The organism is Bradyrhizobium sp. 172, assembly GCF_023101065.1.
In the GTDB taxonomy this organism is placed as follows: domain Bacteria; phylum Pseudomonadota; class Alphaproteobacteria; order Rhizobiales; family Xanthobacteraceae; genus Bradyrhizobium; species Bradyrhizobium canariense_D.
Genome location: NZ_CP064701.1, coordinates 3004332 through 3058739 on the forward strand (window position 1 = coordinate 3004332; position 54408 = coordinate 3058739).

Consider the following 54408-nt stretch of genomic DNA (forward strand, 5'->3'; position numbering starts at 1 on the left):
CGCCGACCGGCTGCGCGGCTCCAACGGCTTCGGGGCCTTCGTCTCGGATACGCTGATGAAGCTCGGCCTGCTCGGCACCATCGTCGGCTTCATCATCATGCTGGCGCCGATCGCGGGACTGGATGCCGCCGACAAGGTCGCGATGCGATCCTCGATGGGACTAATGAGCGACGGCATGGCGGTCGCGATGTACACGACGCTGGCGGGCCTCGTCGGTTCGATCCTGGTCCGCATCCAGTATTACATGCTGGATGCCGCGACTCAGAAGGTGTTCTCGGATGCGGTGGTGCTGACCGAGACCTATGTGACGCCGGTGCTGGAACGTAAGGGCGCTGGAATCGCGACATGATGGATGATTTCGGTCTCTATCCGCGCGAGGAGCCGTTCGATCCCTTGGGCGTGATGCTGTTCAAGGCGCTCCAGGTGATCGCTTTCCTGTTCTTCCTCGCGCTGCTCGCGGTCTCGCCGGACGCCAAGGACGGCAAGATCGACTCCAAGGCCGAGTTCATGATCACGCTGGACTGGCCCGACAGCCATCCCGACGATCTCGACCTGTTCGTGCAGGATCCCGTGGGCAATATCGCCTGGTATCGCCACCGCGAGGCCGGCTTCCTCACGCTCGACCGCGACGATCGCGGCGGAGCCAACGACTTCATCATGGTCAACGGCAAAAAGATTGCCTCGCCGATCCGCGAGGAGATCGTCACGGTGCGGGGCATCGTTCCCGGCGAATACACCGTCAATGTCTCACATTTCGTGGCTACGACCGGCGAGCCTGTGACGGCCAATGTGAAGGTGCAAAAACTCAATCCGACGGCGCAGGTGATCTTCGATAACAAGTTCACGGTCGATCACACCGGCGACGAGAAGACTGCGGTGCGGTTCCGGCTCGACGCCGAAGGCAAAGTCGTCAATGTGGACCAGCGGCCGAAATCGCTGCTGGAGACCTTTCGCAGCGGCTGGCGCAACGGCGCCGATCTCGACCCGAGCACCGGCGTGAGCAAGAACGCTGTGAGGGTGCGCCGTGACTAGCCTGCCAACGGTCATCCTCACGCTATCGATAGCCTACGCCGTCATCGGTGCGCTGCTGCTGGTCGTTCTGGTCTATGCGCGGCTGCATTGGTCGTTCAAGGCGGTCGCGGTGGTCGTGACCAGTGCGTTCTATGTCGTCAGCTTCACCGAGATGCGCGGGCTGCTCGGCTGGGCCAGCGCCGATCGGCTGCCGGCCTCGTTCAAGCTGCTGAAGGCCCGCATCGTCGAGCCGCATTCGCTGGAGGGCGATCCCGGCTCGATCTATCTCTGGGTCGAGCAGCTCGACGAGGACAATCGGCCGAGTGGCATCCCGCGCGCCTTTCGTGTGCCCTACAATGACAGGCTGGCCGACAAGACCCATGCGGCGGAGAACGAGATCGCGCTGGGACATCCGCAAGGCGGCCGGGCCGCCGATTTCGGCGGCGGCGATGGCAGCCTCATCGACATGGTCCGGGAATATGTGACGCCCAAGACCATCATGGAGACGAGCGGAGGCGATTCCTCGACCGGCGAATTCCTGGCACCACCGGCCGGCGCGCAGGGCGCCGTGTTCACGCCGTTGCCGCCGCCCCGGATGCCGCCGAAGGACGAGCAATAGGCTCTTCACCATCGCGACAGGGCAGTGCTGGCAAACCGCGCGCCGCTGGCGCATGTTCTTGACCTCCCTCAATTTAGCCTTATCGGCTCCCAATAAGGTTCGAGGGTGGAGGGTGCGTGCTTCTCGCTGTCTTCTCGGATATCCACGGCAACCGGCAGGCGTTCGAGGCGTGCCTGAAAGTCGCGCGGGCGCGTGGCGCCGAGCGCTTCATCCTGCTTGGCGACTTCGTCGGCTATGGCGCCGATCCGGAATGGGTGGTGGATACCGCGATGGAGCTGGTTGTCCAAGGCGCCGTCGCCGTGCGCGGCAATCATGACCAGGCGGTGAATTCCTCGGCCGAGACCATGAATGCCGAGGCGCAAATCGCGATCGAATGGACCCGCGGCCGGCTCGACACCGCGCAGCGGCGGTTCCTGGCGGAATTGCCGATGCTGGTGGAGGACGGCGATCGCCTGTTCGTGCATTCGGAAGCCTCCAGCCCCCGAAGCTGGCACTATGTCCGATCGACCGCCGACGCAGCCAAGAGCCTGATCGCGACGCCGGCTCATGTCACGTTCTGCGGCCACATCCACCGCCCGGCGATCTATTCGATGTCGGTGACGGCGAAGATGTCGGGACTCGTGCCCAAGACTGACGTCTCCGTACCGCTGCTGCGTGGCCGGCAATGGCTTGCGGTGCTCGGCTCGGTCGGCCAGCCGCGCGATGGCGATCCATCCGCGGCTTTCGCGCTGTTCGACACGGTCTCGTGCCAGATCACCTATTGCCGCGCGCCCTACGACGTCGAGACGGCCGCGAACCGGATCCGCGAGAACGGCCTGCCGCATTGGCTCGCCGACCGACTGTCGCAGGGGCGTTAGAGGCCGATGCCGAAACCCCTCGTCAAATCGGGCGCAGAGATCGACGGCTACACGATTGGCGAATGCGTCCATGCCGGCGGAATGGCGACGCTGTGGACCGTCACCCGTCCCGGCCTCGACGTGCCGCTGCTGATGAAAATTCCGCGGGTGTCGGAGGGCGAGGACCCCGCGGCGATCGTCTCCTTCGAGATGGAGATGATGATCCTGCCGCGGCTTGCGGGTCCGCACGTGCCCTCCTGTTTCGGCACCGGCGATTTCGCCCACCAGGCCTATGTCGTGATCGAGCGCATCTCCGGGACCACGCTCTACAAGCGGTTGCCCGACCTGCCGCTGCCGTATGACGAGGCGCGGCAGCTCGTCGCCAGGATCGCAACGGGGCTTGCTGATTTGCACCGGCAGAACGTGATCCATCACGACATCAAGCCGAGCAGCATCATGTTCCGCGAGAGCGGCGAGGCGGTGTTGATCGACTATGGCCTGTCGCATCACAACCATCTGCCGGACCTGTTGCAGGAGGAATTCCGCCTGCCTTACGGCACCGCGCCCTATATGGCGCCAGAACGGTTGTCAGGGGTGCGCGACGATCCGCGCAGCGATCTGTTCTCGCTGGGCGTGCTGCTCTATTTCTTCACGACCGGCGAGCGGCCGTTCGGCGAGGGCGAGACACTGCGTGCGATGCGGCGCCGGCTTTGGCGCGATCCGCACCCGCCGCGCGGCTTGCGCGCTGATTATCCGCCCTGGCTCCAGGAGGTGGTGCTGCGGTGCCTCGAGATCGAGCCGGTGCGGCGCTATCCGACGGCGTCGCAGCTCGCCTTCGATCTGACCCATCCGGACCAGATCAGGCTCACCACACGCTCGGAGCGGATGAAGCGCGACCCGTTAAGCTTCGCTTGGCGGCGCCGCTTCAACCAGGGCGTCATGCAGCCGCGCGCGAAATCGGATGTCGCAGCCCAGATCGCATCAAGCCCGATCCTCGCGGTCGCGCTCGACACGGTGGAAGGCGCCCCCGAGCTGAACGAAGCGTTGCGCGTCACCACCGAGCGTATTCTCGCCACGCTGCCGTCGGCGCGGCTCGCCTGTCTCAACGTGCTGAGGCTCAACCGCATCGCGATTGACAGGACGCTGGATGAGCAGGGCTCCAACAAGCATATCGACCGGTTGGTGGCGCTCAGACACTGGGCCACGCCGCTCAAGCTCGATGAGAGCCGGCTCTCGGCTCACGTGCTGGAAGCCGTCGATCCCGCGGCGGCCATCCTGGAGTTTTGCGAGGTCAACCACGTCGACCACGTCATCATCGGCGCGCGGCAGGGCTCGTTCAGGCGCACGCTGCTCGGCAGCGTCTCGGCCAAGGTGGCCTCGGAAGCGGCCTGCACCGTCACCGTGGTACGGCCGCCGCGAATGGCTGCGGATGCGGGCGAGGAGGCCGGATAGGGCCGCGCTCTGGATCCTGGAGGCTCAGGCCGCGTGAGCGGTGTGGACGGAGCGCTTGCGACGGATCGGCCAGGAGAATTGCGGGCCGGGCTCGCAGTGATCCGCGCTGCCGCCGAAGAACTGGATGATCTCGCGGCACGGCTCGCAGTTGAACAGGTTACGCGACGCGGATGCCTTGGTCATTTCCTTGAGGCAGTTCGGGCAATGCGGCTTCATGAGCTTGGTCCAGAAAAGAATTCAATGCCGGCGCGGTGACCGGAGCGGGTGATCCAGGTCCATCTCGGGCCCGGTGTCGTCGCGCATCTCGCCTTCGGTGCGTTCGAGCCGACCGAAGAAAAAATCGAGGTCAGGATGTGGGCGCCGCGGGATGCGGCACCGGCGCTTCGGCTGACGTTTCACGAGCGCGATCTGCATGGGGTCAGGCCCGATACCAGTCGCGACGAGCGATGCGGGCCGAGCGTACCGAGACCTTCACCGGTCCGGCCGATGGACCAAACACAACAAACGCACAAAAACCAAGCCACAACGCCACGCCAGTCCAGACCAGGGTCGTCGTCATGATGTGCTCCCGCGAAAACAGGCAAGAATCACTTGCGGTGATTTGCGCGAATCAGGGAAGCCCGGAGGAGTACGGATCAAGTTGCAAATTTAGGCATTACGCGCCGCAACACCCGTAGAGGCCGCACGTCTGCGGAGTCGAGCGGGCCCTCAGATCGCCTCGCCGCGTGCACCCGCGGCGGCGTTGCGGATTGCGGCGATGTTGGTCTTATAGGCATCCTGCGTGCCGCCCCTGAACACGGACGTGCCGGCGACGAAGGCGTTGGCCCCGGCCGCAGCCAGGGGACCTGCGACGTCGGGCCCGACGCCGCCATCGACCTCGATATCGATCGGCCGGCCCGCTGTCATGGCGCGGATGTCGCGGATCTTGCCGATCGCGGAGGGGATGAAGGCCTGGCCGCCGAAGCCGGGATTGACCGACATCACCAGCACGAGGTCGACCAGGTCCAGGACGTATTCGAGCGCACTGATCGACGTGCCCGGATTGAGCGAAACGCCGGCCTTCTTGCCGAGTGCGCGGATCGCCTGAAGCGAGCGGTGCAGATGGGGACCGGCCTCGGCATGCACGGTGATGTGGTCGCAGCCGGCTTTCGCGAAGGCCTCGAGATAGGGGTCACAGGGCGAGATCATCAGATGCGCGTCGAAGATCTTCTTGGTGTGCGGGCGCATCGCCTTAATGACGTCGGGGCCATACGAGATGTTGGGAACGAAGTGCCCGTCCATGACGTCGAGATGGATCCAGTCGGCTCCAGCGGCGTCCACGGCGCGCACCTCCTCGCCGAGCCTGGAGAAATCCGAGGCCAGGATCGAGGGCGCGATTGCCAGGGGGCGGGGAGCGAAGGCTTGGGTCATGGCGGTTTCCCGTGGCGGCCGTGGAAGATGGACTCGCCTAACATGGGCCTCTCAGCCGGGCAATGCAGGGGCGGCGTGCTTCCTGTGGGCGGAAATTTCTGCCGCGACCGGCATGAATTGCCGGTGTTCCGGGCCGTGCAAAGTGCGGTGAAAGCGGATTTCATTGAGCTTTTTGCGCTGGCACGGCGCTTGCTGACTTCACCTGAACAGAACATTGGCCGCGGCATGCCGCATCGGTTGGAGTTGTGCAATGTTGTTTGCTCTTGGGGCCGTATCGAGCGCACTCGACGCGATCCAGTCGCTGACGAATTCGAAATCGTCCTCGTCGACGCAGAAGACGGGATCCTCGCAAAAGCCCGCGACCAATCCGTTCGCGATCGAGAGCGGCAGCAACAGCACGACCGGCGCGGCCTCGTCGGTCAATGCGGGCAAGACCCCGCAGATCTCGCCGGAGACGATGAACGCGCTGTTCGCTGCGCAGAGCCAATCCTCGGACAGCACCGGCAGCGCCGCCAGCTCGACCTCGTCGAGTTCGACGTCCTCCTCCTCGACGCGCCGCGACGCCGCCTTGAAGGATCTGTTCTCGCAGATCGATGGGGACGGCGACGGCAAGATCACCAAGTCGGAATTCGAGAATGCGCTCGGCGCCGGCGGCACCAATCTCGCGCAGGCCGACGACGTTTTCTCGAAGCTGGATTCGAATACCGACGGCAGCGTCAGCCTCGACGAGATGTCGAAGGCGCTGAAGGGCGGCCATCACGGTCACCATCACGCGCAAGGCGCGGGCGATGCCTCCGGCAGCGGTTCGGGTTCCTCCTCGCGGTCCAGCGGCGGCTCGACCTCGACCTCGACGACCGGCGCCGACGGTTCGACCACCACCACTGTCACCTATGCCGACGGCTTCAAGATGTCGACGACGGTCCCGGGCGCCTCCAGCTCCCGTAATTCGGCGTACGATCTGTTCGCGCAGTTGATGCAGCGGCAGGGCGGGCAGGGACAAGGCGCCTCAGCGACTGTCGGTTCATCGATGTCGATGAGCGTGTAACCTTGCTCACGGCTAGCCTGCATATTCGTGCGTGATGTCACGATAGACATACCGATCACGGATTTCGCGGTTGAAGAACGTACCCTTTGAGCGCACATTCTTGAGCGCGGCGGCGACCTCGGGCGGAACGTCCGCGTAGACATAGACGCGTCCGCTGACGAAAGTCACCGTCAGCTCGCGCCTATCGGGGGCGTAGCGGAAAAAGCGGATCACGGAAGACGGCATGGCGGTGCACCTTGTCGGCCAGGGTAACGCCGTGTCAGCCGTTTCGTTTCTATCCGAACCGGTCCTTCCACGCCGGCATTGCGCCGGCAAAGGGCAGGGCCGTCGCATTGTAGACGCCGCGAGCGATGGCGCGTGCGACCACGTTGGCGGCGATCGTTCCGAGCTCGGTAAGGCCGACCAGCGGCTCGATCGGCTTCTCGCCCGTTGCGGCGGCGAACAGCACGTCGCCGTCGGTCGGGGCATGCACCGGATAGATCGCACGGGCGAACCCGGTATGCGCGATCATCGCAAGCCGCTTGGCCTGGGGTTTGGTCAGCGTGGCATCGGTGACAACGACGCCGATCGTGGTGTTCTCGCGCGCGTTCGCGGCGGGTCCGCCCTTGATGCGCATCGCCAGCATGTCCGGTGTGAACGTGGACGGCAGGCCGCGCCCGCCGAACTCGCCGTTCTCCTCGAAGGGCGCAGCCCAGAACCAAGGCCCTTCGCCAACGGTTGTGCTGCCGACCGCGTTGACGACCATGATCGCGGCGACCTTGATACCATTGGCCAGGACCGCGGAGGCCGACCCCAGTCCACCCTTGAAGGTCGCGGTGGTGGCACCGAGGCCGGCGCCGACGCTGCCCAGTGCGAAATCGTCGCTGGCGGCCAACGCTGCGGCGTAGCCGAGGTCGCGATAGGGCGCGAAGCGTCCCCAGGCCTTGTCGCCGCCGTTGAGCAAGTCGAAAACGATTGCGCCAGGCACGATCGGAATCACCGCCTCGCGAATCCGCAAGCCGCGGCCTTGTTCGGCGAGCCAGGCCTGGATGCCGCCGCCGGCGTCGATTCCAAAGGCGGAGCCGCCGGACAGCGCGATGGCGTCAACGCGATCGACGGTGCTGGCGAGGTCGAGCAACGCGTCTTCGCGCGTGCCGGGTCCGCCGCCGCGAACATCGATGGCCGCAACCGCGGGGGCGTCGAAGATGATCGCGGTCGTGCCAGTGGCGATTTTCGCATCCTCGGCATGGCCGACGCGGACGCCGGCGATATCGGTGAGAAGGTTTTTCAAGGCGGCTCCGCAGGCTGAAAGGCGCTCGCTTCAGCGATATCGCAGGGATGCCGCAGGCTCAACCCGCGAGCGCGGTCCTCAGCATCTTGGCGAGCTCGGACTTACGGTAGGGCTTTGCCAGCAGCAGCACGCCGGAATCGAGCCGCCCGTGGTGGACGATGGCGTTCTCGGTGTAGCCCGAGGTGAACAGCGTCTTCAGGTCGGGGCGGCGGCGAGCCGCCTCGTCGGCGAGCTGGCGGCCGTTCATGTTGCCGGGCATGATGACGTCCGTGAATAGCAGGTCGATGTCCTTGTCGGCGTCGATGATGACGAGGGCCTCGGCCGCGTTGGCGGCTTCGAGGGCGGTATAGCCGAGGCTCTTGATCTGGGTCACGACATATTGGCGCACCAGCGCGTCGTCCTCGACGATCAGGATCTTCTCGTGGCCGCCGGTGACGGGCGCGTTCTGCAGCGCCTCGAATTCGGTCTCCTGCACGCCGCTCGAGCGCGGCAGGTAAATCTTCACGCTCGTGCCGTGGCCTTCCTCGCTGTAGATCTTGATGTGTCCGCCGGACTGCTTGACGAAGCCGAACACCATGCTGAGCCCGAGGCCGGTGCCCTTGCCGACCTCCTTCGTGGTGAAGAAGGGATCGAACACCCGGTCCATCAACTCCGGCGGGATTCCGGAGCCGGTGTCGCTGACGGCGATCATGACGTAATTGCCGGCCACCACGTCGGGATTCATGCTGGCATAGCCGTCGTCGAGGAAGATGTTGCGCGTCTCCAGCACCAGCGTTCCGCCGTCGGGCATCGCATCGCGCGCGTTCAGCGCGAGGTTGAGGATCGCGGTGGAAAGCTGACCCGGGTCGATCAGTGCCGGCCACGCATCCTCGGTGAGTTGCGGCATGATGGTGATCTGCTCGCCGAGCGTGGGATGCAGGAGCTTTGCGGCCTCGAGCGTCAATGCGTTGACGTCGATTTCGCGCGGTTGGAGCGGCTGCTTGCGGGCGAACGCGAGCAGATGCTTGGTCAGTTGCGCGCCGCGCTCGGCGGCGTCGTCGATCAGCTTGGTGATGGCGGCGAGCTCGGGACGGTCAGCGACCGCGTCCGCCAAAATTCCGATCGTGCCGGTGATGACGGTCAGCACATTGTTGAAGTCGTGCGCGACACCGCCGGTCAATTGACCAATCGAATCCATCTTCTGGACGTGCCTGAACTGCGCCTCGGCCGCCTGCTTCTCGGTGAGGTCGCGGCCGATGAAGAAATGGCGCTTGACCGGCTCGGACCAGGTGCCCATCCAGTTCAGCGTGACCTCGTGACCGTCGTAGTGGTAGTAGCGCGCCTCGAAGCTGCGCTTGACCGCGCCACGCCGCGCCGCGCGCATCTCGTCGCGCGTCTTCTGGAGGTCATCGGGATGAATGAACTCGGTGGCGCTGTGCCCGATCATGTCTTCCGGATTCAAGCCGAGAATGGTCTTCACGCTCGGGCTGACCTGGATGAAATTGCCAAAACCGTCGGTGACCAGGATCAGGTCCTGTGAGGTCTCGAAGATCCGCTGCCGCTCCTCGACCTCGCGGCGCAGTTTTTCTCGTGCCTGCTTCTCTTCCGTGATGTCGTGGGCGATCTTGGAAGCGCCGATGATCTGTCCGTTGGCTGATTTCAGCGGAGAAACATTGAGGACGACGTCGACCCGCCGGCCGTCCTTTCGGATCCGGACCGTCTCGTGCTGTGCGATCGTTTCGTTGCCGCCGACCCGGTTCAGGATACCCCTGACCTCGGCCTTGCGGTCCTCCGGGACGATGATGTCGATCGGCTGCCCGATGGCCTCCGCGGCGGCATAGCCGAACAGATGTTCGGCGGCCTTGTTCCAGCCCGTGATGACACCGTCGAGCGTCTTCGTGATGATGGCATCATTGGCGGATTCGACGACGGCGCCGTACAGGGCAAGGCGCTTGCCATAATAGTCGCGATCCAATGCCGACTGCTGGCGCAGCCTGCCGACGAGACCCAGCGTATGCGCCTGAAGGCGGACATTTTCGATCAGGAGCACCGCGAGCACGAAGGTCGCCGCGCAGAGGCCGTAGACACGACCGGCGTAGAAGCCGAGATCGAAGCGCGCCACGTTGACGATCGCCGACAGCGCGATGTCGAACAGCCATGCGCACATCACCACCATGAGCCAGACATCGATGACCGAATGCGGACGGCGGAACCACAGCGAGACCAGCGCGGCGAAGCTCAAGGACCAGACAAAGGACACCACGCCGATCATGATCTGCGTGTAGCCGCCATCGCGCAGCAGGACCGGAAGCAGGTCGTGCTGCGCAGTGACGATCCAGGTCAAGACGATCATGATCGTGACGACGCCGACCACGCTGGCGTAGATCGCCTTGCTTGCCGAGCCCGTGATCCGGGCGCCGCCGTCGGCCTCCTTCAGCCAGGCGTAGGCCAGCACGCAGAGCGGAAAGCCGCCGTGCCAGATCATGTAGAGCCAGACCGTGGTCTGCTGGTTGGCCCCCAGCAGCCCGGTCGGCGAAAAAAGTCCGGGGAAGGTGAGGGCATGGACCACGGCCGCGGCGGCTGTGAACAGATAGCCCGTCGCGAGCACGAGCAGCGCGCTGGTCCTGAGCACCGCAAACTGCGACAACAGCAGGACGGCGGTGACAATGTCCGCGACCACAAGGGCGGATTGATAGCTGGCGACGAAGGCTGGCACGGGCAGTAGCGAGATACCCGCGAAGGGCACGGCCACTGCGAACAGGATCGACGAGACGCCCACGATCGCCAATGCTGCGGTGCGGTCCTTCGGGGTAGCCGGCAACGTCGAAAGGAATGTGCTTCGATCGGTCGTCGCAGAGACGTGCAGCTCGCGCAGATCGGTTTTGAGCATCTTCGCCAATCTCATTTGGCCCAATCAATTTCTGCCCATGCTAGCGGGTTCTGGGCACGCATCATGACAAAACCCACTGCGACTCAACCGAAGGTTACAGTTTACTTAATTTTGGGGGGAACGCGCACCGGGGATCGGGTAAGATGCGCTTTACTGGATGGTGCAATAATGCTCTCCCGCAGCTGCGGGTTCCAGGTTTGAACCAGGCATTTTGATTTCAGGATCCGGGAGTTGTTCCCTATGCCCCGCGTTCTCATCATCGACGACCAGAAGGACGTCCGTGCGATGGTCGCGATCGTGCTGCGCGTCAACCGTTATGAGGTCGTTGAGGCCGACAGCGGCGCAGCCGGGGTGAAAGCCTTCACCGAGGTCGGCTTCGACGCGGCAATCGTGGACATTTTCCTCGGCGATACCAGTGGCGTCGAGGTCATCACGACCCTGCGCGAGCTTGCACCGAGCCTCCCGGTCGTTGCCGTGTCGGGGATGACGGCGCTGGACTTCATGGAACAATCGCCCCACCTCGCCAGCGTGGTCTGCCTGCAAAAGCCGTTTCGGCCGAACGATCTTCTTGAAGCACTGAGGAAGGCCCAAGGCGCGGTGGACGGCGCGATACAAGCAGCAGTCTGATCCTGACGCAGGAAGAAACGCCCCGGGCGAGCCGGGGCGCGATGATGATTGGAGGAGGCCTTCAGGCCCCGGCAAGCGTGCTTAGGTGCCGTTGCCGCTGATCGCGGCGTAGCCGCCCTTGGCGTCCCATTTGTAGACGACGTAGTCGAGCTGCTTGATATCGCCCTTGGAGTCATACTCGATCGGCCCGATCACGGTATCCCACTTGCCGGCCTTGATGGCTGCCATGACCTTCTTGGCGTCGGTGGTGCCGGCCTTCTTGGCCGCCTCCGACCAGACCTGCATCGCTGCGTAGGTGTAGAGCGTGTAGCCCTCGGGGTCGATGTTCTTGGCCTTGAAGGCTTCGACGATCTTCTTCGCGGTCGGCTTGTTGCGCGGATCGGGGCCGAAGGTGAACAGCGTGCCTTCGCCGGCCGGGCCGGTGATGGAGGCGTATTCCTTGTCGGCGAGTGCGTCGCCGGCCATCAGCACGGTCTTCAGGCCCTGGTCGCGCATCTGGCGCAGGAGAAGGCCGCTCTCTTGATGGTAGCCCCCGACATAGACGAGATCGATGTTGTCGCGCTTCAGCCGCGAGACGATCGCGTTGAAGTCCTTGTCGCCCTTGTTGTAGGACTCGTACATCTTCTCGGTGACGCCGGCCTTGTTGAGCGCCTTCTTGGTCTCGTCCGCAAGACCCTTGCCGTAGGTGGTCTTGTCGTTGAGGATGGCGATGTTCTTGCCCTTGTAGTTCTTGGCGATGAACTGGGCGGCGACCAGGCCCTGCTGGTCGTCGCGGCCGCAGACGCGCGCCACGTTCCACAGTCCGCTATCGGTGAACTTCGGATTGGTGGAGGCGGGAGTAATCTGGAGCACGTTGCCGTCGGCATAGGCTTCCGACGCGGGGATCGACGAGGACGAGCAATAATGCCCGGCCACGAACGGAATTTTCGCGCCGGCGATCTTCTCGGCGATCGAGCGCGCCTGTTTCGGATCGCAGGCGTCGTCCTCGACGGACAACGCGAGCTTCTTGCCGTTGACGCCGCCGGCGGCGTTGATATCGGCTACGGCCATCTCGGCGCCGTTCTTCATCTGGCGGCCGAAGGCGGACTCGCCGCCGGTCATCGGACCTGCGACTGCGACGGTGACATCCTGCGCGAATGCCGCGCTCGACAGCGCGATCGATGCGCCGAATGCCAGACCGATGAGCTTCAGTGATTTCATGAGATACCTCGAGGGTGGTCGCCTGTGGAAGTTACCGGGCATGCCCGGTTCAAACCGGCGCCATTCTTGAATGAATTCGAGGAGAAGTCACCGGCAAAATACGGGCATTGGCAGAGATATCGCCAAATTCGGCCGCACGGGTTCGCCTTGGCGGCCTCAGCCGTGCCGGCCGCCTTCCAGGTAGGCGGCGCGAATCTCGGGGCGCTGCAACAACTCGGCACCGGTCCCGGCCAGGGTGATCAGGCCATTGACCATGACATAGCCGCGATGGGCGAGCTTGAGCGCGTGGTTGGCGTTCTGCTCGACGATCAGCACGGTCAGGCCGTCCTGCCGGTTCAGAGTGCGGATCGCATCGAAAATCTGGCGCGCGATCAGCGGCGCCAGACCGAGCGAGGGCTCATCAAGCAGGAGCAGGCGAGGGCGGCTCATCAAAGCGCGGCCGATGGCCAGCATCTGCTGCTCGCCGCCAGACAGGGTTCCCCCGCGCTGGCCGTAGCGTTCCTTCAGCCGCGGAAACAGCGTGAACACGCGTTGTAGCGTCACCTCGCGTTCGGCGTCGGTGCATTCGGTGGCGTCCGCCCCCATCTGGAGATTTTCCGCCACGCTCATGCGCGGGAAGATGCGGCGGCCTTCCGGCGATTGCGCGATGCGCAAATGCGCGATCTCGTGGGTGGGCACTTCGGTGATGTCGCGGCCTTCGTACAGGATCTGGCCGGCGCGGGCGCGGGGCTTGCCGAAGATCGTCATCATCAGCGTCGATTTGCCGGCGCCGTTGGCGCCGATCAGCGCCACGATCTCGCCGGCATTGATCTCGAGGTCAACGCCCTTCAGCGCCTCGATCTTGCCGTAGGCAGCGCGAAGGCCGTGGATCGCGAGCAGGGCAGTGGGCGACGTCACGACCCGCTCTCCATCACGGCCGCCGCCTCTTCCTCATCGGTGCCGAGATAGGCGGCGATCACCTTCGGATCGTCGCGAACCTCGCGCGGGGAGCCTTCAGAGATCTTCACACCGTGGTCCATCACCACGATATGGTCGGAGATCTCCATCACCACGGACATGTCGTGCTCGATCAGCAGGATCGAGGTGCCGAGCTCGTTCCGGATCGACAGCAGCAGCTCGCTCAGGGCGGCGCTCTCGCGCGCATTGAGGCCGGCGGCGGGTTCGTCCAGGCACAAGAGCGCGGGCTCGGTGCACATCGCGCGTGCGATCTCGAGTCGTCGCTGGTCGCCATAGGCAAAATTACCGGCAGCATCGTCGGCGCGATCGAGCAAATTGACGCGCTTGAGCCAGTCGGTGGCGAGATCGATCGCGCGCTTCTCGGCGTCGCGGTAGACGGGCGCGCCAATGAGCCCGAGCAAGGTGAAGCCGGAGGCGCGCATCAGCGCGTTGTGCTGCGCCACCATCAGGTTTTCCAGCGCCGTCATGCCGGGAAACAGGCGGATGTTCTGGAAGGTGCGGGCGACCTTGGCCTGCTTCGCGATGCGGAAATCGTTCAGCCGCTCCAGCGCGATCACCTTGCCGTCGTCATGGCCGAGGCGGATGGCGCCGCCGCTCGGCTTGTAGAACCCGGTGATGCAGTTGAAGACCGTTGTCTTGCCGGCACCGTTGGGTCCGATCAGCGCGGTGATCTTCTTCCGCTCGGCAGCAAACGACAGGTCCTGCACCGCGACGATGCCGCCGAAGCGCATGGTGAGCCGGTCGACCTCGAGAATCTGGTCGCGGCTCATCCGTGCCCCTCCTTGACGAGGTCGGATGAGATCGCGTGGGCCTTGGTCAGATACACGGTCGGCGCGCGATGGCCGATCAGGCCGCGCGGCCGCCAGATCATGATCAGCACCATGGCCATGCCGAACACCAGCATGCGATAGCTCTCGAGGCTCCGGAACAGTTCGAAACCGCCGATCATGGCGAGCGCTGCGAGCGCGACGCCAAGCTGCGAGCCCATGCCGCCAAGCACGACGATGGCGAGCACCAGCGCCGATTCCTGGAAGGTGAAGGATTCCGGGCTGATGAAGCCCTGGCGGGTCGCAAAGAACGCGCCGGCAAAGCCGCCGAACATCGCACCGGTCGCGAATGCCGTGAGCTTGGTGGTCGTGGTGTTGATGCCGAGCGCGCGGCAGGCGACCTCGTCCTCGCGCAGGGCTTCCCAGGCGCGGCCGATCGGCAGGCGGCGCAGCCGGATCGTCACCCAGTTGGTGAGCAGCGCGAGCGCCAGGATCAGGTAGAACAGGAAGACGATGCGGTGGGTCGGCGAATATTCGATGCCGAGCCTGGCTGCGAGGCCGTTGTCGCTATTGTCGAGCGGGATGCCGAAGAAAGAGGGGCGGGGAATGCTGGAGACGCCGTTGGGGCCGCCGGTCAGATCCTGCCAATTGATGATGACGAGGCGGATGATCTCGCCGAAGGCGAGCGTCACGATCGCGAGGTAGTCGCCGCGCAGGCGCAGCACGGGGAAGCCGAGCAGCACGCCCCAGAATGCGGCGAGGACGCCCGCTAGCGGCAGGCAGATCCAGAATGACCAGCCGAAATTGGTCGCAAGCAGCGCGTAGGAATAGGCGCCGACCGCATAGAAGGCGACATAGCCGAGATCGAGCAGGCCAGCCAGCCCGACCACGACATTCAACCCCCAGCCCAGCATCACATAGGTGAGCACGAGGATGGCGAGATCTAGGATGTAGCGCTGGTCATAGAAGATCACAGGCACCAGCAGGGTGAAGATCAGAAGCGCCGGTGCGAGATAGCGGCCGAGGAACGACATTCCGCTCTGCACCGCCGGCGGCACCAGCTTCTCGGCGCCGGTCGGACCGATCCATTGCTTGAGCAGCTCGAGCACGATCGAGCCGCCGAATACCGCGGCGACGAGGGAGGCGACCTCGCCGAAGCGCGTCCAATAGGTGAGCTGGCCGTCGGAACCGGCTTCGGTGCGGACGCCGACCATCAGCGAGAACAGCACCAGCGCGATCAGTGCGTTGACGCAGGCGGTCTTCAGGAGAGCGGGGATGCCCGATGCGGTTTTGGCGGTATTGATCGAGGGAGCTTTCACGCGCGCGACCGTCAGACTTTTTCGACTTCGGGGCGGCCGAGCAGGCCGGTCGGCATGAAGATCAGCACGACGATCAGGATCGAGAACGCGGCGACATCCTTGTATTCGACCGAGAAATAGGCCGACCAGAACGTCTCGATCAGCCCGATCGCGAGCCCCCCGAGCATGGCGCCGGGCAGCGAGCCGATGCCGCCGAGTACGGCCGCGGTGAACGCCTTGATGCCGGCGACGAAGCCCATGAAGAAATCGACCAGGCCGTAATAGAGCAGGTACATCAGGCCGGCCACTGCGGCGAGCGCAGCGCCGATCACGAAGGTCATGGAGATAGTGCGGTCGACGTTGACGCCGAGCAGCGCCGCCATGGTCTGGTCCTGCTCGCAGGCGCGCATGTCGCGCCCGAGCCGTGTGCGCGACACCAGCCAGGTGAAGATCGCCAGCAGCACGATGGTGGTGATGACCACCACGATCTGGATATTGGAGAGCTGGATGACGAAGCCATCGGCGCTCTCGTGCAGCGTATAGCCGCCGGTGATCACTGGCGGCACTGGCTTCACCCGCGCGCCTTGCGCCACCTGCGAATAGTTGGTCAGCACGAACGACATGCCGATCGCCGACAGCATCGGCGCGAGGCGGAAGGAGTGGCGCAACGGACGGTAGGCGATGCGCTCGATGGTCCAGCCATACAGGGCGGTGATCGCCATCGAGACCAGGATCACGATCAAAAGGATCACCGGGACCGCAGTCAGGCCCGTCGAGACCAGCAGAAGGAAGGTGATCAGGGCGATGAAGCCGCCGATCATGAAGACATCGCCATGGGCGAAGTTGATCATCCCGACGATGCCGTAGACCATCGTGTAGCCGATCGCGATCAGCCCGTAGATCGAGCCGAGCACGAGACCGTTGATGAGCTGCTGGGCGAAATAATCCATAGGCTGCCGTACCCAAATCTGACGCGGCTCAAAGGGAGCTCTTCGAGAGAGTGCTGGTTTCTTCTCGGGCCCCGGCAGCCCTTAAGCATTCTCGTTTTGTAACAGGAGGGAACTGGCGGCTGCAACCGGCCTCGCCTCCGCATCAAGGCTTTTACAGAGATCATTTGGCGCTCCGGTTCCCCCGCAATGGGCGGAACCGGCTCCGTCAGCGCCATCGGATGCCTGTCGGGAGGCAGTTAAGGTAAACAAAGGGTTTAAATTGCCGCCACAGTCTGATGCGAGTTAGCTCCCGGCAGAGCCTTTCATCGAAGGCGCGGCCAAACGAAGCGGGAAGCGGCATGTTCGGAAACTGGCGGATCGGTTCGGTCAACGGCGCACTTCTGGCGGCCTATTTCATCCCGACCTGGACCCTCGTTGCCTTCAACATCATGGTGGCGCCGGTGCACGGCCTCTATGAGCGGCCGAGCGTCGCAGTCGCTCTTTTCCTCAGCGACCATCTCCAGATGGCGGGGATGGACACGGTGCGCGCCGCCTGGCTGCTGGCGCTGGGGCGCTTAACGGTGGTGGCGTTCTTTGCGATCTACCTTGCGCTGCTCTGCATCCCCCGTATCCGCAAGAACGGCGGCAGCGACGAAGCGCTCGGCATTGCGCTTGCGATCGGCAGCCTGATCTCGTTTGCGAGCATGATCATGGCCTCGAAGGTCGGCGAGATGGCCGCGCTGCGGCTGCACGCCACCGAACTTCTGCTCTTGCTCGGTGCCGCCATCGTGGTGGTGATCGAGCGGCCCGCGGCGGCGCCCAAGATCGTTCAGAAGCCCGTCGAGGCCACCCCGCCGCTAGGTCTTGAGCAGGCCGAGCTCCTGCACAATCGCTGAGGCTTCCTTGACGGCGTGGTTCGCCGCCGGCACGCCGCAATAGATCGCCTGCTGCAGCAGGATTTCCTTGATGTCGTTGGGCGTGAAGCCACCCTCGGCGAGGGCCGCGCGCACATGCAGGCGGAATTCATCCCATTGCCCAAGCGCAACCATGGTGCCGATCACCAGCACCCGCCGCGTGCGCTCGTCGAAATGCGGCCGCGTCCAGATCTCGCCCCAGGCGTAGCGCGTGATCATGTCCTGGAAATCGGTGTTGAATGCATTGCGACCCGCGATCGACTTGTCGACCCAGGCATTGCCCAGCACTTTTCGGCGCACGTTCATACCGGCATCGCGGCGTTTCTGGTCGTCCATGCTGTTTCCTCCTTCGTCATTGCGAGGAGCGAAGCGACGAAGCAATCCAGTCTCTCACGGCAGACGGATTTCTGGTTGCATCGCTGTGCTCCCAACGACGGTTGTGGCTAGCGTTGCGTCAAAAAGCCCACGACCGCGTCGGTGAATGCGTGCGGCTGCTCGACATTGGAAATGTGGGCGGCGTCAATGATGGTCATGCTCGCGCCGGGAATGCTTGAGCGGATCAATTCACCCGCCGAAATCGGCGTCGCCATGTCGTGGCGGCCGGCGATCACCAGTGTCGGGTTCTTGATGTTCGGCAGCAACGCGCGCTGGTCGAGCGTCGACAGCGCTTCGCAGCAGGCGAGATAGCCTTCGAGCGGCGAGGCCAGCAGCATCTCCTTCATCCTGGCGGTGATGTCGGGCGCGCGCTCGCGGAAATCCTGGGTGAGCCAGCCGGCGATAACGGCGTCGGCGACGGCGGCGATGCCGCCCTTCTTCACCGCGTCAATGCGCTCGAGCCATTTGGTCGGCTCGGCGTAGTAGCAGGAGGTGTTGGCGAGGATGAGCTTGCCGAAGCGCTCCGGCGCGTTCGCGCCGAGCCATTGCCCAACCATGCCGCCCATCGACAGGCCGCACCAGTGCACTTTTTCGATATTGAGGTCGTCCAGGATGGCGAGCACGTCGCGGCCGAAGCGCTCCATGGTGTAGGGGCCGGGCGGAACGTTGGACTTGCCGTGGCCGCGGCGGTCGTAGCGGATGACGCGGAATATCTGCGTCAGTGCCTTCATCTGCGGCTCCCACATCTGCAGCGTGCAGCCGAGCGAGTTCGAGAGCATCAGCGTCGGCCCGCCGTCGCGGCCCTCGACGGAGACGTTGATCAGGCAACCGTCGGCATCGATCATGGGCATGCGGGCGTCTCCGTTTTATTTGCGCGCAGGACTGCTTTATTCGCGTTCGAGGCTGTCGAGCAGGCGATCGATCAGGGCTTGGGAAGCGCCTTGATAGGCCATCGGCTCGAGCAACGCCGCAATTTTGTCCGGCGAAAGATGCGCAGTGACATGCGAATCGGCTGCGAGCACCTCGCGCAGATGCTTCTTCTCGGCGACCGCGCGCTTGCTCGCGGCCTCGATCAGATGATGCGCATCGCTCTTGCCCATCGTCTCGGCCAGCGCAAAGGTAACCGCTTCCGCCATGATCAGCCCGTGCGTCGCATCGAGATTGCTGCGCATGCGCGCGGCATCGACATCGAGACCCTCGGCGATGTCGACGATGGCGGCAAGCGCGCCGGAGGTGACCAGCATCAATTGCGGCAGCGTCGGCCATTCCGCGTGCCAGGGACCGGCGCTGCGTTCGTGGTCCTGCACCTGTGCGGCAAAAATCGTCGCTGCGAGCTGAGGCGCCATGGTCGCGCAGCCGAGCGCGCTTGCGGCTGCGACCGGGTTGCGCTTGTGCGGCATGGTCGAGGAGCCGCCGCGGCCTTCCCCGGCGGGCTCGAACGCCTCTGCGACGTCGGTCTGCATCAGCAGCGAGACGTCGCGCGCGATCTTGCCGCAGCTTCCGGCGAGAATCGCGAAGGCTGATGCGGCTTCCGCGATGCGGTCACGGTGGGTGTGCCAGGGGGCTTCTGGCAATGGCAGGTTCAGCTCCTGCGCCAGCCGTTCTGAAACGACGAGCCCCTTGTCGCCAAGTGCCGCAAGCGTGCCGGCCGCGCCGCCGAATTGCAGTGCGAGGCCCTCGCGGCGCAGCCGCCTGAGGCGGCAGCGGGCGCGGGCAAGGCTTGCGGCATATTCGGCGGCCTTCAGTCCGAACGGCATCGGCAGGGCGTGCTGGAGCCAGGTTCGCGCCACCATTGCCGTGTTGCGATGACTGCGCGCAAGTGCGGCAAAGCCCTTGATGGCGCGGCTGAGATCGGCGTCCAATGCATCGATGCCGGCGCGAAGCGTGAGCATGGTCGCGCTGTCGATGACGTCCTGGCTGGTCGCGCCCCAATGCACGTAGCGTGCGGCCTCGGCGTCGCCCTTGCCGACATTGGCGGTCAGAGTCTTGACCAAGGGGATCGCGAGATTGCCGGATCGAGTCGCGGCCTCGGCCAGCGCAGCCATGTCAAAGGTATCGGCCTTGCACGCGGCTTCGATCGGGCCCACCGCGGACGCGGGAATCACACCCGTGGCCGCCTCGGCTCGGGCGAGGGCTGCCTCGAAATCGAGCATATTCTGAAGGGTCGACCGGTCGTCGCAGACCGCGCGCATGGCCACGCTCGACAGCATCGGCGCGAGCAGGGGGGAGAGGGATGTGCTCATATTGTGCGGGACCTAACCACCATGACCCGCCTGTGCCAATCCCAAACCGGCGGCGCAAGCTTTTTGCAGTTGCGAATATGCATTGCACGTGACCGAGGGCCACCCTTTCTTTTGCCGCCTCCGTGCGGTACTTGAGCTGCATTATAGTTGCGCGATCCAAGTTCGGTATCCCGGGAGGCACCCAATGGCCATGACGATGAACGGCGAAGTCCAGCTTGCGGCGCCGCGCGAGGCCGTGTGGGCCAAGCTCAACGATGCCGAGGTGCTGAAGGCCTGCATCCCCGGCTGCGAGGAGCTGGAGAAGACCGACGATGGCGGCTTTCGCGCGACGGCGAAAATGAAGGTCGGTCCGGTGTCGGCGCGCTTCAAGGGCAAGGTCACGCTGTCCGATCTCGACCCGCCGAACGGCTACAAGATCTCCGGCGAAGGCGAGGGCGGGGTGGCCGGCTTTGCCAAGGGTGGCGCCGTGGTCAAGCTTGCGGAGAAGGACGGCGGCACGCTTTTGTCTTACGAGGTCGAGGCGCAGATCGGCGGCAAGTTGGCGCAGCTCGGCCAGCGTCTGATCAACGGCGCCGCCAAGAAACTGGCAGACGAATTTTTCGCGAACTTCGCCAAGGCGGTACAGGGCTGAAGGCCAATACCTCGAGCATTGCGCCTTTCGGCATATCGCGTTTTGTCATGGCGCCTTGCATTCCCGGTGATGTTGCCCCGGGGCATAATGGCCCATATGATGGGTTGGAATAATTATAAGAACCGCTTCGACGGGACCCGTCGGGGCGCTGATAGAGAGTGTTTATGGCAAAAATCTCCCTCATCGTGAACGGCAATCCTGTCACGGCCAATGTCGATCCCCGCACCCTGCTGGTGCAGTTCCTGCGCGAGAATCTGCGGCTCACCGGCACCCATGTCGGCTGCGACACCTCGCAGTGCGGCGCTTGCGTCGTGCATCTGGACGGCAAGGCCGTGAAGTCCTGCACCACGCTCGCCGTGATGGCCGATGGCCACGAGGTCAAGACGATCGAGGGCCTGGCCGCCGACGGCGCGCCGCTGCATCCGATGCAGGAGGCCTTCCGCGAACACCATGGCCTGCAGTGCGGCTTCTGCACGCCCGGCATGATCATGACCGCGATCGACATCGTCCATCGCAAGGGCAACGAGCTCGACGACCACACCATCCGCGAGGAGCTGGAAGGCAATCTCTGCCGCTGCACCGGCTACCAGAACATCGTCACCTCGATCTCCGCCGGCGCCAAGGCGATGGCGAAATCCGATCTCGCGTAAACCTCGCGCGCACTCTGCGATCAGGACATTCAGATGTACGATTTCAAATACCATCGCCCCGGGACCGTTCGGCAGGCCGCCAACCTCCTGGTGAAGAACGAAGATGCCAAGGTGATCGCCGGCGGCCACACGCTGATTCCCGTCATGAAGCAGCGCCTCGCCAGCCCGCCGCATCTGGTCGACCTCTCCCATATCGATGGGCTCAACACGATCGAGATGAAGGGCCGCGCGCTCGTGATCGGTGCCACCGCCAGGCATGCCGAGGTCGCAAGCTCCGCCATCGTCGGCGAGGCGATCCCGGCGCTCGCGAACCTGGCCGGCCAGATCGGCGATCCCGCCGTGCGCCACAAGGGCACGATCGGCGGCTCGCTCGCCAACAACGACCCGACAGCGGACTATCCGGCTGCCGTGCTTGCGCTCGGCGCCACCATCGTCACCAACAAGCGCCGCCTCAAGGCGGAGGAGTTTTTCCAGGGCCTGTTCACGACGGCGCTCGAAGCCGACGAGATCATCACCAAGGTGATGTTCCCGCTGCCGAAGAAGGCGGCCTATATCAAGTTCCGCAACCAGGCCTCGCGTTACGCGCTGGTCGGCGTGTTCGTGGCGCGGCGTCCCTCCGACGTGCGGGTCGCGGTCACCGGCGCCGGCTCCGAAGGCGTGTTCCGTGTCACCGCGTTCGAGGAAGCCCTGAAGAAGCGCTTCGCCGCGAAGGCGCTTGACGGCATCGAGGTGCCCGCGGACGGCCTCAACAGCGACATCCATGGCAGCGCCGAATACCGCGCGCATCTTATCGGCGTGCTGACGCGGCGCGCCCTCGACGCCGCCAACGCCAAGGAGTGAGTGATCCTCACGCCTCGGCCCAAACTTGTCCCCGGTGAGGGCGTAGCGAGACTGGCTTTTTCATGACCTCAGCGGCCAATACGTCCGGTGCCAATACTTCAGTTGTATTGCCGGCATCGGTCGATTCGATGCTCGAACTCCTGACGTCGCGCGGCTATCTCGCCGAGCGATCGCTGGCCACGGTGACCTATCTGTCGCTGCGCATGGGCCGGCCGCTGTTTCTGGAAGGCGAAGCCGGCGTCGGCAAGACCGAGATCGCAAAAGTGCTGTCGGCGGCCTTGGGGCGGAAGCTGATCCGCCTGCAGTGTTACGAAGGCCTCGACGTTTCCTCGGCGGTCTACGAATGGAATAGCGCCGCGCAGATGATCGCGATCCGGATGGCGGAAGCCGCCGGCGACACCGATCGCGATCAGCTCTCCTCCGATATCTTCGCCGACCGCTACATGATCAAGCGGCCGCTGCTGCAGGCGCTGGAGCCCGACGTTGCGGGACCGCCGGTGCTCTTGATCGACGAGCTCGACCGCGCCGACGAGGCGTTCGAGGCATATCTGCTCGAAATCCTCAGCGACTTCCAGGTGACGATTCCCGAATTCGGCACCGTGAAGGCGCCGCATCCGCCGATCGTGATCATCACCTCCAACCGCACCCGCGAAATCCACGACGCGCTGAAGCGGCGCTGTCTCTATCACTGGGTCGATTATCCCGATGCCGATCGTGAGCTCGCGATTGTCAAGTCGCGCGTGCCGGGCATCTCCGCGAAACTGTCGCAGCAGGTCGTGCGCTTCGTCCAGGCGCTACGCAATCAGGATTTCTACAAATCGCCGGGCGTTGCCGAGACCATCGACTGGGCCACTGCGCTGTCGGAGCTCGACGCCCGCTCGCTGACCCCGCAAGTGGTCGGCGACACGCTGGGCGCGCTGCTCAAATACCAGGACGACATCACGCGGATGCAGGGCGACACCTTGCAGAAGGTGCTGAAGGACGCGACGAGCGAGTGACTTGTCATTCCGGGGCGCGCGGGAGCGTGAACTCTGGTGCGCAATTGCGCACCTGAGAATCTCGCGCCACAATCTCTGGATTCCGGGTTCGTCGCTTCGCGACGCCCCGGAATGACGGAGCGAGGAAAGACCATGGCCATCAACCACCTTGCGCCTGAGCAGACCGAGCAGTTCGCCGACAACATCGTGGGCTTCGCCCGCGCGCTGCGTTCGGCCGGCATGCCGGTTGGGCCGGGTGCGGTCATCGATGCCATGAGCGCGCTTGAGGTGATCGACATCGGCCACCGCGCCGACGTCTTCACCACCCTGGAGGCGATCTTCGTCAAGCGCCACGAGCATGCGCTGATCTTCAAACAGGCCTTCAACCTGTTCTTCCGGGCGTCGGAAGAGTGGAAGCACATGCTGGATTCGGTGCCGCTGCCGGAGCAGGCCAAGAAGAAGCCGCAGGCCGGCTCCCGCCGCGTCCAGGAGGCGATGTCGCAGCCGCGCATGACGGAGACGCCGCAGCACCAGGAGCAGGATTTGCGCCTGTCGGTCTCCGACAAGGAAATCCTTCAGAAGAAGGATTTCGCTCAGATGAGCGCGGCCGAGATCACCGAAGCGCTCCGCGCTGTCGAGCGGATGCGGCTGCCGCAGGCCGAGCTATTGACGCGCCGGCACCGGCCCGATGCGCGCGGGCTTCGTCTCGATTTGCGCCGCACCTTACGCGCGTCCTTGCGCACCGGTGGCGACATCATCGACATCCATCGCCTCGGGCGGATCGAGAAACCGGCGCCGATCGTCGCGCTGCTCGACATCTCGGGTTCGATGAGCGAGTACACCCGCCTGTTCCTGCATTTCCTGCATGCCATAGGGGACGCGCGAAAACGTGTCTCGGTGTTCCTGTTCGGCACTCGCCTCACCAACGTGACCCGGGCGCTGCGCCAGCGCGACCCCGACGAGGCGCTGGCGAGCTGCTCGGCCTCGGTCGAGGACTGGGCCGGCGGCACGCGGATCTCGGCCTCCCTGCACAATTTCAACAAATTGTGGGCGCGGCGCGTGCTGAGCCAGGGCGCCATCGTGCTGCTGATCTCCGACGGGCTGGAGCGGGAAGCCGATTCCAAGCTCGCCTTCGAGATGGACCGGCTGCACCGTTCCTGCCGGCGGCTGATCTGGCTCAACCCGCTGCTGCGGTTTGGCGGCTTCGAGGCCAAGGCCCAGGGCATCAAAATGATGCTGCCGCACGTTGACGAATTCCGTCCGGTACATAATTTGAGCTCGATCCAGGAGCTGATCACCACGCTCTCCCGGCCGCTGCCGCCGCATCACCGCAGCTTGATCCGCTCCGCAGCCTGAGAGGTAGCCATGCTCGATCGCGACGAGGATATTCTGAAGGCGGCGGAGGACTGGCAGAAGGCCGGCCGTGGCGTCGCGCTCGCCACCGTGATCGAGACCTGGGGCTCGGCACCGCGTCCGGCGGGCTCGAGCCTAGTCATCAACGACGAGGGCACGTTCCTGGGGTCCGTCTCCGGCGGCTGCGTCGAGGGCGCCGTGGTCACGGAGGCCATGGATGTGATCCAGAGCGGCAAGCCCAGGATGCTGGAGTTTGGGGTTGCCGACGAGACTGCCTGGAATGTCGGGCTCTCCTGCGGCGGCACCATCCGCGTCTTCGTCGAGAAAGTCGGCTAGCCGTGAAGCTCGAGATCCTGCACGAACTCAATACCGAGCGCGCCGCGCGCCGCGCGGTGATTTTGGTCACCGACACCGAGAGTGGTGAGCAGCGCCTGGTGAAGGCCAAGGATTTTGCCAAGGATCCATTAGGCGCCGAGCTCGACAAGCAGCTTCGCATGGGCAAAAGCGCCAGCGTCGAAGCCGGCGGCAAGAAGCTTTTCCTCAACGTCTATGCGCCGACCGCAAAGCTCGTCATCGTCGGCGCCGTCCATATCAGCCAGGCCCTGGCACCGTTGGCGCGCTCGCTCGGCTACGACGTCACCGTGGTCGATCCGCGCACGGCCTTTGCGAGCCCCGAGCGCTTCCCCGACGTTCCACTGGTCGCGGAATGGCCCGACACGGCGCTGCCGCTGCTCAACGTCGACGCCTACACGGCCTTCGTCGCGGTAACGCACGATCCCAAGATCGACGATCCCGCGCTGCTGCACGCCTTCGAGCGCAACTGCTTCTATATCGGCGCGCTCGGATCGCGGAAGACGCACGCCAAGCGCGGCGACCGGCTGCGGGCGCAAGGCGCCAAGGAGGCTGACATCGCGCGCATCCACGCGCCGATCGGGCTTCCGATCGGCGCGGTCTCGCCGTCCGAGATCGCGGTCTCGATCATGGCCGAGATCACGGCGGTGCTTCGCCTGCCGCCCAAAGAAAAAGAAGAAGCCGCATGAAGTTCGGCCCGGCGAGTCCCAGGGATGCGATCGGCGGGGTGACCGTCCACACCCTGCGCCAGGGACCGCTGGTGCTGAAAAAGGGCACGACGATCGGCCCGGCCGAGGTCGAGGCGCTGGAGCGCGCCGGCATCAAGGACGTTGTGGTGGTGCGGATGGAGGAGGGCGATGTCTCCGAGGACATCGCTGCCGCCAGCATCGCGCTCGCGGTCGGCGGCGAGGGCATCCATGTCGAGCGCGCCTTCACCGGCCGGGCCAATCTGTTCGCCGCGCAGCCAGGCGTGCTGGTGATCGATCGCGCCGCGGTGGACCGCATCAACAATATCGACGAGGCCATTACCTTTGCCACGCTCTCCGCCTACAAGCCGGTGGTCGAGGGCGAGATGGTCGGCACCGTCAAGATCATCCCGTTCGGCGTCAAAGGAAACTTGCGTGATGCCGCGGTGAAGGCCGCGGGTCGCGACGTTCTGAAGATCGCGCCTTACGTCATCAAGCGCGTCGGCGTGGTCTCGACGCTGCTGCCCGGCCTGTCCTCCAAGGTGATCGACAAGACGTTGCGGGTCACCGCCGAGCGGCTGGCGCCAGCCGGAGCCGGCATCATCGCGGAGCGGCGGGTTCCGCATGAGGAGCAGGCGCTGTCGGCTGCGATCAAGGAACTGCTGGGACTTGGCGCCGAGCTCGTGATCGTGTTCGGTGCATCCGCGATCGCCGACCGCCGCGACGTGATCCCTGCGGCCGTGACCGGCATCGGCGGCGAGATCGAGCATTTCGGCATGCCGGTGGATCCCGGCAACCTGCTGCTGATTGCCCGGGCCGGCGCCGTGCCGGTGCTGGGCGCGCCCGGCTGCGCGCGCTCGCCGGTCGAGAACGGCTTTGACTGGGTGCTGATGCGGCTGCTCGCGGGCATCAAGGTGACGCGGTCCGAGCTGATGGGCATGGGTGTTGGCGGCCTCCTGATGGAGATCGTCACGCGCCCGCAGCCGCGCGCAAAACCGGAGATCGAGGGCAACAACCAGGTCGCGGTCATCGTGCTCGCAGCAGGCCGCTCGACCCGGATGGGTGGGCCGAACAAGCTACTGGCCGAGCTCGATGGCAAGAAGCTGGTGCGAATAGCGACCGAGCAGGCGCTGGCCTCCAAGGCGTCCGAGGTGATCGTCGTCACCGGCCATCAGACCGAGCTGATCGAACAAGCCTTGCAGGGCCTGAAGGTGCGTTTTGTCAAAAATCCGGATTTTGCCGGCGGCATCGCAAGCTCGGTCAAGGCGGGCATCGCGGCCGTTCCCGAGGCGTCCGACGGCGCCGTGGTCTGCCTCGGCGACATGCCGCTGATCGACGCCGGCCTGATCGACCGTCTCATCGACGCGTTCGCACCGGACCGCGGCAATCTCATCGTCGTGCCCGTCAGCGAAGGTCGCCGCGGCAACCCTGTGCTGTGGTCGCGCCGCTTCTTCAAGGAGTTGATGACGCTCGACGGCGATGTCGGCGCGCGCCATCTGATCGCCAAGCACACCGAGGCCGTCGCCGAAGTGCCGGTCGACGGCGAGAGCGCCTTCCTCGACATCGACACGCCGCAGGCATTGGAAGCGGCACGGCGGGGATAGCGGTTCGTAGGGTAGGCAAAGGCGCGCAGCGCCGTGCCGACCATCCCTCGACACGGTGGTGTTTGATTGGTAGGCACGCGTCGCTTTGCCCACCTACCGCGCCGCCCAGGCCTCAATTCAACGCCCCGTTCACCATCTGGAAACAACCGCCGCTTACAGTCACCTTCACCTGCCTTGGGGGGAGGGGTTTTTCCATGGCTTCGAACGTCGTCGCGCGCCGTTGCGCGATGTTTTTCTTTGCGCTGTCCGTCTGCATCGCGAGCGCTCGCCATATCACGGATGCGCATGCCGCCGGTGCATTTGCGGTCGGCAAGTGCGGCGCTTACGGCCAGGCCTTTGATTATGGCGCCGAGCACGAAGCCCGTGCGGCGGCGCAGAAGCAGTGCAAGGGCGATTGCACGACCGTGACGATGAAGCGCGCCTGCGCCGCGATGTCGGTCGATCTTTCCAATCCCTGCGGCGCCTATGGCTATGCCGTCAAGCCGAAGATATCGACCACGCTCAATGCCGCCACGCGCGAATGCTACAAATACGGCGGCAAGGAATGCGTGATCCGCGCCTGGGCCTGCGACGCCAAGGGTTGATTCCTGTTGCAGTCATTCCGATCGTGCGTAGCATCGAATCCGGAATGACAGTCGGGGAGTTGCATGCAGTTCGATACCAAGATCGCCATCGTGATTCGTACCGATCTTCAAGCCTGGCAGAAGCTCAACGTCGCGGCCTTCCTCACCAGCGGCATCGCCGCGGCCTTTCCGGAATGCATCGGCGAGCCCTATGAGGACGCGTCGGGCACGAAATATCACGCGCTGATCGGTCAGCCGATCCTGATCTATGGGGCCGACGGTCCCGCATTGACGCGCGCGCTCGATCGGGCCCTGACGCGCAACGTCAAGCCGGCGGTCTATACCGAGGACATGTTCAAGACCACTCATGATGCGGCCAACCGCGAGGTGGTGAGGGCAGTGGCGCGCACCGATCTCGATCTCGTCGGTCTCGCGATGCGCGCGGAGCGCAAGGTGATCGACAAGATCGTCGACGGGTTGAAGTTTCATAGTTGACGTGAACGCGCGCGGTCTTGCGCGCGCTTCCACCTGCGATGCCTCACCCCGGCGGCATGCCCGCGAATTTGGGCAGGTCAGGGTCAAGACGATCCCAGTGATGTCCGCGCGCGGCGAAAGTGACCGCCTGCGGCTTGTAGCGGGCGGGCTCGTCGAGGCTTGCGGCGCGGATCGTGAAGACGTCGGGCTGTGCCGCGAAGGTCATGTACACAGGCACGCCGCACTGTGTGCAGAAACCGCGCGTCTTCACGTTGCCGCTGTTGGCGACCATGTCCCAATGCTTTGCCTCGCCCGTCACCGTGACGCCGTCGCGTGCGAATGTCATGTACGAGCCGTGGGCGCTGCCGCTTTCGCGCTGGCAGTCCCGGCACTGGCAGTGATTGCTGAACAGCGGCTCACCGGCAATCGAATAGCGGATCGCGCCGCAGGCGCAGCCGCCGGTATAGGGCTTGGTCATGCGATTACTCCTTACTTGTCTTCGCCGCTGATCTCGTCGAGCTGGCGGACGACCTTCTTCCAGCCGCCGCTCATGCCCGTGTAGGCCGATTCGTTCCTGGGCAAGACGAAGCCCGCATGAACCAGACGGATCCGCGTGCCGTCCTCGACCGGGGTGAGGGACCACGTCACGACGGTGTCGAGCGGCGCGCCGTAGCCAATGTTGCGCTCATCGCCGCCCTTCCAGGCGTAGACGAGGCGGCGGTTCGGCATGACTTCCAGGACCCGGCAATGGATGACACCATCCCATGCGCCGCCCGGCGTGGTCTGGTAGGTGAAAGTGTTGCCTTCGACGGCCTCGAAACCGGTCGGCGGCATCAGCCAGCGCGCGATCAGCTGGGCGCTGGTCAGCGCCTTCCAGATCGTCTCCGGCGCATGAGGGAGCACCTCGTCGATGACGATGTCTTTTGTCTCGGCTTTCAATTCAACAGCACTCACGGCTCGATCTCCTTCAAGAGGTCACGCAGGTTCTGGAAGCGCTCGCGCCAGAACACGCCGTAATGGTCCATCCAGGAGACCAGCGGTTCGAGGCCTTGCGGCGCGGCACGGTAATAGACGTTGCGGCCCTCGGCACGCTCGGCGACGAGGCCGGCCTGCTTGAGGGACTTCAAATGTTGCGAGATCGCGCCTTGCGTCACGCCACTTCCCCGCGTGAGTTCAGCGACGCTGATCTCCGTGCTCTCGAACACGCGTTCGAAGACGGCGCGTCGCGTCGGGTCCGCGAGGGCGCGCATGACGGTGGTAACCGGATTTGGGGCGGCTTCGATCATAGAATTAGATTAGCCGTCGCTAATGAATTAGTCAATACTAATTTGTGGACCAGATTGGGTCCGCAGCGATGTCTTGACTATGACTGACTGGTCAGTCATATCAGATAGATGACCAGGAAACCCGCCAAAGCCGCCACGCCGCCCGCAGCTCGCGCGAACGCGAAGGCCAATTCACACGCTGGCGAGGACGCGGTGCCCGCGTCGAGCCGTGCCACGCGCGCGGCGGAGCGGCGCGCGGCGATCGTGGATGCCGCGATGGAGGAATTCATCGCGCGGGGCTTTGCCGCGACGCGGCTCGACGACATCGCGAAGCGTGCGGGTGTCGCCAAGGGCACCATCTACCTGCACTTCAAGGACAAGGAATCGATGTTCGAGGAGCTGGTCCGGACGGTGATCGTGCCTGTCGTGACCCGGTTGACGGCATTGCCGCCACCGGCGGGCTCGGTGCGCGATCTGGTCGAGGCGTTTGCGAGTAACTTCCTGAAGGAGGTCATCGGCACCAGGCGCGGCGATCTCGTGCGCCTGATCGTGGCCGAGGGGCCGCGGTTTCCCTCCGTGGCCGACTTCTACTACCGCGAGGTCGTCTCGCGCGGCATCTCCGCCATGCGCGCCCTGATCGAGCTCGGCATCGCCCGCGGCGAGATCCGCCAGAAGAACCTGGCGCACTATCCGCAGATCCTGGTCGCACCCGCGATGATCGCGGTGATCTGGCAGAGCCTGTTTGCGCGGCACGCGCCGCTCGACGCGCAGGACATGCTGCGCGTTCATCTCGATTTGATTTTTGGCGAACGGAGCACGACATGAGGCCGTCGCAAGCAATTTCTGTACTCGCATTGATCGCGGTCCTCGCGACCGGGCTTGCCGGTTGTAAGGACAAGCGTGATCCCGGCTTCCAGGGCTGGGTCGAGGCTGACATGATCTTCGTTAGCCCAGACGAGGCGGGTCGCGTGACGAAGCTCAATGTCCGCGAGGGCGATCAGGTCAAGGTCGGCGATCACCTCTATTCCGTCGACGACGATCTCCAGCTTGCCGATCTCAATCAGAACAAGGCGACGCTGGCGAATGCGCAGCAAACCTACGATCGCGCGGCTTCGCTGAGCAAGACCGGCTCGGGCACGCAGGCCAATCTCGACTCGGCGGTCTCCGCCTTGCGCGTCGCCGAGGCACGGGTGGCGACCTCGGAGACGCGGATGGCGCGGCGCAAGGGCTTTGCGCCGGTCGCCGGTACCATCCAGCAGATCTATTTTCGCGAGGGCGAGATGGTGGCGGCGCAGCGGCCGGTGCTCTCGATCATGCCCCCCGGCAACATGAAGCTGCGCTTCTTCGTGCCGGAGACCGAGCTGCCGAAGCTTGCGATCGGCGATACGGTGCGGATCGCGTGCGACAATTGCGCCGCCGATCTCACCGCAAAGATCTATTTCATCGCAACCTCGGCCGAATACACGCCGCCTGTCATTTACAGCCTCGAGGAGCGCAACAAGCTCGTCTATCTGATCCAGGCGCGGCCTTCGCGTCCCGACGCCTTGCGCGTCGGACAGCCGATCGACGTCTATCTCAATCCAAAAACTCCGGTGGCGGACAAACGATGAGCGGCAATGGCATCGCGATCGACGTCAAGGGCCTGACCAAGTCGTTCGGCGGCCGGGAGGTCGTGCACGATCTGTCGATGCAGGTGAAACGCGGCTCGATCTACGGCTTCCTCGGGCCGAACGGCTCCGGCAAGACGACGACCATCCGCATCCTCTGCGGCCTGCTCACACCCGACAGCGGCGAGGGCACCTGCCTCGGCTACGACATCCTGAAGGACGCCGAAAAGATCAAGCGCCAGGTCGGCTACATGACCCAGCGGTTCAGCCTGTATCAGGACCTGTCGGTGCGCGAGAATCTCGAATTCGTCGCGCGGCTGTATGGCCTTGCCGACGCCCGCGGCGCCGCGCGCGACATGATCAAGCGGATCGGGCTCTCGGGGCGCGAGGAACAGCTCGCGGGCGAACTCTCCGGCGGCTGGAAGCAGCGGTTGGCGCTAGGTGCCTGCACATTGCCCAGTCCGAAACTGCTGCTGCTCGACGAGCCGACCGCCGGCGTCGATCCCAAAGCGCGGCGCGATTTCTGGAACGAGATTCATGCACTCGCGGCCGACGGTCTCACCGTGCTGGTCTCGACCCACTACATGGACGAGGCCGAGCGCTGTCACGAGATTGCTTATATCGCCTATGGCCATCTGCTCGTGCATGGCACCGTGGACGAGGTGATCGCGAAATCCGCGTTGACGACCTACACCGTGACGGGCGAGGACCTGAACGAGCTCACGGCTGCGCTCACCGGCAAGCCGGGAATCGACATGGTGGCGCCGTTCGGCACGTCGCTGCACGTCTCCGGCCGCGACGTCGCCGCGCTCGAGGCCCGCATCGCGCCGTGGCGCGAAAAAAGCGGACTGCATTGGCACAAATCATCGCCGTCACTGGAAGACGTGTTTATCGAATTGATGAGCCGTTCCAAGGACAATTTCCAATGAGCGCGGTCGATCATCCTGAACCCCAGCACGCGATCCGGGAGCGCTTCGGCTTCTGGAGGCGCTCCTATGCGATGCTGATCAAGGAGTTCATCCAGCTCAAGCGCGACCGCGTGTCATTTGCGATGATCGTGATGCTGCCTGTGATGCAGCTGCTCTTGTTCGGCTATGCCATCAACACCACGCCGCACAATCTGCCGAGCGCGGTGCTGCTTCAGGAGGATTCCGATCTCGCACGCTCGATCCTGAAGGCGCTGGAGAACACCGCCTATTTCCGCTTTCTCTACGAAGTCCACGACGTCGAAGATTTCGACAATCTCCTGAAATCCGGCAAGGTTCTGTTCGGCGTCGAGATCCCGCGCGGCTTCGAGCGGGCAGTGCGGCGCGGCGATAAGCCGGCGCTGCTGGTCGCGGCTGACGCCACCGATCCAGTGGCGGCGAGCGCGGCGATCGGCTCGCTCGGCATGGTCGTGCAGACCGCACTCAAGCACGATCTCTACATCGGAGATCCCCCGGAGATGCCGTTCGAGATCCGCGCGCACGCCCGCTACAACCCCGCCGCCGCGTCGAGCCTCAACATCGTGCCGGGCCTCGTCGGCACCATCCTGACCATGACCATGCTGATCTTCACCGCGCTCTCGGTCACGCGCGAGGTCGAGCGCGGCACGATGGAGAGCCTGCTGTCGATGCCGATCAAGCCGGTCGAGGTGATGTTCGGCAAGATCATTCCCTACGTGCTGGTCGGGTTCGTGCAGGCGTTCCTCATCATTGGCATCGGGGTCGGCCTGTTTGGCGTGCCGGTGCTCGGAAATCTGTTCCTGCTGGCGCTGCTCTCGGCGCTCTTCATCACGACCAATCTGGCGATCGGGTACACGATCTCGACGCTGGTGCAAAACCAGCTCCAGGCGATGCAGATGTCGATGATGTTCTTCCTGCCGAGCATCTTGCTGTCCGGATTCATGTTCCCGTTCGCCGGGATGCCGGCCTGGGCGCAATATGTCGGTGAGTGCCTGCCGCTGACGCATTATTTGCGCATCGTCCGCGCCATCATGCTGAAGGGTGCGAGCATGCAAAATTTGCGTTTCGACGCGTTGGCGCTGGCGGTCCTGATGCTGCTCGCCATGACCATCGCCGTGACGCGCTTCCGCCGCACGCTGGATTGAGGCAAGATGCCCCTGGAATCAAGGGGGCGGAATGGTCAGTTTTGCGAGCAGGAAGGCCCGGCAGCATGCCGTGATGTCCGAAGACTTCGAGCGCGAGCTGACGCGCGAGGTGCTGCGCACCGAGCTCGTGCGAGTGAGGGCGCTGATCACGACGGGCTGCGTCATCGTCGTGTTCCTCACCGCGATCTACCTCGTCAATTCCTCCGTGGTGCAGCGGGTCTGGCGGGGCACGGAGGGGCTTGCCGAGGTCTATGGTCTCCTGACCGGCTTCATCCTGTTCGAGGTCTGGGTCCACAGCCAGATCAGGCTAAACCTCAAGCTCGACCGCGATCTGCCGGTGATCCGGCGCTATATCGGCGCGCTGATCGAGACCTCGCTGCCGACCGTCATCCTGATCCTGCAGATCCGCAGCATGGGCGCGAGCCAGGCGCTCGGCTTCGTCGTGCCGCTGATCTATTTCATTTTCGTCATCCTCTCGACCCTGCGGCTCGACTTCTGGCTGTCCACCTTCACCGGCTTCGTCGCTGCGGGTGAGTTGCTCGCTGTGGCGCTGATCTTCGATCCCGCCAGCGGGAGCGGCGAGCCGCAGATCTATTTCCACGCGGTTCGAAGCACCATCATCCTGATCTGCGGCGTGCTTGCAGGCGCGGTCGGTGCGCAGCTCCGCCGCCAGTTCGCCGCAAGCATTGCCGCAGCGACCGCGCGCGACCGGGTGACCAACCTGTTCGGTCAGCACGTGTCGCCACAGGTCGTGGAGCGGCTGATGGCGGCGGGGACGAGCGTCGCCGGCGACCTCCGCCGCGTCGCCGTGATGTTCGTCGATTTCCGCGGCTTCACCGCCGGCGCGCAGTCGCGCACGCCGCAGGAGGTGGTCGACCGGCTCGACGGCGCCTTCGCCGTCCTGGTCGACATTCTCGACCGCGAGGGGGGCATCGTGAACAAGTTTTTGGGCGACGGCTTTCTGGCCCTGTTCGGCGCGCCGCTGGAGACCTCCGACGCCGCGCACCGCGCGGTCGCCGCGGGCCGCGAGATGCTGACCGCGATGGCGCGCATCAACGCGCAGACGAGCTGGCCGCTCAGAATCGGAATCGGCATCCATTTCGGCGAGGTCGTCGCCGGCAATATCGGCTCGCCCCGGCGCAAGGAATACACTGTCATCGGAGACACCGTGAACTTCGCCTCCCGGCTGGAGGCGCTGAACAAGGAGTTCGGCTCGCAGCTCTTGATCTCGGCGGCGGTCCGCGAGGCGCTGGGCGAGGACGGCGACGATGCGGTGTCGCTTGGGGAGGTCGAGGTGCGCGGCTATGAGCAGAAGGTGGCGGTGTTTCAACTGGGGTGAGGGCCGCCGCCTGCGCCTTCACTTGTGAGTCGCGTTTCGTTGAAGCGGCTCGCGTTTCGTTGAAGGCGCGTGATGAAATATCCTTGGTAGCTTTGGGTCTTGCACGGTGGAAGCCGAAAATCTCAGCTTCCCTTTGTTACCCGGAGAAAGCCAATGACTCGATCGATCCTTGTTGCAGCCGCCCTGATCGCCGCTGTCACGCAAAGCCAGGCCGCATCGGCGCGGGACAGCGTGCCGCGCCGCGCCGCAACTCACGTGGCGGCCGACTGCGTCAGGGCTCCGGCAGCAGGCGCGTATGCCTCTGCGCCTTACGCACAGCCGCCTTGCCTGCCCAACACGGCGTCCGCGTACTAACTCGCGGCAGAGACGAAGCCGGGCCGGTGAAGTCCGCCAGCCCGGCGTCGCGAACGCTGATGGCGGACTGCGCGGGATCTCGCGCTGGAGGCCGAGTAGATTCGGCGCCGTATCGCAACGGCGCGGCCGGCGAAGATTTTGCGAAGACGGCCTACCCGCTGCTGCGCAACGCGTACGGCCTCGATCGACTGCTCTGGGGCAGCGACTGGCCGCACACGCAGTTCGAGAAGGCGCAAAGCTACGCGAAGAACCGGCGATTTATCGATGGGCTGATCGTCGATCAGAGTGAACGCGCGCAAGTGCTCGCATCGCCACGTTCGCTCTGCCGCTTTTGATCCGTCTTCCGCGATTGCTCCGATTGCACTCTATTTGGGGCATGACGGGCGATGTCGCCGGCTTGTAGAGTGCCGGCGATGCAGCCGACCGAGGCTGCGCTTGCGTGAAGAGGAAGCGAAGATGCAGCGCCGCTACATCACCGTCGACGTGTTCACCGACCGCGCCTTCGGCGGCAACCAGCTCGCCGTGGTGCTGGATGCCGGCGGGCTCTCCACGCAGCAGATGCAGGCGATCGCGACCGAGTTCAACTATTCGGAGACGACCTTCGTACTGCCGCCGCGCGATAAGGCCAACGACGCCGAAGTGCGCATCTTCACGCCGGTGTTGGAGATCGCCTTTGCCGGTCATCCCAATGTCGGCACAGCCTTCGTGCTGGCGTCGCTGGCGAAGGAGCCGAAACCTCGCCTGCTGTTCGAGGAGAAGGCGGGGCTCGTGCCGGTCGAGATCGTGCGGGAGCAGGGCCGGGTGGTCAGAACGGAGCTGACCGCGCCGCAGCCGCTGGCGCGGTATGCGCCACTGTCACCTGCTGAAGCCGCGAGTTGCATCTCGCTCGGCGCGGATGACATCAAGACCGACAACCACGCAGCGCACGTCGTCACCGTCGGAAACGCGTTTCTCGTGCTGGAGCTGCATTCGCGCGAGGCGCTGAAGCGGGCCCGGCCGGATGCCGCGGCCTATGGCAAGATATTGCCACGCGATGGCGCCCGCTCGGTGTGGTTTTATACCCGTGACGTGCCCGCAGCGGAGGCGCCATGTGAGCGCCAGGCGCGCATGTTCATGCGCGGCGCCAGCGGCCTCACCGAGGATCCCGCGACCGGCAGCGCAACCGTCGCAGCCGCCGCGCTGTTCGCCGATCTCCATCCCAGGCGCGACGGCGAGTTGAGGCTCACGGTCGGCCAGGGCTTTGACATGGGCCGGCCCAGCATCCTGCAGACGCGCGTGCGCAAGCAGGACGGCAAGATCGTCTCCGCCCATGTCGGCGGCAGCTGCGTGCAGATGATGGAAGGGACGTTGAGGCTTGATGGGGAGGGTTAGCTCTCTACGCCTGCGCGGCCGAAGCCGCTTCGGCGACGCGAAGGCCCGGGCATCCACGTTCTTCGTGCTGCGTGGCAAGGCGTGGATGGCCGGGACAGGCCCGGCCATGACGGAGAGAGTCGTTCAGGCCTGCCGTCCCGCCAAATTCTTCACCGTTACCCCATCGCGCTCCTCGATGATCTCCGCGATCATCTGGCGGTGGCAATGGGTGTGGTCGCGCTCGTAGCAAAGCAGGCAGACGGGACCGGCTTTCTTCACCAGCGCCGAGAGCTCGTCCATCTGCTCCCTGGCCTCCGGCGTCTTCAGGTGCTTTGAGAAAACCTTCTCCAGTACATCGTATTGCCCGCTGCGGGCGGCGAGGCGGCCTTCCTTGGGCGTGCCGAGCGCTGCCAGATGGACATAGGCGATGCCGCGTTCATCGAGGCCTGCGGCGAGCTGCCTCTTGGAAAAGCCGGGCCGGCGCGATGACGTCACCGCGCGCACGTCGACGACGAGCTTGACGCCGGATTGCTCCAGCTCGTCGAGCACTGCCTTCGGCGGCGTCTGCTCATAGCCGATGGTGAAGAGCTTTTTTGCCTTTGCCATGAGACACCTTTAGCGAAATACCTCAGCTCACCCGTGCGATCAGTTCCATCGCGCCGGCTGGCGCGCGCACCTTGCCCTCGTGGATGACATAGGCGAACACGTCGCGCGGCTCCTTCTTCGGCTTGGCCTTGTCGACCTTCGGCAGGTCGTCGGGTTCGCTTCCCTCGGCCCAGTCCTGAAAGCGCTTGGCCCAGGCATCGAGCTGCTTCGGCGGATAGCAGGTCTTGATCTCGTCATTGCCCTTCTGCAGTCGCGCATAGACGAAATCGCCGGCGACGTCGGCGATCGCCGGATATTTGCCGTGCTCGGCGAACACGACGGGCGTCTCGAATTCGCGGATCAGCGCGACGAAATCCGACGTGCAGAAACTGTCGTGACGGACCTCGACGACGTGGCGCAGCGCGCGTCCCTCGAGCTTGCGCGGCAACAGCTCGAGGAATTTTCCGAAATCGGCGCCGTCGAATTTTTTGGTCGGCGCAAACTGCCACAGCACCGGCCCAAGATGATCGCCGAGTTCCAGCACGCCGGAATCATAGAAACGCTTGATGGAATCCCCGGCCTCGGCCAGCACGCGCCGGTTGGTGGCGAAGCGCGGCCCCTTCACCGAGAACACGAAACCATCAGGCACCTCGCTCGCCCATTTGCGAAAGCTCTCCGGTTTCTGCGAGCCGTAATAAGTCCCGTTGATCTCGATCGAGGTCAGCTTCGAGGCGGCGTAGGACAGCTCCTTGGCTTGCGTGAGCTTCTCCGGATAGAACACCCCGCGCCATGGCTCGAAGGTCCAGCCGCCGATGCCGATGAAGATGTTGCCGGATTTTTTGGACGCGGTTTTTGCTTTGGCCACGGGAGGATCTCGGATGCGGGAGGAGGGCCTCCATCCTAATCAAACCAGTTGTGATTGGCCAGTTGCGACGTCCCGTCTAAGCTCGCGATAGGATCTGCGAAAAAAGGAGAACAAGATGCGGATGCTGATGGTGGGAGCGGCGCTCGTCATGATGACATCTGCTGCCATGATATCTTCAGTTATGGCCGACGATGACGATGCCAAGGGTGCGCAGAAGCTCGCCACGCAGGGCCGCGACGATTATTGGCATTGCCTGGCGCGGGAATATTCGCGCGTCGGCAATCAGGGCCTGTCGGAACAGGATTTTGGCCGCTCCGTCGCCGGAGCCTGTCCGTCGGAGCGACAATACTACCGGGTGGCACTGCTCGATTATCTCACCACGCAATATCCGGATATTGATGCCGGCGCCCATCTCGCGACCGCGAACAGGGCGGTGGAGGCGGCGCAGAAGGACATCGTGACGGCCTTCGTCAAGCACAAGCCGCCGCAGAAATAGCCCATTGAACCGGTGCGTCCGACAAGCCCTTCCGGCAGCGCGCTCATCCATGGTATCACTGGGCGCATCTGGAACAGGGATGGGTTTCCATGTCGTCTGAGTCGGTGGGGGGCATTTTGGGCGCGATCGTCGCGGCGATCGTGCTTGCGATGGCCGTCGTCTTTGGGCCGATCGGCCAGTACGGCAAGCCGCCCAAACCTGCGAAGGCCGAGCCGGCCGGGGCTGCGGCGCCGGCGGCCCCTGCCGCGCCCGTGCCGCGAGGGCCGGTGATCAAGGAAGTCCCGAACCAGTAAGCGCGTGAAAAAGGCCTCTTCCGCCCCTTGTAAAGCGGCGTTACCGTTCCCATTTAGCTTCTAACGGCGACGTTGAGCGAAAAACTCCGGCGCTGGAACGACCTTGGAATAGCACAGGCTGCGCCGGATGTACGCGCGGCCCGCCGTTCCGGGGTCGTTGGCATTTTGGGCCCCTTTTGGGGCCGCCCCCCAGAGAAACCCTGGCTTGCTGGCGCAAGTTCTTGGCAGCACAGGACGCGGCGGATATACGCTGCCGTCATGAATGAAGCGATCAGACCGGGCTCCGACATCCCACAGAAGGCTTCGCCGGCGCCCGAATTGTCGGTCGTCGTCCCGACCTTCAACGAACGCGACAATGTCACGGTGCTGTACCGGCGGCTGGAGGCCGTGCTGGCCGGCATCGCCTGGGAGGTCGTGTTCGTCGACGATAATTCGCCTGATGGCACCTGGGACGTCGTGCGCGCGCTGGCCCAGCGCGATAGCCGCGTGCGCTGTGTCCGCCGTATCGGCCGCCGCGGCCTGTCGGGGGCCTGCATCGAGGGCATCCTAGCCTCCAGCGCGCCCTATGCGGCCGTGATCGACGCCGACCTCCAGCACGACGAGACGCAACTGCCGAAGATGCTGTCGCTGCTCGCGAGCGGGCAGGCCGAGCTCGTGGTCGGCAGCCGCTACATCGAGGGCTACAAGAGCGAAGGCTTCAACAAGCAGCGCGCCGGCGCCAGCGCGCTGGCAACGGAACTCGCCAGGAAAGCGCTGCGGGTCGAGATCGCCGATCCCATGAGCGGCTTCTTCATGGTTCGCCGCGACCGCTTCGAGCAGCTGGCGCCGAAACTTTCCGTGCACGGCTTCAAGATCCTGCTCGACCTCGTCGCAAGCGCTAACGGCACCTTGCGCGCCATCGAAATTCCCTACACGTTCGGCGAGCGCCAGCACGGCGAAAGCAAGCTCGATTCCATGGTCGCGCTGGATTTTCTCGGCCTCGTTCTGGCGAAGTTCACCAACGATGCTGTCTCGTTACGTTTCCTGCTGTTCGCGATGGTCGGCGGGATCGGCCTCGTGGTGCATCTCACCACCCTGTTCATATCGCTCGAGCTGTTCAAGGAGCCGTTCGCGGAAGCGCAGGCCTCCGGCGCCATCGTCGCGATGACCAGCAATTTCGTTCTCAACAACTTCCTCACCTATCGCGACCAGCGGCTGAAGGGCTTTGCGCTGCTGCGCGGCCTGATCGCGTTCTACATCGTGTGCAGCGTCGGCCTGCTGGCCAATGTCGGCGTCGCCTTCTCGGTCTACGACCAGGAGCCGATCTGGTGGCTTGCGGGTGCGGCCGGGGCGCTGATGGGCGTGGTGTGGAACTACGCGATGTCCGGACTGTTCGTCTGGCGCAAGAAATAGCTCACGATGGGCGGGGCTGATGCGCGGATCGTCCGCAATACCGCGCTGGTGATCCTTGCGCTGGTCGGCTTGCGGCTCGTCGCAGCCGCCGTCACGCCGATCACCTTCGACGAAGCCTATTACTGGATGTGGTCGCAGAACCTCGCTGGGGGATATTACGACCACCCGCCGATGGTTGCCTACGTCATCCGCGCCGGTACCCTGATCGCGGGCGACACCGAACTCGGCGTTCGCGTGGTCTCGATCCTGCTCGCGCTGCCGATGAGCTATGCGGTCTATCGCTCCGCCGCGATCCTGATCGGCGGCGCGCGGGTGGCCGCGACCAGCGCCATCCTGCTCAATGTAACGCTGCTGGCCTCGGTCGGCACGCTGATTGTCACGCCCGATGCGCCGCTTCTGGTTGCCTCCAGCTTCGTGCTGTTCTTTCTCGCCAAGGTGCTGGAGAGCGGCCGCGGCATCTGGTGGCTCGCGGTCGGCGCAGCCGTCGGTGCGGCGCTCCTGTCCAAATACACCGCGATGTTCTTCGGGCTGGCGATCCTGATCTGGATCGCTGCCGTGCCGAAACTGCGGCACTGGTTTCTCTCGCCCTGGCCGTATCTGGGCGGTTTCGTTGCGCTCGCGTTGTTCTCGCCGGTGATCCTCTGGAATGCCGATCATCAATGGGTCTCGTTCGCAAAGCAGCTCGGGCGCGCCAGGATCGAGGATTTTCGTCCGGTCTTCATCGCCGAGCTGATTCCGACGCAGATCGCGTTCGCAACCCCGCTGGTGTTCATCCTCGGCGCGATGGGGCTGCACGCGCTGACCTGGCGCCGGGCCGGCGCACTCGCCTCGCGCGTGCTGATCGAGACGATGTTCTGGACCATCGTCGCCTATTTCGTCTGGCATTCGCTGCATGCCCGCGTCGAGGCCAACTGGTTCGCGCCGGTCTATCCGCCTTTCGTCATCGCGGCGGCCGCCGCCGCCAATCTGGTGCAGTGGAAGCCGCGGCAGCGTCGCCTGGTGGATTTCTGCCTGCGCTGGGCCGCACCCACCGGCATCGTGATGTTTGCCGCGCTGATCGTGCAGGCCAATACCGGCTGGCTGTCCGGCTATCGCCGCGATGCGACCGTGCGTAGCGTCGGCGTCGGCTGGCGCGAGCTCGCTGCCGAAATCGAAGCGGTGCGAGCTCGCAATGGCGCGACCTGCGTGCTTGCCCCGGACTACGGCACGACGGGCTGGCTCGCCTTCTATCTGCCGCGCGGCAGCTGCGTGGCGCAGCAAAACCAGCGCATCCGCTGGGCCAACATGCCCGAGCCGGATCCAAAGCTGCTTGCGGGCAAACTGATCTATGTCGACGAGCTGCGCTCTGACGGCCATCCCGCCGTCCACGATCTCTTTGCCAAGGTGACGCAGGTCGCGCAATTGCAGCGCAAGCGCGGCCCGCTCGTGATCGAGACTTACAGCATCGATCTGCTCGAAGGCGCCAAGGGCGACGTGCTGGACCGCTCGCCGCCGCCGGAAGCGCGGTAGCTCTCCTCGGAACGACGACGAAAGTTCAGTTGATCATCTCGGCCTTGGTCGAGGCCTGGTTCGGCCTGTCCTGGTCGCGCCAGAACCAGACGCTCACGACGCCGGAGCGGCCGCGGACCTGCGTGAGCAGGGGGCCCGACAGAACGCCGTGGGGAGCGCCCTGGAAATCGGCCGCATCCAGCAGCGTATCGCTGAGCGCGAGACGCGCGCCGTTTTTAGCAGCGACCTCCATCAACCGGCTCGCGACGTTGACGGTGTCGCCCGTCGCCGTGATGTGCTGATGGCTTTCGCCGAGGCGGGAGGCGACGATCGGGCCGAAATGCGCGCCGATCTTGAAGCCGAGCTGATCCCTGATCGCTGGCGGCAACCACGCGATCCAGCGCTCGACGCCGCGGTGCAGGTCGATCGCGCATTTCAGCGCGCGTGCGGCGTCGTCGGGCATCGCGCCGGGCAGGCCGAACAGGATCATGGCGCCGTCACCGAGAAAGCCGCTGATCATGCCGCCGCAATCGACCGCGGTCTTCTCGATCAGCGCGTGAAACGCCTTCAGAATGTCCTGGAGTTCACCCGGATCGATCCGCTCGCTCAGCGCCGTGAAGCCGGAGAGATCGATGAAGACCATTGCTGCGTCCTGCCGGACGGGTGTTGACAGGAAATTCGGATCCCGCGCCAGCCACTCCTGCACGGCCGGCGCCTGGAATTGCGCGAGCGACCGGCTCTTGGCGGCAAAATATTGCGTGCGGCGGCCTCCCGCCCACAATTGCACGCCGGCAAAGACCGCAACCGGCGGCACTGCCGCGGCGAGCGTGCTCGCGGCGTTCAACCAGACGCCATGCGTGAACGCAAACAGATTGAACCCGGCCCAGGCGATCATCACCGCGGCCGCGGCGACGATGCCGAGCGCGCTGCGCCGCCAGGCGAGCAGGCCCACCAGCAGCACCGGCAGCAGGATCGCGATGAGCGCGTCGGCGATGTGGACCTTGCGGTCGCGCACGATGCTGTCCCCGGCGACGAGATGGGTGATCGCGGTGGAGACCACTTCGACGCCGGGCATTAGAGAATCGAACGGTGTTGGGTAAAAATCACCGCCGCCGGCGACCGAGGCCCCGATCACGACGATCCGGTTCTCGATCGCCGCGCGACTTAACGTGCCGTCGAAGATGCTCTGTGCGCTGACGGTGCGGATGGTCCGGCGCGGGCCGTAATAGGTGATCGGTAGCGCGAAGTCGGCATCGGTGGGCACCGCGCGGTCGCCGAGCATCAGATGGTCCGGCGCGATCGTCAGCGACTTGTCGAGCGCGCGCGCCGCGACCCGCAACGGAAAGGACAGCTCGACCTTGTCGCTCGTCCGGAACAGCATCGGCACCGAGAGCGGCGAGCCCGATTGTCCGGTCGCAACATTGACGACGCCGACCTCGGCATGATCGGCGAACGCCGGCAAGGGCAGCAGGAAGCGCTCGGCCTGCGGCAGCGCGGCGAGGGGGCCTTGGCCGCTGGTCTCCACGGTCTCGCTGGCGGACGGGAAGATCGCTGCGGCGGCAAGGACGATGGGACCCGTAGCCAGCGTATTTGCCAGCGTAGCGTCGCCGATCGCAGCGCTGCGATCGACCAGCAGCAGGTCGATCGCGACGACCTTCGGCTTGAACTGCACGATGGTGTCGACGACGCGGGCGAGATCGGCGCGCGGCAGCGGATAGCTGCCGCCGCGCTTCACGACGGTGTCGTCGATCGCGACGATGGTGACGAGATCGGGCGGAACCCGCACGCCGCGGACCTGCGTCCGCCAATCCGTCAGCGTCGCCTCGAGGCGATCGAGAAACCGCAGATGACCGTTGGCGTGACCGGCATAGATGCCCGCGCCCCACAGTGCGGTGAGGACGAGTGCCACCAGGATCTGAACGCGTCGGCTACTCATGTGGTCGTGTTGCAATTTCTCTATCGTCCAAATGCTGTTCGCCGCGCCCAGGTGACCCGAACCATTGGCCAAGTCTTACTGACCAAGTCTTGCCATCAACGCGTCGACGCGCGGCTGGCCCCATGTCTTGACCGTCAACGGGCCTGTGGCTTCCACGTCGACGCCTTGGCCACGGTCTAATACCACGCTGCGCCCACCATTCCTTCGGCTCACGCCGACACGGCCGTCAGCCACGAAGACGGAGGTCTTGGCCTCTGCGACATCGACCGCCCATTTCGTGCCGCGCACCGCGGCGATCGCCTGCGGCGTCAGCACCTTGAAGGGATTGCCGCCGGGCTTCTTGGGCACCTCGACCAGCAGCGCTTTGCTGCTCAACTCCACCGAGTCTATATGTCCGTCGCGGTTAGCGTCCTTAAGTTCAAATCTGGCACCGCTTTCGGCAACGATCGTGATGCCGTTGTCGCAGCGCCAGGTCTGCGTACCGGCAGCAGATGGCGTCGCCGTGCAGCCCACATTGGCGGCAGGCTGGGCAATCGCGTGTCCGATCAACAGAAACGACCCCGCCAGAGCGAAAAACCCTGCGCGCACGAACTCTCTCATGCCAGCCTCCGTTTGCGTGCTCGGCACAGTTCAAGGCGATCTTGATACGGTACCGTATCACACGCAGAGGCTGCTGAAAAGTGCCGGTTGCCGTAGCTATTTTCTCGCTGCGGCCTTTTCCAGTGCGGTGCGATCAACTTTCGGTCAGGGCACCTGCTCGCGTGCGCGGTGTAGCTGCTGACAACCGCGCTGCGGCTGCGGAGCAGAGGGTGCTTGCGCACCAGCCTCGCGCAACGCTTGCCCGCTATCTTCCGGGTATTGAACACCACGAAAACGACTTGGTTGGATGGCCTTAGAGATGCGGCCGGAGACGGTCGCCGGCAACGCCAATCCCGCCGAGAATTATAGTTAACAGACGCCCTTAAGTCCGTAGTTCTGCGGTCTTTTTTCTCGAAATGGGACACCCGAACGGGTTGCCTCACATCCGCCCGAACTTAATCCGCATTTAACTAAAAGTGGCCTTAATGACGCTCCGACCCTCTGCGAGATGCTGTTCCCGGATCGTGACCAGCGGCGCTTCGAAGGGGGACCGAGTGACACCGTTCTGGACGCAAGGCGAATGAGTACGAGTATCGCTGCGCAAGGCATCGCGGCACGAAAGTCCAAAGGATTCTCGAGCAATTCCTATCGGAAGCCTTCCCGGAAAATGACCACCCAAAACGTGCTTGGCGCCGCCGTGATCGGCTGCGTCGTGCTTGGCGCCGGCTGGACCATCTACAGCAACATCTTTGCCGCCAGCGTCTATCCGACCGTCGGCAGCAGCGGCTACGACGAGCCCGTGATCAAGCGGGCGCCCAGGGTCGCGCTGCGCGAGGCCGGTGAGGCCGTCAAGGACGCCTTTGCGCTCTTGCCCGACCGCTTGCAGGTGGCAGCGCCGATCTCGCGCGAGATGTTCAACGATCGCTTTGCCGCGGCTGCGACCCAAGGCGTGACATCGAATGCGGCCAGCGCCGCGCCCGCAACCAAGGTCGCCGAAGCCAAGGACGCGCCGAAGCCGAGCGTGATCGCGAGGGTCGCGGAAGTCCTGAAGCCAGGTCCCGCCAAGATCGCTGACGCTGCGAAGTCCAAGCGCGGCGCTGACGCGCCGCTGCAGCTTGCCTCGGCAGATCCGGCCGAGATCGTGCCGGCGCCTGAGGCGAAGCCAAAATCGATTGCCGATCGCGCCAAGGCTGCGGTGATGTCGATTACCGGACCGCGCCAGTCGATGGTGGAAAAGCTCTGGGGCAAGCGCGAGCCGTCCGGTGGGCTGCTCGCCTATGCCTCGGCCGACGCCAGCGTGACCGCCTCCATCGCGCCGAGGGAGCAGAACCCCATGCTCGGCGGTTCGGCGCCCTATGAGCGTGACACCGCGGTCTACGACATCTCCGCTAAAACGGTTTACTTGCCCGACGGCACCAAGCTCGAGGCGCATTCCGGCCTCGGTTCCAACCTCGACGACCCGCGCTCCTCGCGCGTCCGCATGCGCGGTGTGACGCCGCCGCATATCTACACGCTGAAACCGCGCGAGGCGCTGTTTCACGGCGTGCCTGCGCTGCGCCTGACCCCGATTGGCGGTGAGAGCGCGATCTACGGCCGCGACGGCCTGCTCGCGCATACCTTCATGCTCGGGCCCAACGGCGATTCCAACGGCTGCGTGTCGTTCAAGGATTATTACGCGTTCCTCGACGCCTACCGCAACAAGGGCATCCGCAAGCTCGCGGTGCTGGCGCGCGTGGACTAGGCTCAGTCAATTCGAGATCACGCAAAAGGGCCGCTTGCAGCGGCCCTTTTCTGTTTCGCTTCGCGCGTGCGTTTTAGCCCGGCCAGCACTGCCCGCCGCCGTCGATCCGCAGCACCTGACCGGAAACGAAGGCGCCCATGGGCCCTGCGAAGAATTCGACAACGCGCGCGACCTCGTCGACGGTTGCGATCCGGTCGAGCGTGCCGGTCTCGACCATTCTGTCGGGGTCGACTGCACGCGTTCCGAGGAAGCGGCCGGTGCGGGTATCTCCGGGCGCGATGCAGTTGACGGCGACGTCGTAGGGGCGGAGCTGGTCGGCCAGGCATCGCGTGTAATGGGTCACGCCGGCCTTCGAGACCGCATAGATCGAGCCTTGGGTACGTCCCTTGAAAGCGGCGACGGAGCCAAGCGTCACGATGCGGCCGCGTCGGCGCTCCATCATGCCGCGCGCGACCGCCTGGCATGTCAGGATGGTGGAGAGCAGATTGCGCTCCAGCACCGCGCGCACGTCGGCCTCCTTGATATTCACCGCATCGTTCGGATCGGGCTTGCCGCCGCCGGCCGCGATATCGCCCCCGGCATTGTGCACGAGAATGTCGATCGGGCCGAGTGCCGCTTCGGTCTCCGCGATGACGCGTGCGATGTCCTCGCCCTTGGTGAGATCGCCGAGCACGCGCTGGCTGCGAACGCCGAATTCGCGGCCGATCTCGACGGCGACCGCGGTGAGGGTGGTGCCCTCGCCATACTCGGCCGGCCCGTTCTCGCGCATGCCGTGGATAGCGACGTCAGCGCCGAGCGCGGCAAGCTTCTCTGCAAAAGCGCGGCCGAGCCCGCGTCCCGCGCCGGTCACCAGTGCAACTTTGCCTGCCAGAAGCTTGTTGGTGTCATGCGATGTCATGATCTTGTTCCTGTTGTGAATGTCAGTCTGCGGCGAGGTCGAGGCCGATCGCCAACGCCTGCACGAGGCACATCGGTGCGACAAGCGTACGCAGCGCGGGCTCAGGCATGTCCTGGATCTCGAACACGACGCTCGCGCCCTCGACGATCGGGCTCAAAAGGCTGTCGGTGATGGAAATCGTGGGCACGCCCCGCGCGACGAGTTCGGGAAACAAGCGCGCCGTATCCGGATAGTAATTTCGGAAGCTGATCGCGACCAGCGCGTCGTCTGATGTCGCCGCGTGCGACTGCTCGTGGATGCTGCCGCCAAGGCCGTCGAGCAGGACGACGCGCCGTCCGAGCTTGCGCAGCACGTACGCGAGGTGGATCGCAACCGGGAACGAGCCGCCCAGGCCGAGCAGATAGATGTCACGTGCCTTGGCAAGGATCGCGGTTGCGGCGTCGAGTTCGCGCGCATGGACGGATTGGCTGAGCGTGACCAGCGATGATTGCGCTTCGGACACGAAACGCGACAAGACCGCGGCCGGCTGGCGGCCGAGCACTGACTTCTCCTGGCTCTTCATGCGGGCGAGGCGCGCCTTGTAGCTTGGCGCGACGCCGGCGACGAGACGGGAGCGGAACACCTGCTGCATCTCGGTGAAGCCGCCGAACCCGAGCGCATGCGCGAAGCGAACGATCGCCGACGGCGGCACCCCTGAGCGCTGCGCCACCTCGGCCACGGTGCCGAGTGCGACATCGGTCGGGTGATCGAGCACGAACTCCGCGATCTGCTGCAGCCGGCCGGACAGTGCCCGGTGCCGCTGCGCAATCGCGCCGCGCAGTTCGTCATAAGTCATGGCGCCAGCCGCCTTGTTCATCGAGTCGGATCTCCGGATCGGTCGCCTGTTTAACGGCATTTCACCATTTGGATCAAATATTCTACTTTACATAATATATGGAATGAATATTCTAATCCCACAAGAAGCAAAAGACTTCGGAAACGGGAGGACACGATGAGAGGGCGTCAGATCTCACGGCGAAGCGTTCTGAAGGGCAGCTTGATGGCGAGCGTCATCGGCGGCGCCGGCAGCTTCTTTGGGCCGTGGAGGCAGAATCATGCCTGGGCGCAAGGCGCGAAACCGATCAAGCTGGGCCTGACGTGCGATGCCAGCGGTCAATACGGCAACAGCGGCCAGGATGATTTCCGCGGCATCAAGATGGCGATCGACGAGATCAACGCCAAAGGTGGCGTACTTGGGCGCCAGGTCACTTTCATCACGGCGGACACCGAGACGACGCCAGCTACGGGCAGCCGCGTCGCGGAACGTTTCATCACTCGCGAGGACTGCACCATCCTGATCGGCGCGCTGCATTCGGGCGTCGCCAACGCCATCACACAGGTCGCCAGCAAATATGGTGTGATCTACATGAACACCAATTCCTCCGCGCCCAGCGAAGCCGGGGAGAACTGCTCGCGCGTGAAATTCGTATGGGACGGCAACGGCACCAATTTTTCCAAGGCGTCGGTCAAGAACGCGGTGGACTCCATCGGCAAGAACTGGATGCTGCTGACCAACGACTATGTCTGGGGTCACACGACGTCTGCCGCGACCAGGACGCAGGTCGAGAGCGCCGGTGGCAAGATCCTCGACAATCTGCTGGTGCCGCAGAACACGCGCGACTTTACTGCCTATCTGCTGAAGATCCAGCAGGCCAAGCCCGATGTTGTGGCGACCGCCGTTGGCGGCGACGATATCAAGGCATTGCGCGAGCAGGTGGCGCAGCTCAAGCTCGACGGCAAGCCGGCCTGGATCAACAACCAGCAGGACTGGCCCGACGTATGGGGTGCGCCTGACAGCCTGTTCGGCGTGTTCGGCACCACTTGGTATCACAAGCTGCCGCTGCCCGGCGTCGCCGAATTCGTCAAGAAGTGGCAGGCCGCCAACAAGGACGGCCCGATCCCGGTGCCGGGCAACGTCTCCTACAACGGCTACATGTCCACGCGCGAACTGCTCCGTGCGATCGAGCGGGCAGGGTCGACCAACAACGTCAAGATCATCAAGGAGCTCGAGAACCTGAAGGTCTCGGCGACCGATCGCATGCAGCATTTCGACGCCTACATGGATCCGATGACGCACCAGATGCAGCAGACGATCTATCTGGCGCGGCGCAACGCCAAGCCGGTCGACAATGCCGATCTGTTCGAGATCATCAGCTGGACGGAGCCGAAATCGGCCGCCGATGATGCGGCACCCGGCAAGTGCAAGCTCACCCCCTACGAGCAGGTGCCGACCGTCGACTCCTAGAGACGGTGCGTCACATCGCAGAACGAGCGGCGCGCCTCCGGGACCGTCAGCCTCCCGGATGACACATGCCAGTTGCGAGAGCCAAGAACCTTGTTCGACCTTCTTCCGCATCTCCTCAACGGCCTGACGCTCGGCCTGTTGTTCGCGCTGATCGCACTCGGCTTCATGCTCATCGTCGGGCTGATGGAGCAGATCAACCTCGCGCACGGCTCCCTGTTCGCGCTCGGGGCTTATGTCGCCATGCAGCTCACGGGGCCGCGCCCTCCATTGCCGATGGAACTTGCGAAAGCGTGGCTCGCGCTGCCGCTCGGCTGGCGCTATGCGGCGACGTTGATCATTGCTCCCGTGATCGTGAGTCTGGTCGGCATGCTGATCGAGCTCTGCATGCGGCGCACTTACGGCAAGGATCCGCTCTACGGGCTGCTCCTGACCTTCGGCGCCGCGATGGTGATCGAAGAGATGATCCGCCTGGTGTGGGGCACGCGCGACTACGTGCTGCAGGTGCCGTCCGCCATCAACGGCGGCTTCCTGTTCGGCGACCTGATCTGGTCGACCTATCGCTTCTACGCAGCGGGCATCGCGGCCGGGGTCATCGGCCTGGTCTGGCTGTTGATCGAAAAGACCTCGTTCGGTGCGACGGTCAAGGCCGGCGCGCATGACAGCGAGATCGTTCGCGCGCTCGGCATCAACCTGTCGCGGTTGCGGATGCTGGTCTTCGTGTTCGGCACGATGCTGGCCGCGATCGCGGGCATCATCGTCGCGCCGATCTGGGGCATTCGCCCGCATATGGGCGTCGATGCGGTCATTCCTGCGTTCCTGGTGATCGTGCTCGGGGGCGTCGGCAGCTTTTGGGGTGCGGTCGTGGCGGGTCTTTTGGTCGGACTGTGTGTCGGCCTTGCCGGCGCCTACGCGTCCGAATGGTCGCTGTTGTCGATGTACATCTTGCTCGTGGCCGTCGTGACGTTCCGCGCGCGCGGCCTCTGGGGCAAAAAAAGCGTGCTCGAGGCCTAAAGGGAATGATTGTGGGACCAAAATCTTCACCGGACGCTGCGCGCCTCGTGACGCCGACGATGCTGGTGCTCTGGCTCGTGCTTGCAACGGTGCCGCTCTGGATCACGCGGATCGGGCTCTATCCCTATCTCGGGATCGAGATCCTGATCTGGTCGCTCTATGCGCTCGCATTCAACCTGGTGCTGGGCACCGCCGGACTTCCGTCGTTCGGTCATGGTGCCTATTTCGGCATCGGCGCCTACGCGTTCGGTCTCTGTCAGTTCGACATCGTCGCCAATCTCTGGATATGCCTGATTGCCGCGGCCGCGGCGGCAGGTCTCGCCGGCGTGCTGGTGGCGCTGTTCATCTCGCACAGGCGCGGCATCTATTATGCCTTCATGACGATTGCCTTCGGCCAGATCTTCTGGACGTTGGCGATAAAATCGCACCGGATCACCGGCGGCGAAGACGGCCTTCTCAAGATCAAACGGTTGCCGGCCGATTTCGGGCTTGTGTCGTTCGATCTCAACGACAATGTCGCGTTCTACTATTTCGTGCTCGCCGTCTTTGCGGTCGGCACCGCCGCATTGTGGAGGCTGGTGCACTCGCCCTATGGCCGCGTGGTCGCTGCGATCAGGCAGAGCGAAATTCGCGCGAGCCATCTCGGCTATAATGTGTGGCTCTACAAAGTCGCGATCTTTGCGCTGTCGGCCGCCGTCTCGGGGTTTGCCGGCGGATTGTTCGCCATGGCGCAGCTCGCCGCATTCCCCGACGTCATGAGCCTGCATCAATCCGGCTACGTCGTGATGATGACGCTCGTCGGCGGTGGCCTCGTCAGCTTCTGGGGTCCGGTGATTGGCGTATTTCTCTTCCTCACCGCCCGAGACGTGATCGGTGCGCTGACCAATGCCTGGATGCTCTATTTTGGTCTGCTCTTCATCGCCATCGTGCTGTTTCGCCCCGAAGGCATTGCCGGCGCGATATCCGCTGCCGTGCAGCAGCACTCACTCGGCGCCTTACGGCAGCGCGGTACCTCGGCGATGCGGCTGCTGTTCGGGAGCGGGCGATGAACATGATCGAAGCCGCGGCCGTTCATGTCCGCTTCGGCGACCGCGTCGTGCTGGAGAGCGTCGATCTCGCGGTCGCGGAGGGCGAGTTTCACGGTGTGATGGGCCCGAACGGTGCCGGCAAAACCACGTTCTTCAATGTCCTCACCGGCCGGGTGAAACCGAATCGTGGTCGAGTCCTGCTCGCCGGCGAGGATGTCACGGGCCTCAGCCCGCACCGCATCGCCGCCAAGGGCATCGCCCGCTCGTTTCAGATCATGACACTGTTCGACGAATTCTCCGCGCGTGACAACGTCATGATGGGCTTGCCCGAGTTTCGCGCCCGTGGCCACGATGTCGCGCGCGCAGCGGCGGGCGACAGCCGGCTTGCCGCGAAGGCCTCTGAATCGCTGGCGGCAGTCGGGCTTGCCGACAAAGGCGACATCCGCGCCAAGGACCTGTCCTATGGCGACCGGCGCGCGCTGGAGATCGCGGTCGCCCTGGCGCAGGCGCCCCGGGTGGTGTGCCTGGACGAGCCGACCTCCGGCCTCGGCTCCGACGGGGTGCACCGGCTCGCAGCCCTGATTGCTCGCCTGAAGGGGCGGCTGACCATCGTCGCGATCGAGCACGATATGGAGTTCCTGTTCTCGTTGGCTGACCGGATCTCGGTCATCCATTGGGGCCAGGTGGTGGCGCGCGGAACGCCACACGAACTGCAGCAGAACGAATGGGTGCGGCGCTCCAATCTCGGGAAGTTCGCATGATCCTCGAAGTGGACGCGGTCGATACCTTTTACGGCGAGACCCAGGCGCTGTTCGGCGCCTCGCTTGCCATCGAGCACGCCAAGGTGTTTGCGCTGCTCGGCCCTAACGGCGCCGGCAAGACGACCATGCTCCGCTCGATTCTGGGGCTGACGCGTCCGCGCCGCGGCTCCGTTTGTTTCGACGGTCACGACGTCACGCGCGATCCGACCCACGAGATTGCGCGCGCCGGCATCGGCTGGGTACCCGACGACCGCCGGCTGTGTCCGACATTGACGGTTGCGCGCAACCTGTCGATCGCGCAAAAGCGCACGCGCTTTCGCCACTGGAGCGTCAAGGAGGCCGCTGCGATCTTCTCACCGCTCGAATATCTCATGGAGCGCGACTGCGAAAACCTGTCGGGCGGCGAAATGCAGATGGTGGCGATCGCCCGCGCGCTGGTCGGCTCGCCGGGACTGGTGCTGTTCGACGAGCCGAGCCAGGGACTGGCGCCGAAAATCGTCGGCGACGTGCTTGCGACGATCCTGCGCATGAAGGATGAGGGTATTGCCTCGCTGGTCGTGGAGCAGAACGCCGAGATCGCGCTGTCGGTCGCAGACCATGCCGCGGTGATCGATCGCGGCCGGATCGTCTGGACCGGGGAGGCCGCGGCCTTGCGCGATGACCGCGGGCTTCGTCAGCGCTTGCTGGGAGTACAATAAGTGGCCGCACCGCTGCTCGTTCTCGACGACGTTCGAAAGGTCTATACACGGGGCCGCGTGATCCGCCGACCGACATTCACGCTACAGGCAAACCTGTCGCTGGACGAACCTGATATCGTCGGTGTCGTCGGCCCGAATGGCGCCGGCAAGACGACCTTGTTCGAGATGATGACGGGCTCGAACGCCCCGACCTCCGGGCGCGTGCTGGTCGCGGGCACCGATATCCATGGTGTCAAATATCGCGAGCGCGACCGGCTCGCGATCCACTATCACCAATCCTATCAGGTTAGGCGCTTCCGGAAGCGCATTCCGTCCGCCTTCCTGGCGCCGTCGCCAACCCGGACGCCGCTGGTTCACCTGTTCGACGAACCGCAGTTCAACCTGCAGGATGGCTATATCGGCTTCATGCTCGATTTCTTCCGCAAGCTGCGCGACGAGGGGCGGCTGGTCGTTCTCTGCATGCATCCGACGGCGGCCTGGCACCTCGACATCCTTGCCGAGATCGCCGGGCGATTCCTCTTTGTGGCCGGCGGTGGGGTGACACGCATGGCCGATTTCGGCGCTCTGGTCGCCGAGCCACGCTTCCGCTCCTATCTGGGGCCGGAGATGACAAAGGCGGCGGACGCGATTTGTCACCGAGCTATTCCCATCCCGACCTAACGCAGAAAAAAGCGACCACAGGAGAATCCGTTGGCCTATTCGAACACCCAGCTTTTCATTGGCGGCAAATGGCGACCGGCCCATTCGGGCAAGGTGATCGAGGTCCGCAATCCCGCGACTGAAGAGGTGATCGGCACGGTCGCCCATGCCGGACGGTCCGACCTCGACGAGGCACTCGCCGCAGCCAGCGCCGGGTCCAAGATCTGGCGAAACGTTGCTCCCTTCGAGCGCTGCCGCATCATGCGCAAGGCGGCCGCGATCATGCGCGAGCGCAATGACGAGATTGCGCCGCTGCTCACGATGGAACAGGGCAAGACTCTTGGCGAGGCCAAGATGGAGGCGATGGCTGCCGCCGACGTGATCGAGTGGTTTGCGGAGGAAGCCAAACGCGCCTATGGCCGCCTGATCCCTGCGCGTGGGCCGGGCATCTACCAGCTCGCGATCAAGGAGCCGGTCGGCCCGGTTGCGGCGTTCACGCCCTGGAACTTTCCGATCAATCAGGTCGTGCGCAAGCTCTCCGCCGCACTCGGCGCCGGCTGCTCGATCATCGTCAAGGCCCCGGAGGAGACGCCGGCCTCGCCCGCACAGCTGATCCGCGCGTTTGCGGACGCTGGCGTGCCCGATGGCGTCATCAACCTTGTATACGGTATTCCCTCGGAGATCTCGGAATATCTCATTCCGCATCCGGTGATCCGCAAGATCTCGTTCACGGGCTCGACCCATGTCGGCAAGCAGCTCAATGCGCTCGCGGGCCTGCACATGAAGCGTGCCACCATGGAGCTCGGCGGTCATGCGCCGGCGATCGTTTTCAAGGACGCCGACGTCGCATCGGCCGCGAAAATTCTGGCGGCGGCAAAATATCGCAATGCCGGGCAGGTTTGCATCTCGCCGACGCGGATGCTGGTCCAGGATGACGTGTTCCGTGAATTCGTCGACACATTTGTCGACAGCGCCAAGTCGTTCAAGGTCGGCAACGGCCTCGATCCCGACTCCAAAATGGGCTCGCTCGCCAATCCGCGCCGCGTCACCGCCATTGAGGGCATGGTGCAGGATGCCGTCGGCAAGGGTGCAAAGCTCGAGACCGGCGGTAAACGCGTCGGCAACAAGGGCCATTTCTTCGAGCCGACCGTAGTGAGCGACGTGCCGAAGGATGCGCGCGCCATGAACGAGGAGCCGTTCGGCCCGCTCGCGCTGATTTCGCGCTTCTCATCCTTCGACGAAGTTGTCGAGGAGGCCAACCGCTTGCCGTTCGGGCTGGCGTCCTACGCCTTCACAAGCTCGACCAAGACGGCGGCCGCGATCGGTTCGGCCGTCGAAGCCGGCATGATGTCGATCAACAGTTTTGGTCTGGCGCTGCCCGAAGTGCCGTTCGGCGGCATCAAGGATTCCGGCTACGGCTCGGAGGGCGGCACCGAGGCGATGGAGGGTTATTTCAACACCAAGTTCATCAGCCAGACGGGCGTGTGACCGGCCGGGGATGCGCAGCTAGCGTTTGACGAAAACCAGATTGCAGGCCCGCGCCTCGTTGCGCTTGCCGGTGCCGCGGGTGCGATCGAACTGCGCATCGACGGTAAAGGCGTAGGGCGAGCCGGGCGCGAGATTGTTCAGCGTGTACGCGCTCGCTCCCGTCGTGCCGCGCGCGCTCAAGGTGGTCTTGCCGTCCGCCGGGATCTGGCCGTCGATCTCGAGCCGGTTGATGTTGTTGCCCGGACCCTGCGCCTCGGCATGAAGCACGCCG

62 protein-coding genes (2 of these 62 running past the window's edge) are annotated in these 54408 nt (G+C 64.5%); 37 read left to right on the forward strand and 25 right to left on the reverse strand.

Annotated features, from left to right (window positions below; genetic code table 11):
• The 5 genes from IVB07_RS14260 to IVB07_RS14280 all read left to right on the forward strand — a co-directional run.
• Positions 1 to 349: the final stretch of a MotA/TolQ/ExbB proton channel family protein gene (locus IVB07_RS14260; RefSeq protein ID WP_085351049.1), read on the forward strand. It extends 422 nt beyond the left edge of the window; only the last 349 of its 771 coding nucleotides appear in the window; its start codon lies beyond the left edge, outside the window; it ends in the stop codon at positions 347 to 349.
• The gene (locus IVB07_RS14265) at positions 346 to 1032 is read left to right on the forward strand and encodes a hypothetical protein (protein WP_085351050.1); all 687 of its coding nucleotides are present in this window, start codon (positions 346 to 348) and stop codon (positions 1030 to 1032) included. Before IVB07_RS14260 ends, IVB07_RS14265 begins: the two co-directional genes overlap by 4 nt.
• Entirely contained in the window at positions 1025 to 1630 is a 606-nt protein-coding gene (locus IVB07_RS14270; protein ID WP_018455562.1) for a hypothetical protein, read from the forward strand. Before IVB07_RS14265 ends, IVB07_RS14270 begins: the two co-directional genes overlap by 8 nt.
• A 116-nt stretch (positions 1631 to 1746) precedes the next feature.
• Positions 1747 to 2487 carry a metallophosphoesterase family protein gene (locus IVB07_RS14275; RefSeq protein WP_085351051.1) on the forward strand — a complete coding sequence of 247 codons (741 nt, stop codon included), beginning with the start codon at positions 1747 to 1749 and terminating at the stop codon, positions 2485 to 2487.
• Positions 2488 to 2493: 6 nt separating this feature from the next.
• The gene (locus IVB07_RS14280; RefSeq protein WP_247337350.1) at positions 2494 to 3918 is read left to right on the forward strand and encodes a bifunctional serine/threonine-protein kinase/universal stress protein; all 1425 of its coding nucleotides are present in this window, start codon (positions 2494 to 2496) and stop codon (positions 3916 to 3918) included.
• 24 nt (positions 3919 to 3942) lie between these two features.
• On the opposite strand, the gene IVB07_RS14285 is transcribed toward IVB07_RS14280, so the two are convergent.
• From IVB07_RS14285 to rpe, 4 genes are all read right to left on the reverse strand, one after another.
• The gene (locus IVB07_RS14285; RefSeq protein ID WP_085351052.1) at positions 3943 to 4134 is read right to left on the reverse strand and encodes a hypothetical protein; all 192 of its coding nucleotides are present in this window, start codon (positions 4132 to 4134) and stop codon (positions 3943 to 3945) included.
• 21 nt (positions 4135 to 4155) lie between these two features.
• Positions 4156 to 4332, reverse strand: coding sequence for a hypothetical protein (locus IVB07_RS14290; RefSeq protein ID WP_162847283.1), 177 nt, complete (start codon positions 4330 to 4332; stop codon positions 4156 to 4158).
• Positions 4333 to 4336: 4 nt separating this feature from the next.
• A complete protein-coding gene (locus IVB07_RS14295) occupies positions 4337 to 4477 on the reverse strand; it encodes a hypothetical protein (RefSeq protein WP_162847284.1) in 141 nt (46 codons plus the stop codon).
• 149 nt (positions 4478 to 4626) lie between these two features.
• Entirely contained in the window at positions 4627 to 5328 is a 702-nt protein-coding gene (gene rpe, locus IVB07_RS14300; RefSeq protein WP_247337352.1) for a ribulose-phosphate 3-epimerase, read from the reverse strand.
• A gap of 250 nt (positions 5329 to 5578) precedes the next feature.
• On the opposite strand from rpe, the gene IVB07_RS14305 reads away from it, so the two are divergent.
• On the forward strand, positions 5579 to 6373 hold the full coding sequence (locus IVB07_RS14305; protein ID WP_247361913.1) for an EF-hand domain-containing protein: 795 nt from the start codon (positions 5579 to 5581) through the stop codon (positions 6371 to 6373).
• Positions 6374 to 6385: 12 nt separating this feature from the next.
• Here IVB07_RS14305 and IVB07_RS14310 read toward each other — a convergent pair whose 3' ends face one another.
• Genes IVB07_RS14310 through IVB07_RS14320 form a run of 3 tightly spaced genes read right to left on the reverse strand, consistent with a single transcriptional unit; the run spans position 6386 to position 10512 of the window.
• Complete coding sequence (locus IVB07_RS14310; RefSeq protein ID WP_085351054.1) at positions 6386 to 6598, reverse strand: KTSC domain-containing protein; 213 nt, start codon at positions 6596 to 6598, stop codon at positions 6386 to 6388.
• A 49-nt stretch (positions 6599 to 6647) separates the two neighbouring features.
• On the reverse strand, positions 6648 to 7643 hold the full coding sequence (locus tag IVB07_RS14315; RefSeq protein ID WP_018455570.1) for a P1 family peptidase: 996 nt from the start codon (positions 7641 to 7643) through the stop codon (positions 6648 to 6650).
• Positions 7644 to 7701: 58 nt separating this feature from the next.
• The gene (locus IVB07_RS14320; protein ID WP_085385070.1) at positions 7702 to 10512 is read right to left on the reverse strand and encodes a PAS domain S-box protein; all 2811 of its coding nucleotides are present in this window, start codon (positions 10510 to 10512) and stop codon (positions 7702 to 7704) included.
• A 240-nt stretch (positions 10513 to 10752) separates the two neighbouring features.
• Here IVB07_RS14320 and IVB07_RS14325 point away from each other — a divergent pair, with 240 nt between their 5' ends.
• The gene (locus tag IVB07_RS14325; protein ID WP_085351056.1) at positions 10753 to 11139 is read left to right on the forward strand and encodes a response regulator; all 387 of its coding nucleotides are present in this window, start codon (positions 10753 to 10755) and stop codon (positions 11137 to 11139) included.
• 81 nt (positions 11140 to 11220) lie between these two features.
• On the opposite strand, the gene IVB07_RS14330 is transcribed toward IVB07_RS14325, so the two are convergent.
• The 5 genes from IVB07_RS14330 to IVB07_RS14350 all read right to left on the reverse strand — a co-directional run bounded on the left by IVB07_RS14330 (position 11221) and on the right by IVB07_RS14350 (position 16311).
• Complete coding sequence (locus IVB07_RS14330; RefSeq protein WP_018455573.1) at positions 11221 to 12339, reverse strand: branched-chain amino acid ABC transporter substrate-binding protein; 1119 nt, start codon at positions 12337 to 12339, stop codon at positions 11221 to 11223.
• Positions 12340 to 12495: 156 nt separating this feature from the next.
• A complete protein-coding gene (locus tag IVB07_RS14335) occupies positions 12496 to 13236 on the reverse strand; it encodes an ABC transporter ATP-binding protein (protein WP_018455574.1) in 741 nt (246 codons plus the stop codon).
• Entirely contained in the window at positions 13233 to 14066 is an 834-nt protein-coding gene (locus IVB07_RS14340; protein ID WP_018455575.1) for an ATP-binding cassette domain-containing protein, read from the reverse strand. The genes IVB07_RS14335 and IVB07_RS14340 overlap by 4 nt, the downstream gene beginning before the upstream one ends.
• Positions 14063 to 15382 carry a high-affinity branched-chain amino acid ABC transporter permease LivM gene (gene livM / locus IVB07_RS14345; RefSeq protein ID WP_018455576.1) on the reverse strand — a complete coding sequence of 440 codons (1320 nt, stop codon included), beginning with the start codon at positions 15380 to 15382 and terminating at the stop codon, positions 14063 to 14065. Before livM ends, IVB07_RS14340 begins: the two co-directional genes overlap by 4 nt.
• A gap of 11 nt (positions 15383 to 15393) precedes the next feature.
• On the reverse strand, positions 15394 to 16311 hold the full coding sequence (locus tag IVB07_RS14350) for a branched-chain amino acid ABC transporter permease (RefSeq protein ID WP_018455577.1): 918 nt from the start codon (positions 16309 to 16311) through the stop codon (positions 15394 to 15396).
• Positions 16312 to 16649: 338 nt separating this feature from the next.
• Between IVB07_RS14350 and IVB07_RS14355 the strand changes: the two genes are divergently transcribed.
• Positions 16650 to 17186: a hypothetical protein gene (locus IVB07_RS14355; RefSeq protein WP_018455578.1), complete on the forward strand. Its 537-nt coding sequence runs from the start codon at positions 16650 to 16652 to the stop codon at positions 17184 to 17186.
• Here IVB07_RS14355 and IVB07_RS14360 read toward each other — a convergent pair.
• The 3 genes from IVB07_RS14360 to IVB07_RS14370 form a co-directional block, all read right to left on the reverse strand.
• On the reverse strand, positions 17148 to 17540 hold the full coding sequence (locus tag IVB07_RS14360; protein ID WP_085351059.1) for a carboxymuconolactone decarboxylase family protein: 393 nt from the start codon (positions 17538 to 17540) through the stop codon (positions 17148 to 17150). The genes IVB07_RS14355 and IVB07_RS14360 overlap by 39 nt on opposite strands.
• A 107-nt stretch (positions 17541 to 17647) precedes the next feature.
• Positions 17648 to 18430, reverse strand: a complete 783-nt coding sequence (gene pcaD, locus IVB07_RS14365; RefSeq protein WP_018455580.1) for a 3-oxoadipate enol-lactonase — start codon at positions 18428 to 18430, stop codon at positions 17648 to 17650.
• 36 nt (positions 18431 to 18466) lie between these two features.
• A complete protein-coding gene (locus tag IVB07_RS14370) occupies positions 18467 to 19822 on the reverse strand; it encodes a 3-carboxy-cis,cis-muconate cycloisomerase (RefSeq protein WP_247337359.1) in 1356 nt (451 codons plus the stop codon).
• A 184-nt stretch (positions 19823 to 20006) separates the two neighbouring features.
• Between IVB07_RS14370 and IVB07_RS14375 the strand changes: the two genes are divergently transcribed.
• From IVB07_RS14375 to IVB07_RS14420, 10 genes are all read left to right on the forward strand, one after another.
• Positions 20007 to 20453, forward strand: coding sequence for a carbon monoxide dehydrogenase subunit G (locus tag IVB07_RS14375; RefSeq protein WP_018455582.1), 447 nt, complete (start codon positions 20007 to 20009; stop codon positions 20451 to 20453).
• Between the two features lie 164 nt (positions 20454 to 20617).
• On the forward strand, positions 20618 to 21103 hold the full coding sequence (locus IVB07_RS14380) for a (2Fe-2S)-binding protein (protein WP_007602418.1): 486 nt from the start codon (positions 20618 to 20620) through the stop codon (positions 21101 to 21103).
• 33 nt (positions 21104 to 21136) lie between these two features.
• Positions 21137 to 21943 (forward strand): xanthine dehydrogenase family protein subunit M, encoded by an 807-nt coding sequence (locus IVB07_RS14385; RefSeq protein WP_027518800.1) that lies wholly within the window; start codon positions 21137 to 21139, stop codon positions 21941 to 21943.
• A 62-nt stretch (positions 21944 to 22005) separates the two neighbouring features.
• Positions 22006 to 22941: a MoxR family ATPase gene (locus IVB07_RS14390; protein ID WP_026232979.1), complete on the forward strand. Its 936-nt coding sequence runs from the start codon at positions 22006 to 22008 to the stop codon at positions 22939 to 22941.
• Positions 22942 to 23073: 132 nt separating this feature from the next.
• Positions 23074 to 24276 (forward strand): VWA domain-containing protein, encoded by a 1203-nt coding sequence (locus IVB07_RS14395; protein WP_085361694.1) that lies wholly within the window; start codon positions 23074 to 23076, stop codon positions 24274 to 24276.
• Between the two features lie 9 nt (positions 24277 to 24285).
• Positions 24286 to 24609: an XdhC family protein gene (locus tag IVB07_RS14400; protein WP_247337361.1), complete on the forward strand. Its 324-nt coding sequence runs from the start codon at positions 24286 to 24288 to the stop codon at positions 24607 to 24609.
• 2 nt (positions 24610 to 24611) lie between these two features.
• Positions 24612 to 25313: an XdhC family protein gene (locus tag IVB07_RS14405; RefSeq protein WP_247361916.1), complete on the forward strand. Its 702-nt coding sequence runs from the start codon at positions 24612 to 24614 to the stop codon at positions 25311 to 25313.
• Positions 25310 to 26914, forward strand: a complete 1605-nt coding sequence (locus IVB07_RS14410; protein ID WP_018455587.1) for a molybdopterin-binding/glycosyltransferase family 2 protein — start codon at positions 25310 to 25312, stop codon at positions 26912 to 26914. The genes IVB07_RS14405 and IVB07_RS14410 overlap by 4 nt, the downstream gene beginning before the upstream one ends.
• A 194-nt stretch (positions 26915 to 27108) precedes the next feature.
• Positions 27109 to 27498, forward strand: coding sequence for a DUF4189 domain-containing protein (locus IVB07_RS14415; protein WP_085396102.1), 390 nt, complete (start codon positions 27109 to 27111; stop codon positions 27496 to 27498).
• 63 nt (positions 27499 to 27561) lie between these two features.
• Positions 27562 to 27972, forward strand: coding sequence for a DUF2000 family protein (locus IVB07_RS14420; protein ID WP_204511632.1), 411 nt, complete (start codon positions 27562 to 27564; stop codon positions 27970 to 27972).
• Between the two features lie 43 nt (positions 27973 to 28015).
• On the opposite strand, the gene IVB07_RS14425 is transcribed toward IVB07_RS14420, so the two are convergent.
• From IVB07_RS14425 to IVB07_RS14435, 3 genes are read right to left on the reverse strand one after another with little or no spacing between them, the layout of a single operon-like run.
• Positions 28016 to 28429 carry a GFA family protein gene (locus IVB07_RS14425; RefSeq protein ID WP_018455590.1) on the reverse strand — a complete coding sequence of 138 codons (414 nt, stop codon included), beginning with the start codon at positions 28427 to 28429 and terminating at the stop codon, positions 28016 to 28018.
• 11 nt (positions 28430 to 28440) lie between these two features.
• Positions 28441 to 28905 (reverse strand): SRPBCC domain-containing protein, encoded by a 465-nt coding sequence (locus IVB07_RS14430; protein ID WP_085351066.1) that lies wholly within the window; start codon positions 28903 to 28905, stop codon positions 28441 to 28443.
• On the reverse strand, positions 28902 to 29237 hold the full coding sequence (locus tag IVB07_RS14435; protein WP_085361698.1) for a metalloregulator ArsR/SmtB family transcription factor: 336 nt from the start codon (positions 29235 to 29237) through the stop codon (positions 28902 to 28904). The genes IVB07_RS14430 and IVB07_RS14435 overlap by 4 nt, the downstream gene beginning before the upstream one ends.
• 108 nt (positions 29238 to 29345) lie before the next feature.
• On the opposite strand from IVB07_RS14435, the gene IVB07_RS14440 reads away from it, so the two are divergent.
• The 7 genes from IVB07_RS14440 to IVB07_RS14475 all read left to right on the forward strand — a co-directional run bounded on the left by IVB07_RS14440 (position 29346) and on the right by IVB07_RS14475 (position 35976).
• Complete coding sequence (locus tag IVB07_RS14440) at positions 29346 to 30041, forward strand: TetR/AcrR family transcriptional regulator (protein ID WP_085351068.1); 696 nt, start codon at positions 29346 to 29348, stop codon at positions 30039 to 30041.
• Entirely contained in the window at positions 30038 to 30826 is a 789-nt protein-coding gene (locus IVB07_RS14445; RefSeq protein WP_085351069.1) for an efflux RND transporter periplasmic adaptor subunit, read from the forward strand. Before IVB07_RS14440 ends, IVB07_RS14445 begins: the two co-directional genes overlap by 4 nt.
• Positions 30823 to 31752, forward strand: a complete 930-nt coding sequence (locus IVB07_RS14450; protein ID WP_247337367.1) for an ABC transporter ATP-binding protein — start codon at positions 30823 to 30825, stop codon at positions 31750 to 31752. Before IVB07_RS14445 ends, IVB07_RS14450 begins: the two co-directional genes overlap by 4 nt.
• The gene (locus IVB07_RS14455; RefSeq protein ID WP_247337369.1) at positions 31749 to 32912 is read left to right on the forward strand and encodes an ABC transporter permease; all 1164 of its coding nucleotides are present in this window, start codon (positions 31749 to 31751) and stop codon (positions 32910 to 32912) included. Before IVB07_RS14450 ends, IVB07_RS14455 begins: the two co-directional genes overlap by 4 nt.
• A gap of 31 nt (positions 32913 to 32943) precedes the next feature.
• Positions 32944 to 34251 carry an adenylate/guanylate cyclase domain-containing protein gene (locus tag IVB07_RS14460; protein ID WP_247337371.1) on the forward strand — a complete coding sequence of 436 codons (1308 nt, stop codon included), beginning with the start codon at positions 32944 to 32946 and terminating at the stop codon, positions 34249 to 34251.
• Between the two features lie 380 nt (positions 34252 to 34631).
• Positions 34632 to 34940, forward strand: coding sequence for an amidohydrolase family protein (locus tag IVB07_RS14470; protein ID WP_240550529.1), 309 nt, complete (start codon positions 34632 to 34634; stop codon positions 34938 to 34940).
• Between the two features lie 121 nt (positions 34941 to 35061).
• Entirely contained in the window at positions 35062 to 35976 is a 915-nt protein-coding gene (locus IVB07_RS14475) for a PhzF family phenazine biosynthesis protein (protein ID WP_247767727.1), read from the forward strand.
• Between the two features lie 123 nt (positions 35977 to 36099).
• Here IVB07_RS14475 and IVB07_RS14480 read toward each other — a convergent pair whose 3' ends face one another.
• Both IVB07_RS14480 and IVB07_RS14485 read right to left on the reverse strand, forming a co-directional pair.
• Positions 36100 to 36561, reverse strand: a complete 462-nt coding sequence (locus IVB07_RS14480) for a DUF488 domain-containing protein (protein WP_018455600.1) — start codon at positions 36559 to 36561, stop codon at positions 36100 to 36102.
• Positions 36562 to 36583: 22 nt separating this feature from the next.
• Positions 36584 to 37405: a DUF72 domain-containing protein gene (locus tag IVB07_RS14485; RefSeq protein ID WP_085385045.1), complete on the reverse strand. Its 822-nt coding sequence runs from the start codon at positions 37403 to 37405 to the stop codon at positions 36584 to 36586.
• Between the two features lie 115 nt (positions 37406 to 37520).
• Here IVB07_RS14485 and IVB07_RS14490 point away from each other — a divergent pair, with 115 nt between their 5' ends.
• The 4 genes from IVB07_RS14490 (at position 37521) to IVB07_RS14505 (ending at position 41095) form a co-directional block, all read left to right on the forward strand.
• Positions 37521 to 37901 (forward strand): hypothetical protein, encoded by a 381-nt coding sequence (locus IVB07_RS14490; protein ID WP_085351074.1) that lies wholly within the window; start codon positions 37521 to 37523, stop codon positions 37899 to 37901.
• Positions 37902 to 37990: 89 nt separating this feature from the next.
• Positions 37991 to 38194 carry a hypothetical protein gene (locus IVB07_RS14495; RefSeq protein WP_085351075.1) on the forward strand — a complete coding sequence of 68 codons (204 nt, stop codon included), beginning with the start codon at positions 37991 to 37993 and terminating at the stop codon, positions 38192 to 38194.
• 258 nt (positions 38195 to 38452) lie between these two features.
• Positions 38453 to 39586 (forward strand): glycosyltransferase family 2 protein, encoded by a 1134-nt coding sequence (locus IVB07_RS14500; RefSeq protein WP_085351076.1) that lies wholly within the window; start codon positions 38453 to 38455, stop codon positions 39584 to 39586.
• 6 nt (positions 39587 to 39592) lie between these two features.
• A complete protein-coding gene (locus IVB07_RS14505; RefSeq protein ID WP_204511628.1) occupies positions 39593 to 41095 on the forward strand; it encodes a glycosyltransferase family 39 protein in 1503 nt (500 codons plus the stop codon).
• A gap of 25 nt (positions 41096 to 41120) precedes the next feature.
• Here the strand turns inward: IVB07_RS14505 and IVB07_RS14510 are convergent, their stop codons facing one another.
• Both IVB07_RS14510 and IVB07_RS14515 read right to left on the reverse strand, forming a co-directional pair.
• The gene (locus tag IVB07_RS14510) at positions 41121 to 43010 is read right to left on the reverse strand and encodes an adenylate/guanylate cyclase domain-containing protein (RefSeq protein ID WP_247297313.1); all 1890 of its coding nucleotides are present in this window, start codon (positions 43008 to 43010) and stop codon (positions 41121 to 41123) included.
• A gap of 75 nt (positions 43011 to 43085) precedes the next feature.
• A complete protein-coding gene (locus tag IVB07_RS14515; RefSeq protein ID WP_026232987.1) occupies positions 43086 to 43610 on the reverse strand; it encodes a FecR domain-containing protein in 525 nt (174 codons plus the stop codon).
• 646 nt (positions 43611 to 44256) lie between these two features.
• Between IVB07_RS14515 and IVB07_RS14520 the strand changes: the two genes are divergently transcribed.
• Positions 44257 to 45330 carry a DUF2778 domain-containing protein gene (locus IVB07_RS14520; RefSeq protein WP_018455608.1) on the forward strand — a complete coding sequence of 358 codons (1074 nt, stop codon included), beginning with the start codon at positions 44257 to 44259 and terminating at the stop codon, positions 45328 to 45330.
• Between the two features lie 73 nt (positions 45331 to 45403).
• On the opposite strand, the gene IVB07_RS14525 is transcribed toward IVB07_RS14520, so the two are convergent.
• Together IVB07_RS14525 and IVB07_RS14530 are read right to left on the reverse strand one after the other, a co-directional pair.
• The gene (locus IVB07_RS14525; protein ID WP_018455609.1) at positions 45404 to 46228 is read right to left on the reverse strand and encodes an SDR family NAD(P)-dependent oxidoreductase; all 825 of its coding nucleotides are present in this window, start codon (positions 46226 to 46228) and stop codon (positions 45404 to 45406) included.
• A gap of 22 nt (positions 46229 to 46250) precedes the next feature.
• Positions 46251 to 47084: a MurR/RpiR family transcriptional regulator gene (locus IVB07_RS14530; protein ID WP_018455610.1), complete on the reverse strand. Its 834-nt coding sequence runs from the start codon at positions 47082 to 47084 to the stop codon at positions 46251 to 46253.
• Positions 47085 to 47219: 135 nt separating this feature from the next.
• Between IVB07_RS14530 and IVB07_RS14535 the strand changes: the two genes are divergently transcribed.
• From IVB07_RS14535 to IVB07_RS14565, 7 genes are all read left to right on the forward strand, one after another.
• Positions 47220 to 48512 carry an ABC transporter substrate-binding protein gene (locus tag IVB07_RS14535; RefSeq protein WP_247361922.1) on the forward strand — a complete coding sequence of 431 codons (1293 nt, stop codon included), beginning with the start codon at positions 47220 to 47222 and terminating at the stop codon, positions 48510 to 48512.
• Positions 48513 to 48602: 90 nt separating this feature from the next.
• Positions 48603 to 49523, forward strand: coding sequence for a branched-chain amino acid ABC transporter permease (locus IVB07_RS14540; protein WP_085351081.1), 921 nt, complete (start codon positions 48603 to 48605; stop codon positions 49521 to 49523).
• A gap of 5 nt (positions 49524 to 49528) precedes the next feature.
• The gene (locus IVB07_RS14545; RefSeq protein ID WP_247361928.1) at positions 49529 to 50572 is read left to right on the forward strand and encodes a branched-chain amino acid ABC transporter permease; all 1044 of its coding nucleotides are present in this window, start codon (positions 49529 to 49531) and stop codon (positions 50570 to 50572) included.
• Positions 50569 to 51312 carry an ABC transporter ATP-binding protein gene (locus IVB07_RS14550; RefSeq protein ID WP_247297322.1) on the forward strand — a complete coding sequence of 248 codons (744 nt, stop codon included), beginning with the start codon at positions 50569 to 50571 and terminating at the stop codon, positions 51310 to 51312. The genes IVB07_RS14545 and IVB07_RS14550 overlap by 4 nt, the downstream gene beginning before the upstream one ends.
• Positions 51309 to 52010: an ABC transporter ATP-binding protein gene (locus IVB07_RS14555; protein WP_247297324.1), complete on the forward strand. Its 702-nt coding sequence runs from the start codon at positions 51309 to 51311 to the stop codon at positions 52008 to 52010. Before IVB07_RS14550 ends, IVB07_RS14555 begins: the two co-directional genes overlap by 4 nt.
• Entirely contained in the window at positions 52011 to 52670 is a 660-nt protein-coding gene (locus IVB07_RS14560) for an ATP-binding cassette domain-containing protein (RefSeq protein ID WP_204511621.1), read from the forward strand.
• A gap of 30 nt (positions 52671 to 52700) precedes the next feature.
• The gene (locus tag IVB07_RS14565) at positions 52701 to 54137 is read left to right on the forward strand and encodes an NAD-dependent succinate-semialdehyde dehydrogenase (RefSeq protein ID WP_247297326.1); all 1437 of its coding nucleotides are present in this window, start codon (positions 52701 to 52703) and stop codon (positions 54135 to 54137) included.
• Positions 54138 to 54155: 18 nt separating this feature from the next.
• Here the strand turns inward: IVB07_RS14565 and IVB07_RS14570 are convergent, their stop codons facing one another.
• Positions 54156 to 54408, reverse strand: partial view of a caspase family protein gene (locus tag IVB07_RS14570; protein WP_085361707.1) — the final stretch only. It continues 1106 nt past the right edge of the window; the window shows 253 of its 1359 coding nt (coding positions 1107-1359); the start codon falls outside the window, past its right edge — the gene reads right to left on this strand; it ends in the stop codon at positions 54156 to 54158.

Excerpts from the sequence above, each read along its gene's own strand:
- IVB07_RS14445 (WP_085351069.1), top strand. The coding sequence starts at position 30,038 with ATGAGGCCGTCGCAAGCAATTTCTGTACTCGCATTGATCGCGGTCCTC.
- IVB07_RS14265 (WP_085351050.1), top strand. The coding sequence starts at position 346 with ATGATGGATGATTTCGGTCTCTATCCGCGCGAGGAGCCGTTCGATCCC.
- IVB07_RS14545 (WP_247361928.1), top strand. The coding sequence starts at position 49,529 with ATGATTGTGGGACCAAAATCTTCACCGGACGCTGCGCGCCTCGTGACG.
- IVB07_RS14385 (WP_027518800.1), top strand. The coding sequence starts at position 21,137 with ATGTACGATTTCAAATACCATCGCCCCGGGACCGTTCGGCAGGCCGCC.
- IVB07_RS14295 (WP_162847284.1), bottom strand. The coding sequence starts at position 4,477 with ATGACGACGACCCTGGTCTGGACTGGCGTGGCGTTGTGGCTTGGTTTT.
- IVB07_RS14435 (WP_085361698.1), bottom strand. The coding sequence starts at position 29,237 with ATGATCGAAGCCGCCCCAAATCCGGTTACCACCGTCATGCGCGCCCTC.
- rpe (WP_247337352.1), bottom strand. The coding sequence starts at position 5,328 with ATGACCCAAGCCTTCGCTCCCCGCCCCCTGGCAATCGCGCCCTCGATC.
- IVB07_RS14325 (WP_085351056.1), top strand. The coding sequence starts at position 10,753 with ATGCCCCGCGTTCTCATCATCGACGACCAGAAGGACGTCCGTGCGATG.
- IVB07_RS14505 (WP_204511628.1), top strand. The coding sequence starts at position 39,593 with ATGGGCGGGGCTGATGCGCGGATCGTCCGCAATACCGCGCTGGTGATC.
- IVB07_RS14290 (WP_162847283.1), bottom strand. The coding sequence starts at position 4,332 with ATGCAGATCGCGCTCGTGAAACGTCAGCCGAAGCGCCGGTGCCGCATC.
- IVB07_RS14320 (WP_085385070.1), bottom strand. The coding sequence starts at position 10,512 with ATGCTCAAAACCGATCTGCGCGAGCTGCACGTCTCTGCGACGACCGAT.
- IVB07_RS14535 (WP_247361922.1), top strand. The coding sequence starts at position 47,220 with ATGAGAGGGCGTCAGATCTCACGGCGAAGCGTTCTGAAGGGCAGCTTG.
- IVB07_RS14525 (WP_018455609.1), bottom strand. The coding sequence starts at position 46,228 with ATGACATCGCATGACACCAACAAGCTTCTGGCAGGCAAAGTTGCACTG.
- IVB07_RS14340 (WP_018455575.1), bottom strand. The coding sequence starts at position 14,066 with ATGAGCCGCGACCAGATTCTCGAGGTCGACCGGCTCACCATGCGCTTC.
- IVB07_RS14375 (WP_018455582.1), top strand. The coding sequence starts at position 20,007 with ATGGCCATGACGATGAACGGCGAAGTCCAGCTTGCGGCGCCGCGCGAG.
- IVB07_RS14425 (WP_018455590.1), bottom strand. The coding sequence starts at position 28,429 with ATGACCAAGCCCTATACCGGCGGCTGCGCCTGCGGCGCGATCCGCTAT.
- IVB07_RS14515 (WP_026232987.1), bottom strand. The coding sequence starts at position 43,610 with ATGAGAGAGTTCGTGCGCGCAGGGTTTTTCGCTCTGGCGGGGTCGTTT.
- IVB07_RS14460 (WP_247337371.1), top strand. The coding sequence starts at position 32,944 with ATGGTCAGTTTTGCGAGCAGGAAGGCCCGGCAGCATGCCGTGATGTCC.
- IVB07_RS14555 (WP_247297324.1), top strand. The coding sequence starts at position 51,309 with ATGATCCTCGAAGTGGACGCGGTCGATACCTTTTACGGCGAGACCCAG.
- IVB07_RS14530 (WP_018455610.1), bottom strand. The coding sequence starts at position 47,084 with ATGAACAAGGCGGCTGGCGCCATGACTTATGACGAACTGCGCGGCGCG.
- IVB07_RS14310 (WP_085351054.1), bottom strand. The coding sequence starts at position 6,598 with ATGCCGTCTTCCGTGATCCGCTTTTTCCGCTACGCCCCCGATAGGCGC.
- IVB07_RS14395 (WP_085361694.1), top strand. The coding sequence starts at position 23,074 with ATGGCCATCAACCACCTTGCGCCTGAGCAGACCGAGCAGTTCGCCGAC.
- IVB07_RS14440 (WP_085351068.1), top strand. The coding sequence starts at position 29,346 with ATGACCAGGAAACCCGCCAAAGCCGCCACGCCGCCCGCAGCTCGCGCG.
- pcaD (WP_018455580.1), bottom strand. The coding sequence starts at position 18,430 with ATGCCCATGATCGATGCCGACGGTTGCCTGATCAACGTCTCCGTCGAG.
- IVB07_RS14480 (WP_018455600.1), bottom strand. The coding sequence starts at position 36,561 with ATGGCAAAGGCAAAAAAGCTCTTCACCATCGGCTATGAGCAGACGCCG.
- IVB07_RS14495 (WP_085351075.1), top strand. The coding sequence starts at position 37,991 with ATGTCGTCTGAGTCGGTGGGGGGCATTTTGGGCGCGATCGTCGCGGCG.
- IVB07_RS14285 (WP_085351052.1), bottom strand. The coding sequence starts at position 4,134 with ATGAAGCCGCATTGCCCGAACTGCCTCAAGGAAATGACCAAGGCATCC.
- IVB07_RS14330 (WP_018455573.1), bottom strand. The coding sequence starts at position 12,339 with ATGAAATCACTGAAGCTCATCGGTCTGGCATTCGGCGCATCGATCGCG.
- IVB07_RS14305 (WP_247361913.1), top strand. The coding sequence starts at position 5,579 with ATGTTGTTTGCTCTTGGGGCCGTATCGAGCGCACTCGACGCGATCCAG.
- IVB07_RS14475 (WP_247767727.1), top strand. The coding sequence starts at position 35,062 with ATGCAGCGCCGCTACATCACCGTCGACGTGTTCACCGACCGCGCCTTC.
- IVB07_RS14350 (WP_018455577.1), bottom strand. The coding sequence starts at position 16,311 with ATGGATTATTTCGCCCAGCAGCTCATCAACGGTCTCGTGCTCGGCTCG.
- IVB07_RS14370 (WP_247337359.1), bottom strand. The coding sequence starts at position 19,822 with ATGAGCACATCCCTCTCCCCCCTGCTCGCGCCGATGCTGTCGAGCGTG.
- IVB07_RS14455 (WP_247337369.1), top strand. The coding sequence starts at position 31,749 with ATGAGCGCGGTCGATCATCCTGAACCCCAGCACGCGATCCGGGAGCGC.
- IVB07_RS14520 (WP_018455608.1), top strand. The coding sequence starts at position 44,257 with ATGACCACCCAAAACGTGCTTGGCGCCGCCGTGATCGGCTGCGTCGTG.
- IVB07_RS14415 (WP_085396102.1), top strand. The coding sequence starts at position 27,109 with ATGGCTTCGAACGTCGTCGCGCGCCGTTGCGCGATGTTTTTCTTTGCG.
- IVB07_RS14380 (WP_007602418.1), top strand. The coding sequence starts at position 20,618 with ATGGCAAAAATCTCCCTCATCGTGAACGGCAATCCTGTCACGGCCAAT.
- IVB07_RS14490 (WP_085351074.1), top strand. The coding sequence starts at position 37,521 with ATGCGGATGCTGATGGTGGGAGCGGCGCTCGTCATGATGACATCTGCT.
- IVB07_RS14355 (WP_018455578.1), top strand. The coding sequence starts at position 16,650 with ATGTTCGGAAACTGGCGGATCGGTTCGGTCAACGGCGCACTTCTGGCG.
- IVB07_RS14500 (WP_085351076.1), top strand. The coding sequence starts at position 38,453 with ATGAATGAAGCGATCAGACCGGGCTCCGACATCCCACAGAAGGCTTCG.
- IVB07_RS14550 (WP_247297322.1), top strand. The coding sequence starts at position 50,569 with ATGAACATGATCGAAGCCGCGGCCGTTCATGTCCGCTTCGGCGACCGC.
- IVB07_RS14360 (WP_085351059.1), bottom strand. The coding sequence starts at position 17,540 with ATGGACGACCAGAAACGCCGCGATGCCGGTATGAACGTGCGCCGAAAA.
- IVB07_RS14410 (WP_018455587.1), top strand. The coding sequence starts at position 25,310 with ATGAAGTTCGGCCCGGCGAGTCCCAGGGATGCGATCGGCGGGGTGACC.
- IVB07_RS14510 (WP_247297313.1), bottom strand. The coding sequence starts at position 43,010 with ATGAGTAGCCGACGCGTTCAGATCCTGGTGGCACTCGTCCTCACCGCA.
- IVB07_RS14420 (WP_204511632.1), top strand. The coding sequence starts at position 27,562 with ATGCAGTTCGATACCAAGATCGCCATCGTGATTCGTACCGATCTTCAA.
- IVB07_RS14400 (WP_247337361.1), top strand. The coding sequence starts at position 24,286 with ATGCTCGATCGCGACGAGGATATTCTGAAGGCGGCGGAGGACTGGCAG.
- IVB07_RS14280 (WP_247337350.1), top strand. The coding sequence starts at position 2,494 with ATGCCGAAACCCCTCGTCAAATCGGGCGCAGAGATCGACGGCTACACG.
- IVB07_RS14450 (WP_247337367.1), top strand. The coding sequence starts at position 30,823 with ATGAGCGGCAATGGCATCGCGATCGACGTCAAGGGCCTGACCAAGTCG.
- IVB07_RS14390 (WP_026232979.1), top strand. The coding sequence starts at position 22,006 with ATGACCTCAGCGGCCAATACGTCCGGTGCCAATACTTCAGTTGTATTG.